Below are 57,489 nucleotides of genomic sequence, written 5' to 3' on the forward strand. Positions count from 1 at the left end.
GGAATGACGGGAAGGGGAGGCGCCACAAAATCGCTCCCGCACCCGCCACAACCCGCCCCCCCTCCCGTCATCCCGGCGAAAGCCGGGACCCAGAGCCCCAAGTGCACGCGCCCGCGGCCCTGAGTCCCGGTTCGGGCCGAAATGACGACAGGCAGGGGGTTGCCTCGCCCCCTGCCGACCTTCACCAACCGCTCATCCGCACCTCACCGCATCCATCCCTCACCTCGGGTCGAAACTGAGCCAGATCAGTGCAGTTGTTAGCAATCCGTTTACCAGCCCGGCATAGCCATCCGTCTCCACGCCGCGGCGACGCCACCGTCGCGACCGGCCGTGCAAGGAGTCTGCCCGTGCGTGCGTTGATGATCTTGGCGATAGGAACGGCCTGTCTCGCCGGTTGCGCGACGCAGCCCCAGGGCGGCAGCGCGGGCAAGGCCCCGGCCGTGGCGGCGGACCCCGCACCGGCCGCCCCAAACTGGACGACGATCGCAACGCCCGACGACCGCGCCCGGCTCGCAGCGCTCGGCGACAGCTGGACGCGCGCGCGCGCCGCGGTGCCCAGACGGCTGGCGGGCCGGATCGCGGCCGAGGGTGCGCTGCTCGACCCCGCCGCTGCGCTCGACCTGCCCGCGCTCTCGCCCGGTTCCTATCGCTGCCGGCTGGTCCGGCTCGGCGGGCGGGCGGGCTATGCGAGCTTCGCGCCCGATTTCTGCTATGTCGACGGCGACGGCGCGGGGCTCTCCTTCACCAAGCAGACCGGCACGACGCTGCCCGGCGGCTGGCTGCACCCCGACACCGACCGGCGGCAGGTGTTCCTCGGCACCGTCCGCACCGCGCCCGCGCAGGTCGCGCCGCCCTATGGCACCAACCCGGCGCGCGACGTCGCGGGCGTCGTCGAACGCGTCGGCCCGCTGCGCTGGCGCCTCGTGATGACGCGCGCGGGGCAGGGCGCGATCCTGGATCTCTACGAGCTGGTCCCGGTGCCGCCCGCGACGCCCGCGACGCCGCGCTGAGCGTAGAACCCTCCCCCTTGCGGGGGAGGATCGGAAGCATCAGCCCTTTGGCGGCTTGGCGAAGTTCGCCGCAAACCGCTCCAGGCCCGATGCGAACGAGTCGATCACCTTGGCGAATTCGGGCGGCAGCGCAGCAGCGTCGCTCCTGGGCGGTTCCGGCGTCTCGCCCGCGAACGGCCCGCTGCCCGCCGTCGACGCGCCCGGAGCCTCCGGCGAAGCCTCGGCCGAGGATTCTGGCGGCCTGGGCGGCTTGGGTGGCTCGGGCGGTGCAGGTGGCGGCGTCGCGCCTCGCATATCCTTCGCCGTGATCGCGGTCGCCGCCATCATCAGCCCGGCCGCGATGACCTGGCGTCCCGCGGGCGTGCCCATCTGCCGCGTCAGCGCTGCCGCGATCCCCGCGAACGGCGCCGCGCCGCCATGCTTGCCCGCCTTGGCGGACCAGCGCGCCTCGAACCCCTCGCCTTTCGTCGCGCCCGTCTCGGCCTCGCGCTCGCGCGCCTCGCGTTCGCGACGCTCCTTCTTCTTGCCCATCTCGGTCTCCAGCACTGTATTGTACTAACAATACACTATGTAACTATCGTCGGCACCTTGGACAATGGTTCGGCGTTACCCATCTTTGCGAGCACCCGCCCGGCGCCCTCCCGGGCTTGTCGCGTCCGAACAAATGTGGAACAGACTCTCCTATGCTGACCAAGATTTCCGTACGCGGCGCGCGTGAACACAACCTCAAGGACGTCGATATCGACATCCCCCGCGACACGCTGACGGTGATCACCGGGCTGTCCGGCTCGGGCAAGTCGAGCCTCGCGTTCGACACCATCTATGCCGAGGGGCAGCGCCGCTACGTCGAGAGCCTCAGCGCCTATGCGCGCCAGTTCCTCGAACTGATGCAGAAGCCCGATGTCGACCATATCGAGGGCCTCAGCCCCGCCATCTCGATCGAGCAGAAGACGACGTCGCGCAACCCGCGCTCGACCGTCGCGACCGTCACCGAGATCTACGATTACATGCGCCTGCTCTGGGCGCGCGTCGGCATCCCCTATTCCCCCGCGACCGGCGAGCCGATCGCCGCGCAGACCGTCAGCCAGATGGTCGACCGCGTCATGGCGCTCCCCGAGGGCACGCGCCTCTACCTGCTCGCCCCCGTCGTCCGCGGCCGCAAGGGCGAGTATCGCAAGGAACTCGCCGAGTGGCAGAAGGCGGGCTTCACCCGCGTCCGCATCGACGGCACGATCCACGACATCGACGAGGCGCCTGCGCTCGACAAGAAGTACAAGCACGACATCGAGGTCGTCGTCGACCGCCTCGTCGTCGGCGGCGAGATCGCCACGCGCCTCGCGGAATCGTTCGAAACCGCGCTGAAGCTCGCGGAAGGCCTCGCCTATGTCGACCCTGCCGACCCGGTCGAGCCGCACACCCCAAAGTCCGAAATCCTCGGCAGCAACGCCCCCGACGGCCGCATCGTCTTCAGCGAGAAGTTCGCCTGCCCGGTCAGCGGCTTCACCATCTCCGAGATCGAGCCGCGCCTCTTCTCGTTCAACGCCCCGCAAGGCGCGTGCCCGGCCTGTGACGGCCTCGGCGAGAAACTGCTGTTCGACGAGGATCTCGTCGTCCCCAACCACATGCTCAGCATCAAGAAGGGCGCGGTCGTCCCCTGGGCGAAATCCAACCCGCCCTCGCCCTATTACATGCAGGTCCTCGGCAGCCTCGCGCGCGAGTACAAGTTCGACATCGAGACCCCCTGGGGCGAGCTCCCCGAGGAGGTCCAGCGCGTCATCCTGCACGGCTCGAAGGGCAAGCCCGTCACGCTCACCTTCATCGACGGCAAGAAGAAATACGACGTCTCCAAGCCGTTCGAAGGCGTCATTGGCAACCTCAACCGCCGCCTGCTCCAGACCGAGAGCGCGTGGATGCGCGAGGAGCTGAACAAATACCAGTCCGCCGCCCCGTGCGAGGTCTGCGCCGGCGCGCGCCTGAAACCCGAGGCGCTCGCGGTCAAGATCGCGATGAAGGACATCAGCTACGCGACCCACCTCTCGGTCGTCGACGCGCTCCAGTTCTTCACCGACATGCCGCAGCATCTGGGTGACCAGCAGAACGCGATCGCCGAACGCATCCTGAAGGAAATCGTCGAGCGCCTCGGCTTCCTCAACAATGTCGGGCTCGACTATCTCAACCTCGATCGCACGAGCGGAACGCTAAGCGGCGGCGAGAGCCAGCGCATCCGCCTCGCGTCGCAGATCGGCAGCGGCCTGTCGGGCGTGCTCTACGTCCTCGACGAGCCCAGCATCGGCCTGCACCAACGCGACAACGACATGCTGCTCAAGACGCTGCGCCGCCTGCGCGATCTCGGCAACACCGTGCTCGTCGTCGAGCATGACGAGGACGCGATCCGCACCGCCGATTACATCATCGACATGGGCCCCGGCGCAGGCGTCCGCGGCGGCCAGGTCGTCGCGCAGGGCACGCTGAAACAGATCCTGAAGTCGAAGACCAGCATCACCGCCGACTATCTCAACGGCACGCGCGAAGTGCCGGTCCCCGCCACGCGGCGCAAGGGCAACGGCAAGAAGCTCACCGTCCACAACGCCACCGCGAACAACCTGACGGGCGTCACCGCCAGCATCCCGCTCGGCACCTTCACCTGCGTCACCGGCGTCTCGGGGTCGGGCAAGTCGAGCTTCACGATCGACACGCTCTACGCCGCCGCCGCACGCGAGCTCAACGGCGCGCGCATCGTCCAGGGCAAGCACGACAAGATCACCGGCCTGCAATATCTCGACAAGGTCATCGACATCGACCAGTCGCCGATCGGCCGCACCCCGCGCAGCAACCCCGCCACCTATACCGGCAGCTTCACGCAGATCCGCGACTGGTTCGCGGGCCTCCCCGAAGCCCAGGCGCGCGGCTACAAGCCCGGCCGGTTCAGCTTCAACGTCAAGGGCGGCCGCTGCGAGGCGTGCCAGGGCGACGGCGTGCTCAAGATCGAGATGCACTTCCTCCCCGACGTCTATGTGCAGTGCGACGTCTGCCACGGCGCGCGCTACAATCGCGAGACGCTCGAGGTGAAGTTCAAGGGCCACAGCATCGCCGACGTGCTCGACATGACCGTCGAGGACGCCGCCGAGTTCTTCAAGGCGGTCCCCCCGATCCGCGACAAGATGGCGATGCTGGTCGAGGTCGGTCTCGGCTACGTCAAGGTCGGCCAGCAGGCGACGACGCTCTCGGGCGGCGAGGCGCAGCGCGTCAAGCTCGCCAAGGAACTCTCGCGCCGCGCGACCGGCAACACGCTCTACATCCTCGACGAGCCCACCACCGGCCTGCATTTCGAGGACGTCCGCAAACTCCTCGAAGTCCTCCACGCGCTGGTCGAGCAGGGCAACACCGTCGTCGTGATCGAGCATAATCTCGACGTCATCAAGACCGCCGACTGGGTCCTCGACCTGGGCCCGGAGGGCGGCGTCAAGGGCGGCGAGATCGTCGCCGAAGGCACGCCGGAAAAGGTCGCCAAGGCCAAGGGCAGCTTCACGGGCAAGTATCTGGCGCCGTTGCTGGAGAAGAAGGTGGTGGCGGCCTGACCCAGACGCCCTCTCCCCGCCGGGGAGAGGGCTGGGGAGAGGGGCGCAAGGGAAGGCTCGCCACGCCTGCCAACCGACCGATCAGGATCGCGGAACGCCAACCGCGCCAATTGCCGCGTTAGCGACGTTTCCAACCGAAGAAGGTGGCGAAGGGCGAGGGCAGCTTCACAGGGAAGTATCTGACGCCGTTGCAGGAGAAGCGGTCAGAAGAAGAAAGTGGCTAAGCCATTTTTAGTCGTGCGCCGTCGCCTTGCTCCAAGCGACGTCGCCGATCTGCTGCAGTTTCTCTTGGGATGGCAAGTTTGCTCAATGAGTAAATCAAGCTTATCTGGTCTGCAGAGCTTGCCCAGTTATAAAGCTGAGCCCCTTGGTGTTCGGCAGCTTCGAGGCATGTCTTGGCGGCTGTCTCGACTGTCGGCATCGCGCTATAAACTAGGCGAGTTTTGGTACCATTTGCCCCAAAATTAATTCTCGCCTGCTCGAGGACAAGCGCTGACACAGCAATATCCGAGACAGCCTTTCTTGCAGTAGCGTCGTCAGATGATACATCGACGGTCTCCACGATATGCATTACGCCGTTCTTTAGCGCAAGATCAGCCGTCAGCCCCTCTGCCAGCGAATAGTTAGAAACTATTCGATGAGAGCGGATATCCTCGTCACCTTTTGCCAGAACTCGTTGCGAGCGTAATAATTTCTTCAAATCGGTCAGAAGGCGAGATTTTTTGGAGCGAAATGTCCTTGATGCCGGTTCGGGATCAACAATACTTCGAAAAATCGCTGCTACGCGATCTTCATACTCACTTAGCGAGTTGCTCTGAAACGTTCCGAGCTCGGATAGCTGAATGGGACCAAGGTTGCCGATGGCGCGGACACGCGCTTCAGGATCGTCAATCCCAGCGGTACGAATTTCGGTGTCGCGATCGTCGATCGCCTTAGCGAGTTCTCGTATCGCAGATTGATCAAGCGCGCCGGAGATAGCACGTATCTTGCCCAGCGTTGCAGGCAGGCGAACGTCGACGCCGTCTTCCCGGAAGATAGCTAGGCCGACATTGATGCGTTCGTCTCGAACCCCTCCAGGTGCGAGGCGAACGATCGAAAAGTTAAACGATCGACCCACTCTCTAGCCCCCGACGTAACGCGGCGACCCTAGCCTTCCAGCGCCCCTCACGGCAATACGCAAGTAGCGCTTCTTGTAGTTCGATGGGCAGCCAGTGTGACGGCATCTGCGACACGATCGGTGCTAGCTGTATCTCGCCGATCATGCTGAGCCGGTCGAGTACCAGTCGGGCGGCACCTAAATCAAAGCCGTGTCTCTCGCGCAATTCTATCCACGTCTTTCCGGTTTCCTCACCGGGAGAAGGAAAGCCATCAAGTGGCCACTTCCAAAAAAGGGATCGTGCAAAGTCCATTGCAATCAATTGCCGCTCATCGCCGGCACCGAGTACGAGGAAATTCCGCATATGTCGGTCAACATTATTAATGAAAAGATCAAATGTATGTATGGCGGATAAGCGTTCCTGTAGGCCTGCGATCGGCTGTCCAATCTCATTCATGCTGTGAGTCTGCAGATATAGAAATGTATCAATCTCGGACGCGGCGCCAACAACTCCCTCAGAGCCAAACGCAATATCACCATTGAACGTCTGTATAAAATCGCACCGCGGCGTGCTGACGCCAACGAGATTCGCTAGCCGATAGCATAGCCATTCATTGGCACGAGCGTAACGTCCATCTTTATCCAACTTTAAATAATAATACCGCTTGTTGTCGGCTTGAACGTATTTGTAAATGTCTGCTGTTGCTCGTGTTGGCAATTCGATGAGGGTGGACCGAGGAAAGAGGGCTAACTGCTCGGCCGATATGCTCGGCGGTGGTCGTGTGAACACAACCGGTTGAGTCCAGCCTTTTGCGAGCACAACAGCCATAAGACCCAATCCCTTGGGGTTAACCATCTCCCTCATACCACATATTGTGATTTATGCGAGTCGAGATAACTGTTGAGTACGGAACAATCTAAGAACGTGATTTAGCACTTCCATCGCGCCAACGCGAGTTGCCAAAGTGTTCATGCGATCAACCGCGTCACCAAGCCGATCGAGATCCTCGCCATCCTCCACGCCCGCCAGCGTTACCCCTGAAGCCCCGCCGCCGCGCGCAACGCCGCATTGATCCGCCCCTGCCAGCCCGGCCCGCCCTCGCGAAACTTCGCCAGCACATCGGGATCGAGCCGCACCGTTCCCTACGGCCCGACCCTGCAACCCTGCGGCCGAGTCGCGCCGTCTCTGCCGACCGATCCGGCCCCCCACCGTCGCCCGGCCGCCGAATTGCACGAAACACCTCGCCCAATGGTACGGAATGACCGCCCCGGGGGGCTGTCCTACTACCCCCGTTTCAGCATATCTGATCGATCCTCTCCCCTCGGGATAGGATCAAACCGTGAACAAACGTTCCGACACGCCGCCCCGCGCACCGGCCTTCGCGACGGTCCCCGGCACCGACTATGCCGCGCTCTACGCGCCCGAGCCCATAAAGCCGCGAATCACCTCGACCGCCGACACCCCCAGATGGGGCGGCACGCCTGCGCGGCTGCGCGTGCAGCCCGGCCCCGCCGTTTCGGGCCCTGGTCTGGCGGTCCCGCGCGCGATCGCCCCCGGAGGCGGCGCCCCCGCGAGCTATCCCCGCACGGACGATCGCTACACGGCCGTCATGGCCTCGCCGCCCACCACCTTCGTCACCGGCGGCGCGGAGGAGGAGGACGACGACCCCCTCGACACGCCCGCCGCCGCGGCACCGCCCCGCGTGCCCGGCCACCCGGACACGCCCGGCAACCACCCCGACCCGCACCAGCCCGCGCGCGACGCGCCCGATCTCATGCCACCGGGCGCCGCCTGCGGCTCGCGCCGCCAGGACGGCTGGTCCGCCGCCAACCAGCGCCGCTTTCTCGAGGCGCTCGCCGAGGGGCACGGGGTCGATGTCGCCGCGCGCCGCGTCGGCCTGTCCGCCACCTCGGCCTATGCGTTCCGCCGCACCGCCAAGGGCGCGGTGTTCGCGCTCGGCTGGCGCGCCGCCGCGCTCGTCGCGCGCGATTCGATCGCCGAGACGCTGCTCGTCCGCGCGCTCGAGGGGACGGTCGACACGATCGTCCGCGGCGAGACGGTCATCACCCGCCACAAATATGACAACCGGCTCGGCCTCGCGCTGCTCGCCCGGCTCGATCGCCAGGCGGAGAGCGCGCCCGATGCCGATGCCAAGGCCGCGCGGCTCGTCGCGCAGGAATTCGACGCCTATCTCGATCTCGTCGGGCGCGATCAGGGCGCGGCGCGCGCGGGGCTGTTCCTCGCGCGGCGGACCGGCGGGGCAGGGGCAGGGGCAGGGTGTGCTGACGAACCCGCGGGCGGCGACGCGCATGATCTCGGGCCGATCTACGCGCTCGCCGCCGCCGACCGGCTCGTCCGCACCGGCGTCGCGACCGCGGCCGAGGTCGATATCGCCGATCTCGATCCCGCCGCGCGCGCCGGCTGGAGCGGCGAGCAATGGGCGCGCGCCGAGGCCGCCGGGATGGTCGCGTTCGCCCCGCCGCCACCCGCGGCCCCTCCCGCCGGGGACGACGAAACCGCTTTATCGTCTCAACATTCGCAACATTCGGCCGAGGGGGAGGACGACGACGACGATTATGACGACGACGATGACTATGCGGAGGCGGGGGACGTCGGGGGCGCGGTGCCCGGTTTCGACCCGCCGGTCTGGCGCTGCGCGGCGACCGGCGCATGGCGCACCCGCTTCCCGCCGCCTGCGGGGTTCGCGGGCGCGGTGGTCGGCGACTATGGCGACGACGACTATGCCCGCGCGCTCACGCCGGCCGAGGCGGAGTTGATGGACGCGGCGCAGGATCTGTCGCGCGCGTCGCTCGCGGCGTCGGAGCGGCAGGATCGCGACCGCTGGTTCGCGCGCGTCACGACGCGGATCGCCGCCCTGACGGTTCAGCTCGCCGCGTCGGCGGATCCCGGCGACGGTTCCGGTGCCGAACCCGGCCTCGATCCGGGAACAGGGTTGCACGCAAGCCGTTGAGGCTGCGCAACAACCAGGACATTCGTCATGCTAACCCCCGTGCGTCACCCGCACCGCAAGCCCAAGACCTTCGGTCGCACCGCGATCGCCGCGGGGGTCGCCGCGCTCGGCCTGGGCGGCGCGCTGCTCGCGGCCTGGCTGCGCCGCGCGCCCGCCAATCCGGCCGAGCATGCCGCCCCCGATCTCGCCCCCGCCCGCCCGCATCCCGGCCCCGCCGACCGCGCGCCGGAGGCCTTCCGCCCCGATCCCACCGCGGTCCCGACCAGGGCGGAATATGACTCGCTGCGTCCCGCGACGCTGCCAGTCACCTGATCCAAGTTTTTTTACGGAGAATTTCATGAGCATTTTCAGCAAGATCAAATCCGCCATCTTCGGCGAAAAGGGCCCGCTCGGCAGCGGCCATTTCGGCACCCCCAAGCCCGCCGCCCCGGCACCCGCTCCGGCCCCCGCCGCCATCGCCCCGAAACCCGCCCCCGCTGCTCCGGCGGCCCCCGCCCCACAGACCGCCCCCGCCGCCACCCAGCCGGTCGATGTCGAGGCGGTGCTCTCGGGCATGGCGTCGCGCAAGAATTCGGACCTCAACTGGCGCAGCTCGATCGTCGACCTGATGAAGCTGCTCGACCTCGACTCCAGCCTCGACAACCGCAAGGAACTCGCCACCGAGCTCGGCTATACCGGTGCCAAGGACGGCAGCGCGGAGATGAACATCTGGCTGCACAAGGCCGTGATGCGCGAACTGGCCAAGAATGGCGGCACCGTCCCCGCAGGTCTGCAGGACTGAGTGCATCGGCGCCGGCAACAAAGGCCGGCGCCGAGCATTGAGGTGATACCTACAACCCTCTGAAAGGACACGAAATGCGCGCTATGACGCTGGGCCTTATGGCCGCCTCCACCCTGATCGCCGGCTGCGTCGGCGGTGGCGGCGACCGCTACGGCGTCGACCCGCGCTATCGGTCCTACGACTATAACCGGCCCGACCCTGCCTATGGCAGCTACGACGCCGGCCGCTACTACCGCGACGACCGCCGCTACCGCGAACGCCGCCTGTCGAACAACGACCGCATCTACCGCGGCAATGACGGCCGCTATTATTGCCGCCGCAACGATGGGACGACCGGTCTGATCGTCGGCGGCGTGGCCGGCGGCGTGCTCGGTAACGTGATCGCACCGGGCGGTTCGGGCCTGCTCGGCACCGTGCTCGGCGCCGCCGGCGGCGCGCTCGCCGGACGTGCGGTCGATCGGAGCAACACCCCGGCACGCTGCCGCTAATAACCGGGGCTGGCGGCGTTCTGTTACGCCGCCGGCCTTGGTGCTGCGGGGGGACTTTCTGATGGTAATGGTCGTCTAAAAACACCGCCAGATTTGCAATTTCGGGTCGTCTGTCCCATATGGAGATTTGCTACAGTCGCATATCGACGGTTCTTGGCGCTTTGCGGCACCTTTCTCCTTCTTTCCCTGCTCCGCGGCATCGGGCGGTCCGAACCTCGGATTGCCCCATAACAAAGAAGGAGCCATCGCATGGCTATCACTGGCACCGTAAAGTTCTTCAACGCCGACAAGGGCTATGGCTTCATCGCTCCCGATGGCGGTGGCAACGACGCATTCGTGCACATCACCGCGGTTGAGCGCGCCGGCATGCCGACGCTGAACCAGAACCAGCGCGTCACCTACGAGCTCGAGCCCGACAAGCGCGGCAAGCAGTCGGCTGTGAACCTCCAGCCGGCCGACTGAGGCTGTCGGCGGATTTATCCGCCGATAACTGATTTCGGTTGCGGCGCGGCGGCCCTTATGGCCGCCGCGCCTACTTNGCTCGACAATGTCCGCGACCGCTGCCGCCGCGCCGAAAAGGCTTGGGACGACATGGCCAGCCGCGCCGAGCGCACGCAGACGTTGCGCGCCGCCCGCGAAGCCGCCCCCCCCGGTGGCGAGCGCATGGCGAACTCTACCATGATTCCCGCCGAATAAGATCGGCTCTGGACGGCCGCCGCTATCGGCGGCCGTTTCCATATCCAGCGTTTGGGCATGGCGACATGCCGCAACGTCAGCGCAACCCGCCGGTATCCTTCCACCGGTCGAGTATTTCCGGCGCGGGTGGTAATCGATCCGCCTCGGCAGGCGTCGATCCGATCCCCGCATTGGTTTGCACCGTAGCCGACATCACGACACCCGAATCCGAGGCGCCTCTGGCGCCATCCGCGATGTCTGGCCGCGCTGTGGTCGGAAGTGCTGCAAATGCCGCGCCGGTGGCCCTACCTGGCAGCGGCTCACGGCCGAGATAGTGCTGCTTAAAGGCCGCAGCGGTGCCCCAATAGCCTTTCCACCGGTGGAAGAAATGTGCGCCGACCACCGCCGTCATCACCAGACTGCGGCTCCAAGGCGGCGTGACGGCATAGGTATGATAATGCGTTGCCAGCCCGACCGGCGAATACACATAGCCTGCCAAAACCATCGCCGCATTCCGCTCGGCCCGGACCCACGCAAGGCTGGCCGGCGCGTGCGCGGTCGCGCCGTCACAGGCAAAGCTGAATTGACATGCAGTCGGTGCCCCGCCCGAATGGGGCCCCTGATAGACCACGCCGCAGACGCTTGCCGGGAAGGCGGGATGGCGGACACGATTGAGAATGACCTGAGCAACCGCGCGTTGCCCGGCATCGGGTTCGGATGCGGCCTCGTAATAGATCGCAGTCGTCAGGCAGAACAACGCCCGGGCCCGGTCCGCCGCGCTGGTCCCCGTCATTGAAAAGGGACGCGCTGCCACGACGCCGGGATCCCCTGTACGAATATCAACGGAACTGGGCACCTTGGGGAGGGCGGTCGTTCCCGTCACCCCGGGGACGGGAGCCCCAAAGTCCCCGGGAATGCTCTTGAGGGCATTGCTATGGGGCCCCTCGCCATCACCGCCGCGCAGAGGTGTCCCGGCATCCCTTGGCGCGTAGCGGAACGCCGCGTGCGCAAACAGCGCGGTCGACGCGATCACGCCGGATATGGCCACCGGCAACCATCGTCGTCTCGATGACCGGGAGGCCCAGCGCGTCGTGTTCAAAATCCCGCTATCCTTGCGCCACCGTCATCAAAGACGGCCAGCCATATCGCAGGAAACCCTACCGTTCCGCTACCGAATGCCCGCGGTCGTCCCGACGAGAGTCATTTAAGTGCGGCGGTATCGAGCTTTAACGCAGCCTCGGGGATCAGCTCGGCCTGTGGATAGGCCTGTCGAAGCGAGGGGGCGAACTGCTTGGCATCGCCGACGACCACGATACTGGCCTTTTTGGGATCGAGCAGCGCCGCGGCTGCGGTTTGGACCGACGCGGAATCAACTGCGCCAACCTTTGCCGTAAACTGCTGCAGTTCATCGACGCTGACGCCGTTCTGGACATAGGATCCCAGAATTCCCGCCACGCCGGACGTCGTCTCGATCCCGCGCCCGAAATTCCCGACAAGTACCGCCTTGCGTGTCTCCAGTTCGCCCGGGGACACGGGTGCCTTGCCCATGCCCGCCAGCTCCGCTGCGATCAGCGAGACGACTTCCGTTGCGGTAGGGTTCTTGGTCTGTGTCCGCGCGGCAACCGTTCCCTGTGTCTTCCCCGCGTCCAGCGTGCTGCCTGCGCCATAGGCCAGACCGCGCTTGATCCGGATTTCCTGGTTCAGCCGTGAAGAAAAGCCTCCGCCAAGTACGGTGTTCGCTACCGCCAGCGAATAATAGCGGGGGTCGGTGCGCGCGATCGCCGGCCGGGCGACGACGACGCCAGCCTGGCCCGCATCGGGCATGTCGACGACGATCACGCGAGGCGCCGGGTAATCGATCGGCATGCCGGGTGTCGTCGCCGCGCCGGTCTTCTTCCAAGGGCCGAATTGGGCGTCGGCCAGCGTCTTCGCCTGCGCCGCGGTGACGTCGCCGACCATGATGAGCGTAGCCTGATCGGGGCTGAAGCTGCGCGCATAGGCCGCGGTGATGTCGGCCCGGGTGATCGCCTTCAACGAGATCGGCGTTCCGCCGACCGGCGCGCCATAGGCAGACGTGCCTAGAACCGCCCGATCGGCGACCAGTGCGGCCAGCTGCGCCGGATTCTTGAGCGCGAGTGATACTGCGTCGACCTGCTGCGTCCGTGCCCGTTCGATTTCGTCGGGCGCGAATGCAGGGTGCATCGCCACGTCGGCGAGGATCGACAGCGCGGGGGCAAGCTGATCCGCCTTCACCGTGACGTCGACGGAGGCACCGTCGCTGCCTGCATCGCTGCCGATCGATCCGCCAAGGCCTTCGATCTCCCGTGCTATCTGCGTGGCCGTTCGCGTGCGCGTGCCTTTGGTCAGCAACTCGGCCGCCAAGCTGCTGACGCCTGCTTGATTGGCAGGATCGGTTGCCGCGCCGCCACCGGTAACGAGATAGGCGGTGACGATCGGCAGATCGTGCCGCTCTACGGTGATAAGCCGCATGCCATTGGCGAGCTGCGTCGAGATCGGCTGGGGCAGGGTCGGCGAAATCGGTGTACCGGGGGCGGGGGCAAGGACGCGCTGTCCTTCGGCGGCGGGGGTAACGATCTCGACGTTGGCGGGCGCCTTAAGATCGGCGACGTGGACGCTGGGAGCCACATCGATCGTCGCGACCCGCGTCGCGGCCGGCTTGGCATCGAGCGGAAGATACCGGATCGTCGCGGATTGCGCGTCAGCCAGATAGGTCCGTGCGACGCGCTGGATATCTGCGGCCGTGACCTGCGCAATGGCCGCGAGCTGGCGGTCTGCGGCGCGCGGATCACCATCCACGATCACCGATGACGCAAGGGTGCTCGCCTTTCCTTCGGCGGTTTCCCGGGCGATGATCGACGCTGTCAGAATTTCGTTCTTCGCCTCGGCCAGTTCGGCAGGCGTGACGGGGGCATCGCGCAGCCGTGCGATTTCTCGCTTGAGCGCGGCTTCACCCGCGTCGACGCTCTTGCCCCCGGCCATGATGGCGTAGACGACCAGATTGCCGGTCGACTGCTTGCTGTCGATCATGGCGTCGGCGGACTGCGCAAGTTGGTCGCGGTAGACGACGCTTTCGTAGAGCCGCGAGCTTTCGCCCTCCGACAATATCGCTTTCAGGAGACTGAGCGCAGGGATGTCGGCAGCGCGGTCCGCCGGGATATGATAGCTGATCAGCACCGCGGGGAGCGGCGTGTTGGGCTCGTAGACGGTACGCGTCACGGCTTGGGTACGGGCCGGCTCGGCGACCGTTACCCGAGGAATTTCCCCGCTCGGCTTCTTGATGGGGGCGAAGTAGGTGTCGATCCAGCGATCGAGCTGTGCCGGCTCGAAGTTGCCCGAGACGACCAGAACCGCATTGTCGGGTCGATAATAGGTTGCATGAAAGGCGCGGACGTCGTCGATGCCGGCGGCTTCGAGATTTTCCAGGCTGCCGATCGTACCACGTGCATAGGGATGTCGTGCATAGGCAAGCGCGGGATAATAGAGCGAGAACAGCTTGCCATAGGGCCGGGCAAGGGTGCTCTGGCGAAGCTCCTCCTTCACGACGTCGCGTTCAGACGCGAAGCTTTTAGGTTCGACCACAAGGCTCGCCATCCGGTCGGCCTCTGCAAACAGCAGACGCTGCAGGCGATTGGCCGGAACCACCTCGTAATAATTCGTATAGTCGTCGTTGGTCGAGGCATTGTTATACCCGCCAACATCTTCGGTCAGCCGGTCCATCTGTTCAGACACCAGATTGCGGGTCGATTTGAACATCAGATGTTCAAACATATGGGCAAAGCCGGACCGGCCCTTGGGATCGTCCTTGGACCCGACGTCATACCAGACCTGGACCGAAACGTTGGGTGCCGCCGTGTCCCGGATGGCGTAGACACGCAAACCGTTGGCCAGCACGCGTTCGGTGAAGGCGAGCGGTTTTACCGACACGTTCGATGTAGATTTGGGGGGGGCGGACTGCGCCACCACCGCTGCAGGACAACAGGCTGCACCAAGCAGCAAGGCGTAGCGGAGGAGGCGCATCTGTGTCCTTACTTCTGGGTACGCGAGCGGTTAAAAAGCACCGCGCCGGCGATGGCGGCAGATCCTATGCCGACGCCAAGCCCGATCTTTGCAAGCGGCCAGGTCTTCGCCTTCTCGACGGTCGCCTTTGCTGCGGCTTCGGCGTGAAGCTTTGCTTCCTTGGCTGCGGCGAGGATTTCGTTGGGGGTATCGTCGTCGGCAGCCGTTGTGATGGGGTCGGTCACGTCACTCTCCTAACTCGATTTCCGACCATACTCCGCTCGGAAATCATTTGCGAACTTCGTCAATGTACCGGCGGCGATCGCAGCGCGCAGATCTGTCATCAGCGTTTCGTAGAACCAGATATTGTGTTCGGTCATCAACATCGCGCCCAGCATCTCGCCCGCGCGGACGAGATGATGCAGATAGGCCCGGCTCCAGGTGGCGCAGACCGGGCAGGCACAGTCGGCCGCTAGCGGCGACTGGTCCTCGGCAAACCGGGCGTTGCGGATGTTGATCGGCCCCTTGCGCGTGAACGCCTGGCCGGTTCGCCCTGACCGGGTCGGCATGACGCAATCGAACATGTCGATTCCGCGCTCGACAGCGCCCACGATATCGTCAGGCTTGCCGACGCCCATCAGATAGCGGGGTTTGTCGGCGGGCAATTGTCCGGGGGCGAAATCCAGGCATCCGAACATCGCCTCCTGTCCTTCGCCGACCGCCAATCCGCCGACCGCATAGCCATCGAAGCCGATATCGATCAGCGCGTCCGCCGACGATTTGCGGAACGACTCATTCAGCGCGCCTTGCTGGATTCCGAAGATCGCGTTGTTCTCAGCATGGGCACCGCCTGCATCGAAGGCGTCGCGCGATCGCTTCGCCCAGCGCATCGATCGTTCCATGGCCGCGGCCTGAACTTCACGCGTCGAGGTCGTCGGGACAAGCTCGTCGAACGCCATGACGATGTTCGACCCCAATAATCGTTGGATCTCGATCGACCGTTCGGGGCTGAGCAGGTGGCGGGTGCCATCGAGATGCGATTTGAACGACACCCCTTCCTCGGACCGCTTGGTAAGATCCGCGAGGCTCATCACCTGATACCCACCCGAGTCGGTCAGGATCGGCTTCGACCAGCCCATGAAGCCGTGAAGCCCGCCCAGTCGCGCGACACGTTCCGCTCCGGGACGCAGCATGAGATGATAGGTGTTGCCGAGGATGATGTCGGCCCCCGCGGCCGCCACGTCGTCGGGCTTCATCGCCTTGACCGTCGCGGCAGTGCCGACCGGCATGAAGGCGGGGGTACGGATCACGCCGCGCTGCATCGCGATCTGGCCCGTGCGTGCTGCGCCATCGGTGGCAGAAATGGTGAAGTCGAAACGAGGGGACACGGGATGATCCATTAACGGCGCTTGCCGCGCGGTGGAGCGTTGGGGGCGAAGCTCCTGATCGTCAGCAGCTCCTCGCGCACGAGCACACCGTCCCGGTTGCGGTCGAAGCGGAGAAAGAACTGCGCAAATCGGGCCTGAAGCTCGGCAAGGGTGATCGCGTTATCGCCGTCGCGATCGACTTCGAAGGGACTGGGCAGGGCGTTGCGATCGCCAAGCCATTTCAGCGACCAGTCGGCATAGGCGATATAGCCGATCTTGCCCGTCGTGCTGCCCTCGGCGCCCGCAAAGCTCCGCGCGAGGCAGGTGTCGAGTTCGGGCCTGGTCACGCGCGCGTCGCGATCCGCATCGCAGGCGGCGACCAACATTGCGGCCGGTTCGGCAAAGATCGTTGCGGGCGGTTGCGCAACCCCAGCGGAAGGCACGACCTGCAAAGCCAGGATCAACGGGATCAACATGGGCCGGTCATGGCAGCAGCAGGCTGGCATCGCCATAGCTGTAGAAGCGATACTTGGCCGCAATTGCATGCGCATAGCCGGCCTGCATCCGCTCGCGTCCCATCAGCGCCGATACCAGCATGAACAACGTTGACCGCGGCAGGTGGAAATTGGTCATCAGGCCATCGATCCCCTTGAAGCGGTAGCCCGGCGTGATGAAGATCGCCGTGTCGCCCTCAAACGGTCGGATGACGCCGTCGTCACCGGTCGCGCTCTCGATCAGTCGCAGCGATGTCGTGCCGACCGCGATCACCCGGCCGCCGGCGGCGCGGACTGCATTCAGCTGGTCCGCCGTGGTCGCATCGATCCGGCCCCATTCGGCATGCATCTGGTGATCGTCGGTATCGTCCACCTTCATCGGCAGGAACGTGCCCGCACCGACGTGCAGCGTCAGCGTTGCCTTTGCGATGCCCGCAGCCTCGAGCGCAGCCATCACCGATGGGGTGAAGTGCAGCGCCGCGGTCGGGGCGGCAACCGCGCCGGGCTCGGCGGCGAACATCGTCTGGTAATCCTCGGCGTCGCGCGCGTCCGTCGGGCGCTTCGCGGCGATATAGGGAGGCAAGGGCATTCGCCCCGCACGATCGAGCAGCAGTTCGATCGGTTCGTCCCCTGCGAATTCGAGCGCGTAGCTGCCGTCGTCTGCCCGGTCGACCGCCCGGGCAACGACGCCGTTGCCGAAATCAATCGGATCGCCATCGCGCAGACGGCGCGCATTGCGAATGAAGGCGCGCCAACGCCGCGGCCCTTCGCGCTTGTGCAGCGTCGCCCCAATCTTCGCCCCGGACGAGAGCTGCCCGTCCTGCTCGATCCCAGCACGACGCCCTTCGAGCTGCGCCGGAATGACCCGCGTGTCGTTGAACACCAGCAGGTCGCCGCGACGCAGCTGTCCAGCCAGATCCGTGACGCGCAGGTCGCGTGTTGCATCCCCGTCTAAGACCAACAGCCGTGCGGCATCGCGCGGCGTTTCGGGCCGGAGTGCGATACGGTCGGTCGGCAGGTCGAAGTCGAAAAGGTCGACGTTCAACGGACTCTCACTTCTTCGCGGGGGCCTTCTTGGCAAGCTTGGGCTTTGCAACGACCGCCGGTGCTGGCCTCGACTTGCTGCTGCCGGTCCCCGGCAGGGTTACAGGCGCGCCCAGTGCCGGTGGCGGGGTAACGGGCGCGGCGACATAGGCCGGTGGGCTGTCCGCAGCGATATAGGCGTGCAGGATCCGCGAGGGGTTTGCCGGCGGCTCGCCGCGCTCAATGGCGTCGACATATTGCATGCCGTCGATCACCCGGCCGAACACGGTATATTTCTTGTCGAGGCTGAGGCGCGGCTGAAAGACGATGAAGAACTGGCTGTTCGCGCTGTCTTCCTTTTCCGAACGCGCCGCGGACACCGCGCCGCGAACGTGCGGCAGATAATTGAACTCGGCCTTCACGTCGGGCAGGGGTGAGCCACCGGTACCGTCACCCTTTGGATCGCCGCCCTGTGCCATGAACCCGTCGATCACCCGGTGAAACGCCAGGCCGTCGTAGAAATGCTGCCGGGTCAGGGTTTTGATACGCTCGACCATCAAAGGGGCGACATCGGGACGAAGCCAGATCGTGACCCGGCCCCCAGTCGACAGGTCAAGGAGCAGCAGGTTCTGCGTGTCCGTCGTCAACGGCGGGGTGGCGCGTCCGGCAACGGCGGGATCGATGATCTGGGCGTACGCAGGCGCCGCGACGAGGCACCCGAGGATCGCAAACATACCGGCGAAAAAGCGCATCAAATCCCTACTCGCATTGGCCATGAGGCCGGGGCCGACCTTGAAGCCCGCCGCTTAGAACAAATCCGTGCTTGCGCCAAACTGAACATCGTCCGCCGACTGGCGTCCCGCGCGCGTCAACTTCCCTTGCGGCCAATCTGATTGACGCGGGCAATGACCTCTTCGCTGACGGCAGGCGGCACGAATTTGGCTATGTCCCCGCCAAAGAGCGCGATTTCCTTGACCAGCTTGCTCGCAATCGGCTGCAGCGCGACATCCGCCATCAGGAACACCGTCTCGACCCGCGGATTGATCTGCTGGTTCATCCCTGCCATCTGATATTCATATTCAAAGTCGGCGACGGCACGCAGACCGCGGACGATGACCTTTGCCCCTTCGCGCTCGGCAAAATCCATCAACAGTGAATCGAACGCGACCACGTGGATCTCGCCGGCCACGCCTTCCACCTCACGCCTTACCATCGCCATGCGTTCCTCGATCGTGAACATCGGCGATTTGGAGGCGTTCGTCGTGACGCCGACGACCAGTCGGTCGACCAGCTTCGCGCCACGCCGGATGATGTCCATATGGCCCAGCGTGATCGGGTCGAACGTACCCGGGTAAACACCGACCCTTACGGTCTCGTGGCTTGCCGTCATGGTCGGTGTCTCCGGAAGAGGTCAGCGGTCGCGGTCAAGCACGAAGCGTGCGATCTCGCGGAGCAGATCGGCCTCACGGCCATAGCTGTGCAGATGTGCGATCGCCTGGTCGACAAGCATGCGGGCCTGTTCGCGCGCGCGATCCGCGCCGAGCAGCGACAGGAACGTCTCCTTGCCCGCACCGGCATCCTTGCGGAGGCGTTTGCCCGCCGCCGCCTCATCGCCTTCGGCGTCGAGCAGATCGTCGGCGATCTGAAAGGCGAGCCCCAGATCGTGCGCATAGCCGCGCAGGCCAACCCGGCCCTCGGGCGCAATCCTGCCAAGAATGGCGCCTGCTTCGACGGACGCCAAAATCAGCGCACCGGTCTTCATCTGTTGAAGCCGGGTGACAGTGTTCAGATCGAACCGGGCATTCTCCGCCTCGAGATCCATCATCTGGCCGCCGGCCATCCCGGTCGGGCCGGACGCCTTGGCAAGGTCGAGCACCAGATCGGCGCGCACGAACGGATCGGGGTGCGTTGACGGGTCGGCGAGGATCTCGAACGCCAGCGCGTGAAGGCAGTCACCTGCGAGGATCGCGCATGCTTCGCTGAACATCTTGTGGACGGTCGGCTTGCCACGACGCATGTCGTCGTCGTCCATGGCCGGGAGATCGTCATGGATCAGCGAATAGACATGGATCGCCTCGATGGCCGTGGCCACCCGCGCCGCACAAGCACGGTCGACCCCAAACAGGCTGGCGGTCGCGAAAACGAGCAATGGGCGTAGCCGCTTGCCGCCGCCGATCGCCGCGTGACGCATCGCGCGATACAGGTCCGCACGCGGATCTTCGGGGATCGCCAGAAGGACGTCGAACTGCGCGTCGATCTCTGCGGAAACCTCAGCGAGCGCTTCTGCCAGCGATTGTGGCAAGGTCGTCATGCGCGGCTCAACCTGCCGCAAAGGGGCGAACCCCAGCCGGCTTACCCTCGGCATCGAGCCGGATCGCTTCGATCCGCGCCTGCGCAGCATCGAGCCGATCGGCACAACGCTGGCGCAGCTTGTTGCCGCGTTCGTAAAGCTCGATCGCCTGCTGCAGCGGCGTATCACCACGCTCGAGCTGCCCCACGATCGTCTCCAGCTCTTTCAATGCCTCTTCGAATGAGAGGTCTTCGGTCGGCGTTTCCATGGGTGCTGCTATGGAGCAGGCGCGCGACGGGGGTCAAGGACGCGTCGACGGCGGAGACTATGCCGCGACCGGCACGCGCCGAGTTTGCCGCGAATTCTAGCGCAGCCGGTCGACAGTCCAGGTGTAAAGCACCGATATGCCGATCAGCCCCAGGTCGACTGCGGCCTGCATCCTGTGCGGCGCGGGGTCGGACGGGTCATGCGTGATGAGGCGGATATCCGCCGTCGGTCGCGGCATTACTGCGAGCGTCAGCACCAGCGCAGCGACAGCGAGGGCAGCCTTACGATTACGCATCGTCATTCTCCCGGGGGAAGCTGCATCCTGACGTCGTCAATCCGCTTTGACAAGTCGCGGCACCAGGCACCGCACTCAGGCGGCCGAGACGAGGCTGACCGCGCTTCGCGATCGATCGCGGCCCGCCGCCTTGGCCTCGAACAAGGCGCGGTCGGCGTCGCGGTAAAGCGTCTTCCAGTCGGCGTCGTGCAACAGGGGGCCGGTGCACGTACCGATGCTGGCGGTGACGGTGATATCATACGGCATCGACTGGCCGCGGACACGGTCGCGGATTGCGCAGGGCGAAACCGATGTCGAGGCATCGACGAGGATAGCAAACTCCTCGCCACCAATTCGGGCGATGAGCGTATCGGTTGGCAGTGCGCTGCGGAGCGCACGGGCGAAGGCACGCAACACCTCGTCGCCGCCATCATGACCGATCGTCTCGTTGACCCGCTTAAAATGGTCGATGTCGGCGATCAGCAGCGTCTGCTCGCCGGGGCGGCCAATCGCGCGTGCCAGGAAGGCGCGACGATTGAGCAGGCCGGTCAGCGGGTCAGTATCGGCAAGCAGGCGCGCCGCGATCTCCTGTTCCCGCGCAGCGTCGCGTTCGCGGCTCAGCAACAGGATGCGATAAGCAATCGCCGTGCTCGACAGAAGCGCCTCGATCGCCATCGCGATGACCGTCGAATTGTCGACCAGCAGGCTCGGCTCGACCATCCCGAAGCTGCTGGCGATGCGAAGCCCCGACATGACGATCGGTGCACCCCACGCAAGCGCAAACAACCACAGATAATTGCTGCGGACGCGCCACGCGCGCCACAGGATGATCGCCACAACCCCGATGAACCCCAGATATGCGATCGACATGCCGGTATCGAGGACATGGATCGCGCGGGGGGCGAGCATAACCCAGAGCCCCGCCATGCCGACCAGCCCGACCATCACCGCACTGCTGAGCGGCCTTACCCAGCCCGAGAATACGGCGCGTTCGAAAAAGCTGCGGGCGAAAAGGAGTGCTGTGCTGGCAGATGCGGCCAGGAACAATATGTTGAGCCGCTGGCGGTCGTTATTGTCAAGGCCCGTAAAGACTTGGCCCGCAGCACCTGATGACGTCGATACATAGGCCAGCAGGCACAGGACGAGGAGGCAGTAGACTGGCTGGAAAGCCTGGCGAAGCGCTCCCCATAGCGCCAGATTGTAGACGATCAGCGCGATCGCCATGCCGGCAAACGCGCCGTAAAGTGCGCCGCGCACGATCTCGGTCGTCGCCGCCTCGCCATGATCCGCCAGTACCGGCTGCAGGATGACGCCGCGAAGGTTCGTGGCGCCTTCGACATGCCACAGAAGACGCACCGGTGGCGCGTCATGGCGCGGCAGCGGTTGCGAGAGGACGGCGCCGAGGTTCAGGATCTCATGGGCGGTTTTTGGCGTGACGCCGACATGGCGAATCGCACCATCGGCATAGCGGACATAAAGCGTGATGCGCGTCATCCAGATGCTGCCGATACGTGCGCTGGTGCCGCGTAGCGGAGCCGCGGGAAGCGGCTGTGACAGGACCCAGAAATCACCCGGGCCGAACCGTCGCTGTGGGGTGGTGCAGTCGAATCGTTCCGGCGTCTTGAACAGGGCCGGCGCCGTCATGCCGGGTGCTGCGCGGACGAGACAAGTCGCCAGGGGGAAGGCGGTCGCGGCAGCGGGCTGTGCAGTCACCAAGCCGAGCGTCCACAGCAGCAAGACCATGACCCACCGCATATATGCCCGTATCCCCATGACATGCCTCGTAAAGCGCGTTCGGCAAAGAACGGTAAACGCGGCTGGCTATGGCATAAAAAAACCCGGCGGCAAGCGCTGCCGCCGGGTCTCGTAAACGCGGCTTGACGCCGTCTCGCTGCTACTTGGCAGAGACGGGTTCAGCCTTCCCCTTCTTCTTGGGCTTTTTCGGCGCCGCACTTTCAATCGCGAACGAAAGCGCACCATCCTTCATCTTCACCGTCACCTCGCCGCCGTGGACCAGTTTCCCGAACAGCAGCTCCTCGGCAAGTGGCTGCTTGATCTTTTCCTGGATCAAACGCCCCATCGGACGCGCTCCGTAGAGCTTGTCATAGCCCTTCTCGGTGAGCCACGCCTTCGACTCGTCATCGAGCTGGATATGGACGCCGCGGTCCGCCAGCTGAAGCTCGAGCTGGAGAATGAACTTGTCCACGACCCGGGCGACCACGGTCGTCGGCAGATAGCCGAACGGCACGATCGCATCGAGGCGATTGCGGAACTCCGGCGTGAACATCTTCTGCACCGCCTGTTCGTCCTCGCCTTCACGCGTAAGGTTGCCGAAGCCCACCGTCTCGCGCGCCATGTCGCTGGCCCCCGCATTGGTCGTCATGATCAGGATGACGTTGCGGAAATCGACCGACTTGCCGTGCTGGTCGGTAAGGCGCCCGTTGTCCATCACCTGCAACAGGATATTGAACAGATCTGGATGCGCCTTCTCGATCTCGTCAAGCAGCAGCACGCAATGCGGATTCTGGTCGACCGCATCGGTCAGCAACCCACCTTGGTCGAACCCGACATAGCCCGGGGGCGCACCGATCAGACGGCTGACCGAGTGCCGCTCCATATATTCGGACATGTCGAATCGCTGGAGCGGGATACCCAGGATCGAAGACAGCTGCTTAGCCACCTCCGTCTTGCCGACGCCGGTGGGGCCGGTGAACAGATAGTTGCCGATCGGCTTCTCTGGCTCGCGTAGACCCGCTCGCGCCAGCTTGATCGCCGAACTGAGCTTCTCGATCGCCGCATTCTGCCCGAACACCACGCGCTTCAGATCTGTCTCGAGTGTGGCGAGCGCGAGCTTGTCGTCGGTAGAAACCGATTTCGGCGGGATACGCGCCATGGTCGCGATGACCTGTTCGATCTCCTTGGGGGTGATCGTCTTCTTGCGCTTGTTCGGCGGCACCAGCATCTGCATCGCACCGACCTCGTCGATCACGTCGATCGCCTTGTCGGGCAGTTTGCGGTCGTTGATGTAGCGCGCGCTGAGCTCCACCGCCGACTTGATCGCGTCGGGGGTGTATTTGACGTTGTGGTGATCCTCGAACGCCGAGCGCAGGCCCGCCAGAATCTTGATCGTGTCCTCAATCGTCGGCTCGTTCACATCGATCTTCTGGAATCGCCGCAGCAGGGCGCGATCCTTCTCGAAATGATTGCGGAATTCCTTGTAGGTCGTCGAGCCGATGCAGCGGATCGTGCCGCCCGAGAGCGCCGGCTTGAGCAGGTTTGACGCATCCATCGCACCGCCGCTCGTCGCGCCTGCACCGATGACTGTGTGGATCTCGTCGATGAACAACACCGCGTCCGGCATCTTCTCCAACTCGTTGACGACTGCCTTCAGGCGTTCCTCGAAATCACCACGATACCGGGTGCCTGCCAGCAATGCGCCCATGTCGAGCGAATAGATCACCGCCGGCTTGAGCACATCGGGGACCTCGCCCTCGACGATCTTCCGGGCGAGACCTTCCGCGATCGCGGTTTTTCCGACGCCGGGATCGCCGACATAAAGCGGGTTGTTCTTCGACCGGCGGCACAGGATCTGGATCGTGCGATCCACCTCCGGCCCGCGCCCAATCAGGGGATCGACCTTCCCGTTCTTGGCTTTCTCGTTCAGGTCGACCGTGAATTGCTTGAGCGCGCTTTCCGTCTTGCCCTTCTCCTGTCCCTTGGTCGGCTTCTCGTCGTCGGCACCCTTGGGTGTCGACGCTTCAGTCGGCTGCTGTCCGCCCTTGCCGACGCCGTGGCTGATGAAGCTAACCGCATCGAGGCGGCTCATGTCCTGCTGCTGCAGAAAATAGACGGCATAGCTTTCCCGCTCGCTAAACAAGGCAACGAGCACGTTGGCACCCGTCACTTCGTCGCGGCCCGAAGACTGGACGTGGAGGATGGCGCGCTGGACGACGCGCTGGAAGCCGCTCGTCGGCGATGGATCGGTCGCGGCATCGACCTTGAGCGCATCGAGCTCGGTGTCGAGATAATGCGCGACCGTGGTTTTCAGCTCGCCCAGATCGACGTTGCAGGCGCCCATGACCTTCGATCCGTGCTCGTCGTCGATCAACGCCAGCAAGAGATGCTCGAGCGTCGCATATTCGTGGCGTCGGGACGATGCAGCCTCAAGTGCCTTGTGCAGGGTGGTCTCGAGGGCGGGTGCAAATGACGGCATTTACATTACTCCTGTCGGGCCACGCAGACGCAGGCCCTTTGCCACTATGTCGGAACGGTAATCGATCGCATCAAGCACTTGACCCCGCCGGCCTGCGTTCCTGCACCGTCCAAATACGGACCGCCGAGACGAGGTCGAGGACATCACCGTCTAAATAGGTCGTCGGCGCTTGCGCGGTGGCTGATCGCTCGATCTTTTTTCAACTGGCAGCGCGCAATCTCGCCTTGCAGCACGGTGATCCGCGCATCAAGCTCGGCGACCGAGAGCGAGTCGATGTCCTGACGCACGAGCGCATCAAGGAAATCGTCGGGACGAGAGGGGGCGTCATCCGGATCCATTGCGCCTGTAACGTTGACCCGCACCGGAGTGATGTCAATAAGGCACGGAAATCCAATGGGGCGTCTCGATCACATGACTGCAAAAACCGCGACTCCGCGTTACATCGTCCCTGACGTCATGAAGGCAATCGATCCCGAAGCCCCGGGAGGCCCCGAAGTGCTCGTCCTTGTGGAGCGCGCCGTGCCGCATCCCGGAGCCGGCGAGGTCCTCGTCAAGGTCGCGGCGGCGGGCGTCAATCGTCCCGAGGTGATGCAACGGCAGGGTAAATATCCGCCGCCGCCCGGTGCCCCGTCGATCTTGGGCATGGAAATTGCCGGGACGATCGTCGCGGTCGGTGACGGGGTCGGCGAGGAGCAGATCGGGCAGCGGATTTGTGCGCTGATCACCGGCGGTGCCTATGCCGAATATGCGGTTGCCCCGTTCGGCCAGTGCCTCTCCGTGCCCGAAGCGCTGACGATGGTCGAAGCCGCGGCGATGCCCGAGACGCTGTTCACGGTGTGGACCAACCTGTTCGAGCGTGCCTATGCGACTGAAGGTGATACGGTGCTCGTCCATGGCGGCACGAGCGGGATCGGCACGATGGCGATCGGCTTGTGTGCCATCTTCGGGATAGACATCATCGTCACCGCGGGCTCGAAGGCGAAATGCGAAGCCGCGCTCAGCCTCGGCGCGACGCACGCGATCGACTACAAGACCGAGGACTTCGTCGAACGGGTCAAGCAGATCACCGGCGGCAAGGGTGTTGCGGCAGTACTCGATATGGTGGGCGGCGACTATGTCGCGCGTAATCTGCAATGTCTGGCCGAAGACGGGCGGCACGTGTCGATCGCGGTTCAGGGTGGGGCGAATGCGACGGTGCCGCTGTTCGAGATCATGCGCCGTCGTCTGACCTTGACGGGATCGACGCTGCGCCCGCGTGATACCGCATTCAAGTCGCTCGTGGCCGACGAGCTGGCGCGAACGGTCTGGCCGCATGTCGAGGCTGGCAAGCTCAAGCCAGTGATCGATCGCGTTTTTGCCTTTGCCGACGCCCCGGCGGCGCATGCGCGGATGGAAGCGGGTGATCACGTCGGGAAAATCGTGCTGTCCATGACGTGACGCGGGCACGCCGAACCGGGCTGCCATCGAGCCGTCTCTGCTGCTCGTGACGAAGGCTGCACGTCGTCCGATGACTTAGAACAGTCACCGGACTGCGACTGCCATGTCATATTGCGCCGCTAGACAGGACCGCAAGGAACAGATTTGCGGGGCAGGCCGATGGACACCGTCAAGTTTCCAACCGACGCGTTGCCGATCGCCGATGTGGCGGACATCGCGGACTTCATTCATTCGCGACCCGTCGTGCCCGAACGCGTGGTCGACCGGCGGCAATATCGCACGATCTGGATTTCCGACGTCCATCTCGGCACGCGTGGCTGCAACGCGGCAATGCTCAACGACTTTCTCGACCATGTCGACAGCGACACGATGTTCCTGGTCGGCGACATGATCGACGGCTGGCGATTGAAGAAAAAGTTCTACTGGCCGGCGGCGCATAACGACGTGCTGTGGCGGCTGCTCAAGCGCGCGAAGCGCGGTACGCGGGTCGTGTATATTCCGGGCAACCATGACGAGGTGTTCCGGCAATATTCGGGGCTCGACTTCGGTGGGATCTCGATCCGGCGCAAGGCGATCCACGAGACCGCCGACGGCCGCCGCCTGCTGGTTCTGCATGGCGACGAGTTCGACGCCATCACGCTGGCGCATCGCTGGGTCGCGCATATCGGGGATGCTGCGTACACATTGCTCATGGGGCTCAACCGGTGGGTGAACGGCGCGCGGCGACGCCTCGGCATGCCCTATTGGTCGCTCTCGAAGCATGCCAAGGCCAAGGTCAAGAACGCGGTCGCCTTCATATCGCATTTTGAAGAAGTCGTTGCGCACGCGGCCGGCGTGCGAGGGGTCGACGGCGTTGTGTGCGGACACATTCATACCGCGGAAATGCGCGATATCGCCGGCGTTGCCTATTATAACGACGGCGACTGGGTCGAAGGCTGCACGGCGCTTGTCGAGCATTTCGACGGGCGAATGGAACTGCTTCACTGGGCAGACGAAATCGCCGCTCGTGAGGTCGACAACATCGTCACGCTGGCCGCCTGACCCACGTCAATTCGGCTCATGCCGCGGTTACCCAAGGAGACCCCGATGCGTATCGCGATCGTCACCGATGCCTGGAGCCCGCAAGTCAACGGCGTGGTTCGTACCTTGCAGTCCGTCCGGCGGGAACTCGAAGCGACGGGACATCAAGTGCTGATCATATCCCCCGCGCAGTTCGCCTCGATGCCGTGTCCGACCTATCCCGAGATTCGGCTGGCCTTTGCACGGTCGGGCGCAGTCGGACGATTGCTCGAAAGCTTTGGTGCCGATGCGATACACCTCGCGACGGAAGGTCCAGTCTGCCTCGCTGCACGAACCTGGTGCCTGGCCCGAGATCTGCCGTTCACGACCGCCTATCATACCCAGTTTCCCGATTACATCGCGGCACGGACGGGCGCGAACCCCGCCTGGATATGGCGCTATATTCGCTGGTTCCATCGTCCCGCCGAGTCGATCCTGGTCTCCACGCCCTCCGTAGCGGCAACACTTACTGCACAGGGGCTGCATCAGGTTCGCGAATGGGGGCGAGGCGTCGATTTTGCACAATTCGGGCTGGACGGCGCCCGTGATCCGGAGATGGCGGCGCTGCCCGGGCCGATCCTGCTCTATGTCGGGCGCGTCGCTGTCGAGAAGAATGTCGAGGCCTTCCTGTCGTCCGCGCATCGGGGAACGAAGGTGGTGGTCGGCGACGGACCCGCGCGCGCCGCGCTTGCACGTCGCTTCCCCGATGCCGTGTTTCTCGGTCAGCGCGACGGGCAAGGGCTGGCGGCCGCCTATCGGACTGCGGACGTCCTCGTCTTTCCGAGCCGCACCGATACGTTCGGGCTGGTCATGATCGAAGCGCTGGCGTGCGGGACTCCCGTTGCAGCCTATCCCGTCGCGGGCCCGATCGACGTACTCGACCCGCGCGTTGGCGTGATGCATGAAGATCTCGACGAAGCGATCGCGGCGGCACTGACCCGCGATCCCGTTGCCTGCGCCGCCTATGCTGCCCGGTACAGCTGGCCCGCAAGTGCGCGCCAGTTTCTGCGTGCCCTTGTTCCGCTTGCCCGTCCACTCGATCGACCGCGCATGGCGGCATGATGCGACGCGACGATCGCGCGCTTGCCTGTTAGTCATGGGCGCACTAAGTCATGTGTCATGTCAGGCCGCTCCGAAAGGGGCGGCCCTTTCTATTTTTACGGAGTTTCCGCCGTGGCCCAGCCGCTCATGCCCCATGCGACCGCCGCCTGGATGGTCGACAACACTGCGCTCAGTTTCGAACAGATCGCAGATTTTTGCGGTCTGCACATTCTCGAGATCCAGGCGATCGCCGACGACACCACGTCGACCAAGCTGACGGGGCGCGATCCCGTCCGCGCGCATGAGGTCACGCAGGACGAGATCGACAAGGGCGCGGCCGATCCCGATTATCAGCTCAAGATGATCAAGGGTCCCGAGCAGGTCCGCCGGACCAAGGGCCCGCGTTACACGCCGGTGTCCAAGCGCCAGGACAAGCCCGATGGCATTGCCTGGATTATCCGTAATCATCCCGAGATCACCGATGGCGCAATCTCGCTGCTGATCGGCACGACGCGCACGACGATCGCTGCGATCCGTGACCGTAGCCACTGGAACATCGCCAACATCACGCCAAAGGACCCGGTCACGCTCGGCCTGACGTCGCAGCGCGAGCTTGACGCCGCGGTTGCCAAGGCCGCCAAGGCGGCGGGTATGGAAGCACCGACCGACACGCGTCTCGAGGGCGATCGTGAGGCGCTGCTCGAGCAGCTTCGTAACGAGCGTACGCAGGCAGCGGCGGACGCGCAGTTCGTCGCAGAGGGCGGTGTCCTGCCGGTCAAGCCGCTGTTCGACGACCCCTTCAAGCGCTGAACGTTCCCGTTCCCCGCGTGGCGCGGTGCGGGGGCGGTACGGGCTATCGAATAGGTTTGCGGTCCTGACGGCGCGGGGATGGCCGGCGGCACAGGGCGTTGAGGGCACGCGGCATGGCTGATGCGCGTGTCGGCCCGGGGACTATCTCTGGCGCCTTGCGGTTGCTACCTGCGACACATGACGTCGCTGCCGGCTCCACAGGATGAACCGCTAACACACAAGGGGCTGGTCTACCCCTTGGGCCACCGCGAGCCCGAACCCGGTAACGTATTTCGCATCGCTCCCGGCGTTGACTGGGTACGCCTCAAAATTCCCGGTCCGCTGCGTCACGTGAACTGCTGGATGCTCGCCGATGGCGACGGCGACGCGCTCGTCGATACGGGCATGAATACGCCGGAAGCGCGCGACGCGTGGACCGCAATCTTGGCAGGGCCGAAGTCGGGCGTCCGCATCACCCGCGTGATCGGCACGCATTTTCATCCTGATCATATCGGCCTTGCTGGTTGGCTGTGCGAGGCGCACGACGCGGCCCTCGTCATGACCCGGGGCGAATGGCTGACCGCACGAATGCTGGCCGCTGATGCCCGGGATGCCGTTCCTGCCGAAATGCTGGCATTCTGGCGCGGTGCGGGCTGGGACAGTACGCAGATCGCGCATGCCAGCGCGAAGGGGTGGGCGGGATTCCGCAAGATCATCACGCCGCTTCCCTTGGGTTACACGCGGATCACCGACGGTGACGTGTTGACGGTAGGCCGCGATGACTGGCAGGTCGTGATCGGGTCGGGCCACAGCCCAGAGCATGCATGCCTTCTCAACGAAGCATCGGGCATCCTGATTGCCGGGGATCAGGTTCTGCCCCGTATCAGCCCGAATATCTCTTTGGGAATCACCGAGCCGCATGCGGATCCGCTTGGCGAATGGTTTGCCGCGATCGCCCGGCTCAAGACATTGCCCGCAGATTTGCTGGTCCTGCCGGGGCATGGCGATCCGTTTACTGGTCTTCATACCAGGCTTGGCGCGATGGATCGTGAGCACCGCGAACGGCTCGACGAACTCGCTGCCTTTCTCGCCGAGCCGCGTCGTGCGGTTGAGTGTTTCGGACGGCTGTTCCGGCGCGCAATCGGCCCCGATCTGCTCGGCATGGCGACGGGTGAAGCGCTCGCGCATCTGCGTCGGCTCGAGGTCGAGGGCCGCGCCGTTCGGGACAGTGTCGATGGCGTGTGGTGGTGGCGCGCAACGTGAGCTAGCATCGGATCAAAGCCGGCAGGAGAGGCCCCATGTGCGACGAGCATACCGCAGACGATAACGAACACTATCTCGCCGCCATGTCGCGGCGCCAGTTCGGCGTGATGACCGGGGCCGCAGGCCTTGCGATGCTGTTGCCCGTGCCGGCCGATGCGAAGCCGATCAGCGGACGCGACGTGTCGATCAAGACGCCCGATGGTCAGGCTGACGCCTATTTCGTCGCGCCGGCCACCGGGGCTTATCCGGGCGTGCTTGTCTGGCCAGACATCATGGGCCTGCGTCCGGCGTTCCGTCAGATGGCCGATGGGCTCGCGCAGTCGGGTTATGCCGTCCTGGTCGTCAATCAATTCTATCGGTCGACCAAGGCACCGTTCCTTAGCCCCGGTGAATCCTACGACCAGCCGGCCGTCCGCGCGCGAATTGCACCCTTTCGTGACGCGCTTACGCCCGAGGCTACGGTCCGTGACGCCAAGTCCTTCACCGACTTCCTGGATGCGCAACCGCAGGTGGATCACAAGCGTGGTCTGGCGACCACCGGCTATTGCATGGGTGGGCCGATGGTGATCCGCACTGCGGCTGCGGTCTCGGGGCGCATTCGTGCGGGGGCGACGTTTCACGGCGGTGGGTTCGTGACCGACACACCCGATAGCCCGCACCGCCTGATCCCCGCATTAAAAGGCGGCTATCTGATCGCAATAGCGGCGAACGACGATGCGCGCGCGCCGACCGAGAAGGATGTCCTGCGGGCAGCCTTCGCGGCAGCAAAGCGTCCGGCGGAAATCGAGGTCTATCCGGAAACGATGCACGGATGGTGCCCGCCCGACAGCAAGGTCTATAATCCGGTGCAGGCGGACCGTGCGTGGGGCCGTATGCTCGCGCTGTTCGCCACGGCGCTGGCGTAGGACACATCGCCGCTTCGTTCGACGGCACAACCCGCTGGGTGCGATCCGCGATCGCATCTTGACGGCATGGCATCGCCATGAGACCATCGTTCACTCTATGTTCTTGAGGGGCGGGCTATGACGTTGACGCTGTATTCGAATCCGATGTCGCGGGGGCGTATTGCTCGCTGGATGCTCGAGGAGACCGGGGCCGCTTACGATACGGTAATGCTCGATTATGCGACAACGATGAAGGCGGCGCCGTATCTTTCGGTCAATCCGATGGGCAAAGTGCCGGCTATCGTCCATGACGGCCACGTCGTTACCGAATGCGGCGCGATCTGCGCCTATCTGGCCGACGCCGTGCCCGAGGCACAATTGGCGCCGACGGCCGACGAGCGGGCCGACTATTATCGATGGCTATTTTACGCGGCCGGGCCTCTGGAGGCCGCGATTACCAACCGATCGCTCGGCGTGGTCCCGACCGAGACGCAGCAGCGGATGGTCGGTTATGGAAGTTTCGAGGCCGCGATCGCCGGACTTGAGCATGCCGTTGCGGCGCATAGCTATATCGCGGGCGAACGCTTCACGGCAGCCGATGTCTATGTGGGTGCACAGGTCATATGGGGATTACAGTTCGGCACGATGCCGAAGCTTGCAGCATTCGAGGCCTATGCCGCCCGCCTGACCGAACGCGCGGCCCATCGGCGGGCAGCAGCGCTGGATGATGACGCTATGGCCAAGATGGCGTCATGAAGTTGCGCTAGGAGGTCGAATGCCCGATCAGGCGGCCTAGGACGCGAGCTAACCCGCCAGCGCCTGTGGCCCCATCGCGCGGGCATTCGTCAACTCGGCCACGTGCCCCCGCACTCCCAAGGCGATCGCCGCGTGGATCGACGATCAAAACGGCGAGCGCGCGCTTGTGTCGCTATCGCTCCTATGGTGGGCAAGCCTGAAGTTAGTCTCTCGGCATCACTCGTATCCGCCAATCACGGCATTCAGGAAGCTGGGGAAGGGGCCGTTCCACCCGTCAACCGGCGCGTCGGGCACGGTACTGCGGCGGGTCGCCCGCACGGGATCGACCTTTGGCTCGCGTGCCTGCTCGGGCATGGCGGTCGACGGTGCTGGCGGCACTGTCGGCACCCGGGCCGCGGCAGGACGTTCCGCGACCGGCGCGATGGGCATTGCCGGAGCAACACGGGGAAGCGCAGGCTGTGCGGCAGGGACCGGTTCGTCAATCGGCGTCCGAGCCCAGCGCGATGGTTTCGGCGTGGCAGCGTCCATGGGCGCTGCGATTTCGGCAGCTGCCATCACTTCGTCCTCGACGGCATGGGCAACGACATCGGCACGCGGCACCCGCCGCGTCCGCGACCGCTCGCGCCGCGGTGGCAGCTCTTCATTGCTATCGGACGACGCGGTAGCCGCCGGAGCCAGCGCTCTCGGCTCGGACAGCTTTAGCCGCTCGATCGTCTGGCCCGTCAGCTTTTCGATATTCTGGATATTTTCGGAATCATCGGGTGCGACGAAGGTATAGGCTGTGCCCGTTGCACCCGCACGGCCCGTACGGCCGATCCGGTGGACATAATCGTCTGGATGCCAGGGCGCGTCATAGTTGAAGACGGTCGACACGCCCTTGATGTCCAGACCACGCGCAGCGACGTCCGAGGCGACGAGGATCGTCACCACACCGTTCTTGAACAGGTCCAATTCGGCGAGGCGCTGGGGCTGCTCCATGTCGCCATGGATTTCGCCTGATTTGTAACCCGCCTGCTTCAACACCTTGTTGAGGTCGCGCACGGTCGTCTTGCGATTGCAGAAGATGATCGCGTTGGTGACCTCGTCCTGCGCCAGGATCCGGCGCAGTGTCTCGCGCTTCGCGGTCTGGCTGGCGACGGGGACCAGATACTGCTTGATGTTGAGATTGGTCGATGCAGGGCGCGAGACCTCGATCGTCTTGGGGTTCGACAGAAACTTGTCCGCCAGCTTCTTGATCGGCGGCGGCATAGTCGCCGAGAATAGCAGCGTCTGGCGCGACTTAGGCAGCTTGGTGCAGATTTCTTCGATGTCGGGGATGAACCCCATGTCGAGCATCCGGTCCGCCTCGTCGATGACCAGCAGCGAACAGCCGTTGAGCATGATCTTGCCGCGGCCGAACAGGTCCATCAGCCGGCCCGGCGTGGCGATCAGGACGTCGACGCCCTTTTCGAGCGCGGCGAGCTGGTCGCCCATCGACACGCCACCAATGAGCAGTGCCATCGAGAGATGCGAATTGACGCCGTATTTCTCGAAGTTTTCGGCAACCTGCGCGGCAAGTTCACGGGTCGGCTCTAGGATCAGCGAGCGCGGCATCCTGGCGCGGCTGCGGCCATGGGCAAGAATGTCGATCATCGGCAGCACGAACGACGCGGTCTTGCCGGTGCCGGTTTGGGCGATGCCGATGATGTCACGCATCATCAGAACCGAAGGGATCGCGCCGGCCTGGATCGGCGTCGGCTCGGTATAGCCGGCGTCAGTGACCGCCTTCAGGAGTTCTTCGGAAAGGCCGAGATCGGCAAAGCTCATTTATATGTCCGGGAAAAGGAGGGCGCGCATTATTCCCTCAAGCGCCCCGCCGCTCGCGGATTTCCAGCAAAATGTCAAGGAAAGCGGGTGGCGGCACGACGAAAGTCGCACATCACCCCTGCCGTCTTGTCTATTGCTTGAGCTTCAGAGTCTTGAAGTCATCGATTTCGCAGCGCGCCCCGGACCGCATGCGAATCGCGTCGCGATCGCGACATATCAGACCGTCACCGCTCGGCCGCAGGTAAAAGCCCGGATAATAGTCGAGTGGTTTGCAGTCGCCATCAAGCTTCGCGCGCAATCGCGTGCCGTCCTGCATGACGAGATCGACCGAGCCCGGCTGGCCGAGAAAGGCGCCTGCTATCTCCGCGACGGCGACGCATTTGGGCCCCTTGCGCTCCTTCCACTCGCGCGGCTTTGACAAGGGCGCGCTACCGACGGGTTGGGCCGATCGCCTGAACATGCGGGGGACGCGGATGATGATGCGCTCGTGGATCGAGACCTGCGTGATCTCGACGCGCGCGCGCGTCGGCGCGGCGGGGTTCGCCACGGCCGCGAGGGGGGCGGTGAGGGCGAGGAGGGAGGCGGGAAGCGCAGGGTGAATCATGATGTCGCTAAGCAGCGTTAACCGCGATCGTTGAACGGGAGGTGAATTGCGCTTAGCGGCGCAGTCATGACGCCCGAACAGATCCAGATGCTCGACGCGCTTGCCCCGCAACTCGAGCGCAAGTCCATCGTTACCGATGCCGCCGATATCGCCCCCTGGCTCGAGGACTGGCGCGGCCGGTTCCACGGTGCAGCCCCGCTGATGCTCGCTCCGTCGTCGGTTGCCGAGGTATCGGCGATCGCCCAGGCCGCGCTGGCGTTCCGCGTCCCGTTGGTACCGCAGGGCGGCAACACGTCGATGGTCGGCGGGGCGACGCCGCCCGCCGATGGCCGTGCCGCCCTGCTGTCGCTGCGCCGTCTCAACCGCATCCGGTCGATCGATGCCGAGGCCGGCCTCGCGGTGGTGGAGGCAGGCGCTATCCTGGCCGATCTCGACGACGCTGCGCAGGCGGTCGGCCAGCGCTTCCCGCTGACGCTCGGTGCCCGCGGCAGCGCGACGATCGGCGGCCTGGTCTCGACCAATGCCGGCGGCACGCAGGTGCTGCGGTTCGGGACGATGCGCGGGCTGGTCGCAGGGGTCGAGGCGGTGCTGCTCGACGGCAGCGTCCATGACGGCCTGTCCGCGCTGAAGAAGGATAATCGCGGCTACGACATCGATCAGCTGCTGGTCGGATCCGAGGGAACGCTGGCGATCGTCACCGCAGCCACATTGCGGCTGGTGCCAGCCGTGGCCGCACGCGCGGTCGCCTGGGTCGGGGTCTCCGGACCTGACAGCGCGCTCCGGCTGCTCCGCCGCTTGCAGGCGGCGACTGACCGTGTCGAAAGCTTCGAGATCCTGCCGCGTGAAACGCTAGCGGCAGCGGTCGCGCATCTCCCGGGGACGCGTCCCCCGCTCGACGGCGACCATGCCTGGCATGTCCTGATCGAGGCAACCGCACCGTCCATGGACGGCGAGACCCCCGCGGCGCTGCTCGAGCGCCTGCTGGGCGCCGCGCTGGAGGCAGGGCAGGCCCAGGATGCCGTGATCGCCGCCAGCGAGGCGCAGGCCGCGGCATTCTGGCGGATCCGTGATTCCCTGTCCGCGGCCGAGCGTGCGCTCGGCCCCGCCACCCAGCATGACATCTCGGTCCCGGTCGAGACGATGCCGCGCTTCATGATCGATGCCGCGCGGGCCTGCAACGCGCGGTTTCCCGGTACGCATGCCAGCGGGTTCGGCCATCTGGGCGACGGCAATGTCCATTTTCACGTCCGCGCCCCGCAGGGCACCGATCCCTCGCGCTGGTATGCCGAGGATGCGCCGGTCGTGACGCGCTTCGTCGACGATCTGGTCGTCGCGGCCGGAGGATCGATCTCCGCAGAGCACGGGATCGGCCAGATGAAGATTGGCGAGCTGGAGCGGTTGTCGTCGCCCGCACGGCTGACGATCCTGCGCGCGGTGAAGACCGCATTCGATCCGCACGGGCTGCTGAACCCCGGCAAGCTCGTCACGCTTGCACGGGCAGGCGTCACGCCATAGAGCCTCGCGCCAATCGCCGGCGTCCTGCCGCCCAGATCCTCTGACGAAACACTGGAGATACATGATGGCCAGCGCACCGCAGCTTCCGCTCTTCTACAACGGCCTGGAGCCGCTTTCGAGCGACACGCACGCCGATTACAAGGTCCGCCCGCAGGAGAGCGCGCCGTTCCTCGTCGGCCAGCATGCGATCCCGATCACCGTCGACGAATTCCCGCTGGTGCAGCGTCACATGCCGATCGTCTTCTCGGTCGGCGACGATGCGATCCCGCTGGCGCTGATGGGCCTCAACGAGGGCGTCAACGTCTTCATCGGCGACGACGGCAAGCTGACCGAGAACACCTTCTACGTTCCCGCCTATATCCGCCGCTATCCGTACATGCTCGCGCGGCTGCATCCCGATGCGCAGGAGCTGTCGCTCTGCTTCGATCCGACCTCCGATGCGCTCGGTGCGTTCGACGAGGGCGACGCGCTGTTCGCGGATGGCGCGCCGACCGAGGTCACCAAGTCGATCCTGGCGTTCAATGAATCGTTCGAACAGGCCGGCGCGCGCACGCAGAACTTCATGAAGGAGCTGCGCGAACTCGGCCTGCTGATGGACGGCGAAGTCTCGATCCAGCCCGACGGTGCCGAGCAGCCCTTCGTCTATCGCGGGTTCCAGATGGTCAACGAGGAGAAGCTGATCGACCTGCGCGGCGATGCGCTGCGCAAGATCAGCAAGTCGGGCATGCTGCCGCTGCTGTACGCCCACCTGTTCTCGCTCGCGCTGATGCGCGACATCTTTGCGCGCCAGGTTCAGCTCGGCAAGACGCCGCTGCCGCAGCTCGGCGGCTGATCCGTCCGCACCGACCGATCGCAGCGCGGTCGGTCGGCGCACCGGATGCCGGTCGCTCGCGCCGGGATCCCGGGCTACGATCGTTGCGGCGCAGAATTTTTCGCGTCGGGGTTGAACCAAAATCCCGCTCGCCCATTTTAGACCTGTACGGCACCGTGTCCCCCCCTTTCGCGGCGTCGTACGGCACGCTTCTAGCGTGCCTCCTCCCTGAACCTTGGCCACCTCGTGCTTCGCGCACGGGGTGGTTTTTTTATGTGCCGAGCTGGGATCCCGCTGCGGGGAATTGGTGTCGCTGGCGTTGGCCCTTATTCGGCGGCTGCGGCTCGGGTAGTGGCCGATGCGCCCATGGCCAGCGCCTCGTTCGTCATGGTCGTGAGAAGGGCCTTGAGCAGCCGCACCGTCGCATCCACGCCGGTGCCCAAGCCGTCGAACTGGCGATCCAGATAGAGCGATCGATCGAATTCGAGCTGAATCGCGTGGATCCCTGCGGTGGGACGCGCATGCCGTTCGAGGATATGCCCCCCGGCATAGGGCGCGTTGCGGGCAAAGGGGAGGCCTGTGTCCGCGATCTCGGCCTCGAGGCAGGCTAGGAAGCGCGGATCGGCGCTGCGGCCGAAACGGTCCCCCAGGACGATCCGGGGCGGGCTGCCGCCCGGTACGCCCGCCGCCGAGAGCGGCGGCATCGAATGGACGTCGAGGAGGATCGCGATCCCGAACCGCGCCTGCGCTGCAGCCAGCGCGTCGTGCACCGCGTCATGATAGGGGCGGTGGTCGTTGGCGATCCGGCTGGAGATGTCCGCGTCGGTAAACCGGCGCCGCCAGAGGTCGGGCGCGGCGGCTGCCCGACGCGGCACCAGGCCGAGGCCGCTTCGCAGCTTGGCGGAGGGTTGAGGCTGCGCCATCGGGTTCGCCCCCTCGTCCACGCGCGGATCACGTTCGGCCTCGCTGCGGTTCAGGTCGATCCAGGCGCGTGCCCGGGTCTGCACGATCATCGTCTCGACCGTTCGCGCCCGGGTGGCGACGATGTCGATATGACGGTCCTCGAGCGCCACCACGGTGTCGAACGGGACGCGCAACGCCTCGCGCAATGCGGGCGGATAGTCGCGACCGGCATGCGGTACCGACATCACCACCGGGCTGGCAGGCGGCAGGTCGCCGAAGCGCGTGAACGAAGGAGACTGCATGCGGAAAAGCGTAGGGCGCAATGCATGAACGGGCAAACGATCTGGAAATCTTAACTGCTTATGGAGTAACGGACCGCTAAATCACGGGAATATATCGATGTTGCGAATCCTGCTGGCCGAGGATGATCAGGTCATGCGCGAATATCTTACCCGCGCCCTGCAGCGATCGGGGTATGCGGTGACCGCGGTCGACCGTGGCACCGCGGCGATTCCGCTGCTCGAGACCGAGACGTTCGACCTGCTGCTGACCGATATCGTGATGCCGGAGATGGACGGCATCGAGCTGGCACAGCGTGCTGGCGAGCTCTGCAAGAACCTCCGCGTCATGTTCATCACCGGCTTTGCGGCGGTCACGCTGAAGGCGGGCAAGACGATGCCGCAGGCGCGCGTGCTGTCCAAACCCTTCCATCTCCGCGACCTGGTGGCCGAGGTCGATCGGCTGTTCGAGATGGATAATGCAACAAGCTTCAATTGAGCGCTTGCGCCCCGCGATAAGCGCGGCTAGTGGAGCGCTCCGGCGGGCGTGTAGCTCAGTGGTAGAGCACTGTGTTGACATCGCAGGGGTCGCAAGTTCAATCCTTGCCACGCCCACCATGGAATTGACCCTACCCGGTCTTTCTCGTCTTTGCAGACAGAAAGCCGGGTAGGGATAATTCGAAGCAGAGGATGTCCTCAGGGACGTCCGGGCTTCCCAAACCCCATCATGTCATTTCTGGATCTTCGTGAGCACGGCCCTTCAAGGGGGCCGGACTCGGGAGCGCGGATCAGTGCGCTCCCGCGGGATCAGAAGCCCAGCCGCGCGCGGGCGACGATACGGTCGCCGCTGTGTCGCGCATCCGCAAACGGGCCGGTCGCATCGGCGCGTGCGATGTCGGTGCCGATATAATCGACCCCGAGCGTCAGCGGCCCCTGCTGGCGTTCGACGCCCAATCGCCAATCGGTATAGCTGCCACCGGGACGCAGCCGCTGTATGCGCAGCGGATCCGTCGTGGTGCCCGAGGAGTGCCCGATACCCGCGAGCAGTGTGTAGGGCGTCCCGGGGATCCCGGCATCGGCATTCGCATAAAGATAGACGTTGCTGCCCCCCAGCGCATCCTGCGACGGGGCGAAATCGATCCCACCGACCAGACGGGCCGGACCATAGCTGTACCGCGCGGACGCGCCGATCTCGGCATAGTCCATCCCGGTGCGCGCGCCGGCGAACAGATGCCCGGTCGCGGACGTCCGGAGCGTGACCGCGCCCAGCTCCCACCCCGTCGCCAGCATGACGTCGACGACCGCGTCGGCGCCCGCGTGGCGGTCGGCGTTGCGGAGCGTCGTGACACGCGCGGTCGCGTCGATCCGGCCGAGCGACGCCGCCGCATCCGCGGACAGCACCGCGCGGCCCTCGCTCCAACTGAGCCCGCGGCGTGCCTCGTCGGTGGCGACCTCGATCCCGCCGGAGGGCGCGACCTGTGCCCGCACGGACGTTGGGAGAAAGGCTGCCGTGCTGCACAGGGTCAGCGCGAGTGTATGCGTGAAGGGGCGCGTCATCCTGCGGCCAACGCTCCGTGGATCTGATCGAGTTCGGCGCGGAGTACGTCATGGTCTTCCTGTGCCATCGCGGTCACGTCCTGATGCAGGTCGCGCGTCTTCTCGGCGACCTCGCGCGCGATCGCGGCGCGGCTGCTGCTGCACCATCCCGGCTGGTGGCCCGCCGCGACGCCATCGCGCGCGAAGTTGCGCGTCATCAGCGTCCCCGACGACGCCTTGGCGTGCCGGTCGACGATCATGTTGGCGGTCCAGGCACAACGCAGCGTCGAGGATTGTCCGGCGGGTGCGACCGCACCGATCTGGCGGTGTTCGACGACGACCGCGCCGCGATAACGGACCTCCACGGGGCCGCTGTGATGATCGACCCGCGTCGTGTGTTCGATGGTCGGTGCGGCCATGGTGGCGGCGGTCGCGAGCGCGAGGCCGGCGAGCAACATATGGGTCATGTTCGTCTCCTTTCGGGTCCCGGCTTATGCTGGCCGGTGACGCTTCCAAGTCTGGGCACGGTCGATTGACCATGGCCTGTGAACGCGCGCGTCTGGCGGTTCGTTGCGCGGGTACCGCGTCGGGCCGGGGGTGCGACGTCCTGCGTCCGGCAATTCGGGGCAGCGCGCCACGGCGGCGCGGTGGTGTTGACACGCCATTTACCGCGGGTATGGCAGGGCGATCAGAGCGTCGGTTGCAGCGACTTTGGATGATCCGGTATGGTCCGCGCCCGTGCGCGGCGACGCCGGCCCCGGTCCACTGGCGCACGCCGCATGCCGTTTACAGGAACGATCACCATGACCGACGATCCGATCATCATCGCCAGCTATGCCCGTACGCCGATGGGTGGATTCCAGGGGGCCCTGTCAGGGGTCACCGCGACCGAACTCGGCGCGACCGCGGTCAAGGCGGCGGTCGAGCGCGCACGGGTCGACCCGGCGGTGATCGACCGCATCTATATGGGCTGCGTCCTGCCCGCCGGGCTGGGCCAGGCGCCCGCGCGGCAGGCGGCACTCGGTGCGGGGCTTCCCGATTCGGTCGAGGCCACCACGATCAACAAGATGTGCGGATCCGGAATGCAGGCCGCGATCATGGGGTTCGAGGCGCTTGCCGCCGGGACCGTCGACGTGGTCGTTGCGGGCGGAATGGAAAGCATGACGAATGCGCCCTTCCTGCTCGCCAAGCATCGCGGCGGCGCGCGGATCGGCCATGACGTCGTATCCGATTCGATGATGCTGGACGGTCTCGAGGATGCCTATGAAAAGGGCAAGCCGATGGGCGCGTTCGCCGAGGACACGGCGGGGGCCTATCAGTTCACGCGGGCGGACCAGGATGCGTTCGCGCTCGAAAGCCTGGCGCGGGCGAGTGCGGCGGTCACTGGGGGGCATTTTCGCGACGAGGTCGTGCCGGTGACGGTCAAGACGCGCGGCGGTGACGTCGCGGTCGTCGAGGACGAGCAGCCGGGCAAGGCAAAGCCCGAGAAGATCCCGGGCCTGCGCCCCGCCTTTGCCAAGGACGGGACGATCACCGCGGCGACCTCTGCCTCGATCTCGGACGGGGCCGCGGCACTGGTCCTGACGCGGGCGAGCGTCGCCGCGCGGCTGGGGCTGGCGCAGGAGGCGCGGATCGTCGCGACCGCCGCGCATGCGCACGCCCCCGCGCAGTTCACGACCGCGCCCGTCTCGGCGATCCGCAAGGTGCTCGACCGTGCGGGCTGGACCGTCGGGGACGTCGACCTGTTCGAGGTGAACGAGGCGTTCGCGACGGTGGCGATGATCGCGATGCGCGACCTCGCAATCCCGCGCGACCGGTTGAACGTCAATGGCGGCGCCACTGCGCTCGGCCATCCGATCGGCGCGAGCGGCGCGCGGATCATCGCCACGCTGGTCGCCGCACTCAAGGCGCGCGGTCTGCGCAAGGGCGTGGCGGCGTTGTGCATCGGTGGCGGCGAGGCGACGGCCGTCGCGGTCGAACTGGTCTGACGCAGCCCGGCTGGGGCGGGGGAGCGCGTGCGCGCGCCCGCCTTTGCCCTGGTGTCAGGTCTTTGGCGAAAGAGGCTTTTCGCCGGCGGTGCAATACTGGCATGAGCCCGCAATGACCATTATCGCGCGATCGCGTCGCCTGTCCGCCGTCCTTCTCCTTCCGCTCGCGCTCCCGACGCCGGGCATCGCGCAAAACGTTGCCCCATCGCCCGTCACCGAGACGCCGCCGGTGATCGTCGTCACCGGGCGCGGCCTGGCGGATGCACGCGGTGACCGGGCCTATGATATCGTCACGATCGAGCGCGACCGTATCCAGTCGAGCGCGAGCAACCGGCTGGAAACCGTGCTCGCCGATGTCGCGGGGCTGCAGCAGTTCCGCCGCTCGGATTCACGCAGCGCAAATCCTACCAGCCAGGGCATTTCGCTGCGCGGCATCGGCGGCAATGCGTCCAGTCGCGCGCTGCTGCTGTTCGACGGCGTCCCGCAGGCCGACCCGTTCGGCGGGTGGGTCGCGTTTCCCGCCTATGCGACGGGCCGGCTGGGCCGGATCCGCGTCACGCGCGGCGGCGGCAGCGGTTATCAGGGGCCGGGTGCGCTGGCGGGAACGGTCGAGCTCGAAAGCGCTAGTCCCGATCAGCTGACCCCGTTCCAGGCGGGTATCGCCTATGGCAGCCGCGATTCGGTCGACGCGCAGGCCTCGGCGGCGCTGGTCCGCGACGGCGGTTTCGCGGTCGTGTCAGGGGCCTATGCGCGCGGCGACGGCTTCACGCCGACGGTCGCGGGGTCGCGCGGCGCGGTCGATCGCCCGGCACCGTATGAACAGGCGTCGGGCGCGGTGCGCACGGTGATCGCCGTCGACGCGACCACCGAGCTGCAGCTGAACGCGAGCGCCTTCACCGACACGCGCGACCGCGGCAGCGATTTCACCGACAATCGCAGCGAGGGCGCGGATGCCAGCCTGCGGCTAGTCGGCCGGGGGCGCTGGGGCTATTCGCTGCTCGGTTATCTTCAGACTCGCGCCTTTGCCTCGAGCTTTGGCAGCATTAATGCGGCACGCAGCGCGACGACCCAGTCGCTCGACCAGTATAATACGCCCGCGACCGGGCTCGGTGCGCGGTTCGAGCTTCTCCCGCCGCTCGGTGAGGCGATCACGCTGCGGCTCGGCGCGGACATTCGCGACGTCAGCGGCAAGACGCAGGAGCTGTTCTTTTTTGCCGGCGGCAATCCGACGCGGCGACGCGAAGCGGGGGGCAGTTCGACCACGTCGGGGCTGTTCGCGGACGGCAGTCTCGTCGCGGGCGATGTGACGTTCAGCCTTGGCGGGCGGATCGACCGCTGGACGATCGATCAGGGCTATCTGTCGGAACGCCCGCTTGCCGGCGGGCTGCCGGTCACCGACCTGCGCTATGCCGATCGCGAGGGCACCGAAACGACGGGCCGCGCAGGGATCGCCTATCGTCCCGTCGACGCGGTTACGCTGCGTGTCGCGGGCTATCGCGGCTGGCGGCTGCCGACGCTCAACGAGCTCTATCGCCCGTTCCGCGTCGGCAACGATACGACCGCGGCCAATGCGCTGCTGTCGCCAGAGCGGCTGACCGGGGTCGAGGGTGGGGTCACGCTGGCGCCCGCGCCGGGTGTCAGCATCGCCGCGACCTATTTCTACAACAGGTTGAAGGACGCGATCGCCAACGTCACGCTGTCGTCGACCGCGACCAGCGCGTCGCGCGTCCGCCGCAACCTCGACGCGATCCGCGCACACGGGTTCGAGATCGATGCCGCGTATCGCCCAGGCCCGATCGGCGTCCAGGCTTCGTGGTCGCACGTCAATTCGACCGTGGACGCCTCGGCCGCCGCGATCGCGCTCGACGGGCTGCGTCCGGCCCAGACGCCGCGCGACCAAGTATCGGCGACGGTCGACTGGCGCCGCGATGCCGCCGCCGCATCGCTGACGGTGCGCCATGTCGCGCGCCAGTTCGACGACGATCAGAACAGCCGCAGCCTCGATCCCGCGACCACGCTCGATGCCTATGCGGCCTATCCGATCACCCGCGCGCTGGTCGTCGAGGCGCGCGCGGAAAACCTGTTCGATGAAACGGTCGAGGCGGGGATCAGCAGCGGCACGATCGTCGAACGTGCAACGCCGCGCACGCTCTGGATCGGGCTGCGCTACGCCATGCGGTAACGGACGGATCGGGCCTGAGCGGGGGCGGACACGCGGGAAGGTCATCGACGATGCCGCGCGAGCGCTCTATCCCGCGCGGGTGATCGATATTCCTGCCCCGCTCCGCCTGCGCCTCGACGGCGACGCTCTCGTCCGCAACTGGCAGACGCTCGACCGCATGAGTGGCCGCGCCGCGTGCGGCGCGGCGGTCAAGGCGAACGGCTATGGCCTGGGCGCGGTCGAGGTTGCGCGGCGTCTGGCGGGGGCGGGGTGTCGCGACTTCTTCGTCTCCAACTGGCGCGAGGCGGTCGAACTGGCGCCGCTCGGCCTGGCGGTGTCCGTCCTCCACGGCGTCCGCGACGAGGACATGGCGGCCGCCCGCGCCGGCATCGCGCGCCCGGTGCTCAACACGCCGGCACAGGTCGCGCGCTGGAAGGCCGGGGGCGGGGGCGCGTGCGACGTCATGGTCGACACAGGGATGAACCGCCTCGGCGTGTCCGCGCAGGATATTGCCGACGGGCTGCTCGACGGCCTGACGATCGAGACGTTGATGAGCCATCTCGCCTGCGCCGATGAGGACGCGGCGATGAACGCGGTACAGCGCGATCGGTTCGCGGCGTTGCAGGGCATGACGGGCGCGCGTCGGATGAGTCTTGCGAACTCCGCGGGGATCGCGCTGGGGCACGACTATGCGTTCGATCTGACCCGACCGGGGCTGGCGGTGTATGGCGGGGTGCCGCGAGGGGAACTGGGCGAAGTGATTACGCCGGTGGTTTATCCCGAGGCGGAGATCCTGCAGGTCCGGCGGGTGCGCGCAGGCGACGCGGTCGGGTATAATGCGACATGGACCGCGAAGGCCGACACCGATGTCGCGGTCGTCAATCTTGGATATGCCGACGGGTATTTCCGGGGATTTTCCAATTGCGGCACCGCATGGCATGGCCAGGACCGGCTGGCAGTGATCGGCCGGGTCTCGATGGATCTCGTCGCGATCGACGTGACCTCGGCGACTGTGTGCGAGGGGGACTGGATCGCCTTTGACGCAGCCTTGCCGGACGCGGCCGTTGTGTCGGGGATGTCGCAATATGAACTGCTGACCGCGATGGGCACCAGGTTCCAGCGCCTTTGGGACGCGCCGCGTATATCTGCGTGACGCTTCGCGCGGGCAAGCCGCGGCACTAGGTCACGGCAAGCACCGCATAGGTGTCCGCGGACCGGCGGGTTACAAAAAAAGGGGCGGTGGAAATCACCGCGCCCCCCAAGGGATACCGTTTGTCGCGAAAATCGCGATCAGGTCAGAACTTCGCCTGGAACCCGGCGTAGAATTTGCGGCCCAGCGGCTCGAAGATCGCGGTGCCGGCGCCGATGCCCGTCGAGCCCAGTGGCGGAAGGCGGTTGGTCAGGTTGTCGATGCCGAAGTAGAAGTTCGTTTCGCGCGTGACGTTCACGCCGAACTTCACGTCCATGTAGAACACGTCGGGGTAGTAGGGGATGTCGAAATCGTCGAGGTTCTGCGGCACGCGGCCCTGGAACGACTGACGGTTCTCGGCGGCCCCGACGGACTGCTTCGTGATGTAGCGCATCTGCAGGTTGCCGAAGACCGAGCCGAAATCAGCGCCAAGGTTCCAGTTGACCTGATCCTTGGGCGTTCCGACTTCGCCGACCGTCGTGTCGGCAAAGCCCGGCTGCGTCGGGTCGGTGAACGAGCTGTTGGTCAGCACGTGCGTGTAGATGATGTGGCTGTTCAGGCGAACATCGCCAAAGGTGTGCGTGTAGTTCAGGTCGACGTCGATGCCGCGAACCTGCAGCTTTGCATAGTTGAGCAGGGTCTGCTGAAGGCTGCCCTCGACGATGCGATACTGCTCTTCACCGACAGCACCGGTCTGACCCGCGGGAACGCGAGTAAAGAGCGAGCAGAACTGGTTGCCGGTCGTTGGCGAATCGTAGCAGCTGTTGATGATGCCCTGCGCCGATGGCGCGGTGATCACGTTGTTGACCTTGATGTTGTAGTAATCGACTGACAGCGTCAGGCCCGGGATAAACCTGGGCTGGAGCAGCACGCCATAGGTGTAGGAATCCGACTTTTCGACGTCGAGTTGCGGATTGCCGCCGCTGACAATCTCCAGCGTCTGTGCGTAGACATAGTCGTAGGTGGTCGGAATGCCCGCCGCGGCGCAATTGCCGGCCCGGAACTGCGTGCCCCCCGCGACGTTTCGCGCCGAGCACGGATCAGTGACGTTAGCGAAGTTCTGCGATTGCGGCGAGTAGAGATCGGACAGGTTGGGCGCACGGACCGAGCGAGAATAGTTTCCGCGGAAACGGATCCCATCGATCGGCGTATAGGTCGCGTTGCCGCTATATGCGTAAACCGTGCCTGCCGAGCCCTTGTAGTCCGACACGCGGCCCGAACCGCTCAGTGTCAGCTCGCGGATGAGCGTAATGTCCTTCAACAGCGGTATGCGGATTTCGCCATACGCTTCCTTGACCTCGAACGAGGTCGGGTCGAACTTTCCGATCGCGTTGTAGAAGGTGTAGCCTGACGAGACCAAGGGATCCTGCTCGTAGAAGGCCGTCTCGCGCCGGTATTCGCCGCCGACCGAGAAGCCGATGTCGCCGCCGGGCAGACTGAACAGCTGGCTCAGATCGCCGGAGACGAAGCCGTTGATGTCGAGCTGCGTGATCTTGCCACTCGAAACCGTGTCCTGAAGGACGTAGTTCTTGGCCGCCTGCGAGATATTCCCGGCGCCGAACGGATTGAGCGGCTGGCAGGCGGCGATATCCGCCGCCTGGACGGCTGCGTTTCCGGCGATGTCGCCGCCGAAGGACGCATCGGCGCGCGCCTGACCCGTACCCGGCAGCTGCGATCCGCAGATGATCTGGCCGTTTGCCGGATTGGTGACAGCGTCGAGGGCAAGCACCATGCGCTGCTGGTTCAGATTGCCCATGACCTTCGTCTTTTCGCGGAACTCGCCATAGTTCCCCGCAAGCTCATAGTGCCAGTCGTCGTTGAACGTTCCCCGGACACCGCCGACAAGACGGTAGGTTTCGCGCCGCGCGGCTTCGGTCCGGACGCCCAGATCGGTGAGGTTCTTGCGCAGGATGAAGCGGAAGGACCCGTTGTTGATCGCGGTGATGTTCGCGGCCGTGAGCGGTGCGTTGGTGGTCGGATTGATACCGCTTGCGAGGATCTGCGCAGCGATGGTGTTGCGCGCATCGGCCGACAGATAGGGGTTATCAAGTCGCGGACGCTCGTAGAGAAGGTCCAGCGTTTGGCCGGTGAAGAAGGCCGGTCCCGAGCTCCCCTGTCCGACCGAATCGGTACGCGAATATTTGGCCTCGATGAACGGGACGAAGGCGTCCGATACCTCGAAATGGCCGATGAGATTGGCGGAATACCGGTTGAGTTCTGGCAGGATCTGGATCAGCTGCCCTTCACGGCGCGTGTCGCCATTGCCGCTCAGATAGGATCCGGCCGGAACCGCGCTGGCGCGGAACGGGTTGGTAGCACTGCCCGTGCCGGCCGTTGCGGCAAGGCCGACACGCGAGCCGGTTTGCTGCGCCAGGGCGCCGGACGACTGGAACAGGAAGTTGCACGAGAAGGGGCGTCCGGCATTGTTGAACGTCGCCGTCGGCGTGTTGTCGCGCCCGCACGCGCCGGTCGGGCTTGCAAAGGCGACAAGACCCCCGGCCGAGATCGTTGCCGACCGGATATCGCGGAAGAACACCGAATCCGGAATGCCGTCATAGTTGAGGTTCGTCTGACCGGTAGCGACGCCCGCGGAGTCGGAATCGGTTGCGATGAAGCCGTTGGCCTGGCGCAGATAGTCGCGCTGCGACGCGTAGAGCGCATTCTGCCGCGAATATTCCAGATTGACCGCGAGGTTGCCGCGACCGTCGGCGAAATTCTTGCCCGCCAGGACGCTGCCGAAATAGGATCCTGCATCGCCGCGCTCGCTGATCGCACCCTGGCCGCGGACCTGCAGACCCTCGTAATTGTCCTTCAGGATGAAGTTGACGACGCCGGCCAGCGCGTCCGATCCGTAGACGCCCGAATTACCGCCCGTCACAAGATCGACGGACTGGATCAGGTCAGTCGGGATCGTGTTGGTGTCGACCGATACGGCGTTGTTGAGGATGTCGGACCCGACATGCCGGCGACCGTTGACGAGCACGAGCGTGCGCTGCGTTCCAAGGCCGCGCAGATCGAGCAGGTTGAGGCCGGCCGTGCCGAGGAAGCGGGTCGAGTTCGCCTGGCTATAGGTGCTCTGGAGCTGCGGCAGATCGTTCAGGACGTCGCCGAGCGACGTCTTGGCGGTCGTCGTCAGTTCGACCGCACTGATCGTGCTGACGGGAACCGCGGATTCGCCGTTCGGGCTGGCGATGCGCGACCCGGTGACGAGGATCTCGTCGTTCGCGGGCTGTGACGCTTCGCGCTGGGGTGCTTCCGCAACAGGTGCGACCTGATCCTGTGCGGTTTGTGCCAGCGCAGTGCCGGGCAGTGCCGCAAGCGCGCCGACGATCGCCGTCGCGCCCAGAAAGCGAGAAAATTTCATAATACCCCTTTGCGTTGGCATTTATGCCCTATTCGATGGCGAGAGGGTGACGCCATGCGATTGGCCGCGCAATTGGTTTATTGCTGCAGCATGAACGGAAGTCCGCGTTTTCACAAAACTGTAGCGTTCACGCAACAATTCGACACATCCTCTTCCATATTCCATGTTGTGAACTCGAAGAGGCGAGGTGGCGTTATCACCGCAGCGGGGCGATAGCGGCCGCGTCGTTGTCAACGAGGCTCACAGCTTCCGCCGTGCGATCGCAAACCATAGGGTTTAAACCAAAATACACCTAAGCGGCCTTGCAGGGGTTTTTAACAACAAACATAGATTATAAATCGACATATTGTGTCAAATATGTTGAATTCTTACAACGCGTGCGGCGCCAAATGACACTTCCGTCATGTAAGGGTCGATCTTCGTCCGATGCCTCCCTAGAAAATCACGTGTTCACAGGGGGATATAACTAATGCGATGCAATCTGCTCGTTCGCGTATCCGCGCTTGCCATCTTGGCCGCGGGATTTTCCGGCACCGCCTATTCACAAATCTCGACCACCCCTGAATGCACGCCCGGCCAGGAGCGTCTCGCCGATGGGTCGCTGTGCGCGCCGGTCGCGGGCGAGCCGGCGGTGGGCGCCGATGGCGCAACGCGGCGCGAGTCCGCCCCCGAAGAGATCACCGTCACCGGATCGCGTATCCGGCTGCCGAATGTCGAAGGCACCGTGCCGATCACGGTGATCAACAATCAGTATCTGTCCAATCGCGGCCTGACCAATGCCGCCGATGCGCTGAACGAGACGCCGGGCATTCGCGGCAGCATCACGCCCGCGGGCGCGCAGGGTTCGTTTGGCCAAGGCGTCAATTTCATCAACGGACTTGGCCTGGGTTCGAACCGGACGCTGACGCTGATCAACGGCCGCCGCTCGGTATCGTCCAACGTGACGACGATCTTCAACCAGGGCGGCGCGGGGACGCAGGTCGACGTCAACGTCATTCCGACGCTGTTGCTCGACCGTATCGAACAGATCTCAACGGTCGGGGCGACCACCTATGGTTCAGACGCGATTGCCTCGACGGTCAATTTCATTCTCGACACCCGCCTGAAGGGCGTCCGCTACACCGCATTGAGCGGTATCACGGAAGAAGGGGACGCATTCCGTTACAACCTAGCGCTGGCGGGCGGCTTCGACTTTGACGATGGCCGCGGTAACATCACGCTGGCCTATACGCGCGACTATCAAAAGGGCTTGCTGTACAATTCGCGTGGTTTTCTTCGCGACAATATCGGATCGGCCGACAATCCCTCGACAGCGCAGTCCGCGCAGCTCGGCCGCCCTGCTGGTACGACCGCCGCAAATGACGGCCGGGTGAATACGGGAATAGGTTTCAATGATTCCGGAACTGACGGATTTCCCGGATCGATCCTGGTACGCGACCGGACGTTGCCGTTGCTGACCGGTGGAGGTCTGATCACGTCGGCCTTCGCCAACGCGAACGGGACCGGCTCAGTCGCGGCGGCAGTGCAGAATTATCAGTTCGACCGCAGCGGCAATCTCGTGCCCTTCAACCGGGGTATCCGGTTCGTGAGCGTCCAGCAGGGCAGCGGCGGCGACGGGTTCCGCTTCAACGATTATTCGCAGATCACCAGCGATCTGCGGCGCAACGTGTTCAACGGCTTTGCCGGTTACGACTTTTCCGATGCGTTCAAGGTCTTCATCGAGGCAACCTAATTCCAGTCGCGCGGTGACGAACTGGTTCAGCAGCCGACCTTCAACAGCAGCCTGTTCGGCGGTCTCAGCGGCGCGTTGACGTTCACGACCGCAAGCCCGTTCCTGACGGATCTGGCGCGCGCGCAGCTAACAGCGCTCGGCGTCCAGCGGTTCCAGGTCTCGCGTGCGTCGCTCGATCTGGCCGGCCTGACGGGCTTCTCGACCAACAAGCAATATCGTGCCGTCGCCGGCGTCCGCGGCGATTTCAATGTTGGTGGCCGTCGTTTCAACTATGAAGCCAGCAGCAACATCGGTCGGGTCGATATTCGCGATACCCGACAGGACATCAACGCCCAGCGGTTCATCAATGCGGTGAACGTCACGCGGAACGCCTCGGGACAGATCGGGTGCACGGCAACCCCGTTGGTGCAGGCTGCACCGGGCGGTACGCCAGTCGCAGACGCCGCCTGCGTGCCGCTCAACCTGTTGGGTGAAGGTCTTTCGAGCCCGGAGGCACGGTCGTACATCGTATCCGAGAACATCACGAGGAGCCGGCTCGAACAGATCGTTTACAACGTCAATGTCGGCGGCAGCCCGTTCGACCTGTTCGGCAACGAGACCGGCTTGAACCTGGGCTATGAGCATCGCGAGGAGCGCGGCAGCTTCACCCCCAGCACCTTCGAGCAATTGGGGCAGGGGCGTGCTGTCGCCATTCTTCCGGTCGCGGGACGATACAATGTTGACGAGGTGTTCGGCGAAGTCATCCTTCCGATCGTCACGGCGCAGAACGGGTTGTCGTTCCTGCATTCGCTTCAGCTGAATGCCAGCGGCCGTCACGTCAACAACACCGTCAATGGCGGTTTCACGGCCTATGCAGGCGGCGTGTCGTTCGCGCCGATCCGGGATATCGCGCTGCGCGGCAATTATACGAAGTCGTTCCGCGCACCTGCCATCACCGAGCTGTTCTCCCCCGTTGCGAACGTGTTCACCACTGTTCCCGACCTGTGTTCGCCTGCCAACATCAATGCCGGTGCCGCGCCCGAAAACCGTGCCCGCAACTGCGCGGCCTTCCTGTCGGCATTCCCGAATGCCACGCCACTGGATGCCGCAGCCGCCACCGTCCCGGGACGCAACGGGGGCAATGTCGGGCTTGCGAATGAAGTGGCGAAGAGCTTCACCTACGGTGTCGTTCTACAGCCGCGTTTCATTCCCAATCTGACGCTGACGGTCGATTATGTGAACATCAAGATCTCGGATCCGATTGCCAGCCTGACGGTCGCGCAGATCGCATCGGCGTGTTTCGACAATTCGACGTTCAACGCCGCCGATCCGGCGAACGGCAATGCGTTCTGCTCACAGATCCGACGCTATGCACAGGGACAAGGCGGCGCATCGGCGAACGGTGGCAACAATGGCGGCCAGGTGGTCAACGACCCCCTAAACCCGGGTGTCGGAAGTGGTTTCGTCAATGGAAACAAGATCAAGTTCGAAGGGATCCAGTCCGAACTCACTTATAATCGTTCGTTGTCGGGGCTGGGCATTCCTGGCTCGGTCGGGATGCGGGGAAATCTGTTCGTCTCGCTAAAGCGCATCAACGACATCACCGGCGTTGCCCCCGTGCGGACCGACGGAACGCTGGGCGATCCGACGTTTCAGGGCCAGTACAACCTTTCCTATTTTCATGACGACTTCGGCATCTCGACTTCGTTCAACTATACCGGCGAAGCGCTTTTCTCTCGTGTCAGCCGTGGTGCCGATCTTCGCGAAATCGACAAGCTCAAGGATTTCGTGACGGTCAATCCGAGCGTCTACATAAACGCAAGTGATCGTTTCCGGGTTACCTTTGCCGTGACCAACCTGTTCAACAGGGTCGGCGAAAAGTACAACGGGATCATCATCCCGGCGAGCTATAGTGACCTGATCGGTCGCCGGTTCGCGGTGAGCGTTGCCGGTAAGTTCTGACCGGGCGATAATATGAAAAAGGGGGCCGCTCGTCTTACCGAGCGGCCCCCTTTATTCGTTTGAGGCTTATAAGTGCGGCAACGGCAGTCTCACCGTTCGAGGCACATGGCGATTCCCATGCCGCCGCCGATGCACAGCGTGGCAAGCCCCTTGCGGGCGTCGCGCTTCTCCATCTCGTAGATCAGCGTCGTCAGCACGCGCGCGCCGCTGGCGCCGATGGGGTGGCCGATCGCGATCGCGCCGCCATTGACGTTGACCTTGTCGGCATCCCAGCCGAGCTCCTTGCCGACCGACAACGCCTGGGCGGCAAACGCCTCGTTCGCCTCGATCAGGTCGAGATCGGCGATCGTCCAGCCGGCCTTCTCTAGCGCGCGGCGCGTGGCGGGGACGGGGCCGATGCCCATGATCGACGGGTCGACGCCGGCGGAGGCCCAGCTGCGGATGGTTGCGAGCACCGGACTGCCGCGGCGCTCGGCCTCGTCGCGGCGCATCAGCACCAGCGCGGCGGCGCCGTCGTTGAGGCCGCTCGCATTCGCCGCGGTGACGGTGCCGTCCTTCTTGAACGCCGGCCGGACGCCCGACACGCTCTCGATCGTTGCGCCCGCGCGGATATATTCGTCGTCGCTGACGATCGTGTCGCCCTTGCGGCCCGCAATCGTCACCGGCGCGATCTCGTCCTTGAACCGGCCAGACCCGCGGGCGGCCTCCGCCTTGTTCTGCGAACCAACCGAGAAGGCGTCCTGTTCGCTGCGCGTCACCTGATATTGCTCGGCGAGATTTTCGGCGGTGATGCCCATGTGATAGCCGTTGAACACGTCGGTCAGGCCATCGCTGACCATCGTGTCGACGAGGCTGAGAGTGCCCATCTTCTGCCCGCCGCGGATCGACTGGGCGTGCGCGGACAGCGACATGGATTCCTGCCCGCCGGCGACGACGATCGTCGCGTCACCGGTCTGGATCGCCTGACAGGCAAGCGCGACCGCGCGCAGCCCCGAGCCGCAGACCTGGTTGACGCCCCAGGCGGGGACTTCCTTGGGAACACCCGCCGCCATCGACGCCTGACGCGCGGGGTTCTGCCCCTGCGCTGCGGTCAGGACCTGGCCGAGGATCACTTCGGAAACATCGGCACCGTCGACACCCGCCTGCGCGAGTGCCGCCTCGATCGCGGTCCGGCCGAGCTCATGCGCGGGGACGGTGGCGAAGGCGCCGAGGAAGCTGCCGACCGGCGTGCGCTTGGCGGCGGTGATGACGATGTCGCTGGGATGGGTGGCGGTCATGACGGGTCCTCTCGTTTTGCGGATCCAATACGCTAGCCGAGCGAATCTATCCAGTTCGCGAGCGGCTCCCACAGCTGCGCGCGGGCGCGGCTGCCGACGATCATGCCGACATGGCCGGCATCGACGTCGCGCCGGTCCGCGAGCCCGATCGCAGTGGCGGCGGGCACGATCCGGTCGTTGCGCGCGACGAACTCGACCGCGGGGCAGGACAACGCGCGCGGGGCGATCGGGCGACCGGCAATCTGCCACAGACCGCGTCCGGGGAGGTCCCGGGCGATCATGTCCCCGAACAGTCCGGCGGCGGCGGCGGCGGGGAGCGGCGCACCCGCATTCGCCCAGTCCTCCAGCCTGACGAACGCGCGCGCGGCGGGGCTGGTCGGATCGCGGTCGGCGAACCCCTCGTATTTCGCGATCGTCTGCGCGGGCGCGAGCTGCCAGAACCCGCTTTGCAGCACTTCCATCGGTAACAGCCCCGTCTGGCGCGCGAACGGAGCAGCGGCGCGCCAAAGTCGCGCCATCTCGACACGCGCGGTCTCGCCATAGCCGGCGAAATTCCAGGGTGCCGCGATCGTCGCCAGCCCCGCCACCCGCGTCAAGGCGGCAGCGGCGACGGCGAGGGTGCCGCCCAGGCAATAGCCCACCAGGATCGGCGGGGTAGCAAATCCGTGCAGCAGGGGCAGGAGGATGCGCGCGACATGCGCGTCGAGGTCGAGGTTCCAATCCTCGGGTCCGGGCGTTCCCCAGTCGAGCAGGTGCGCATGATAGCCCCGCGTGGCCAGCCACCGCATCAGCGACGTGTCCGCGGAAAGATCGAGGATCGCCGCGGGGTTGATCAGCGAGGGTATGACGATGACCGCCGGCTTGCCCGTAGTGCCACCGCCATAGTCGCGCAGGACCGCCCGGCCGGCCGACGCACGGATGGGACGGGGTGGCAGGGGCAGATCCCGGGGCGCGGCCTGATAGCGGTCGAGCCCGGCCAGTGCCCGCGCGCGGCGGTCGGGCGATGCTGCAGTTTCGTTGCGCAACATGGCGAGGAACAGCGGCAACGGCCGTGGACCATGTTGCGGCGCAATGTCAAAGCGCGTAGCGTTTCCCCCGGTCACGTGGAGGGGCTGCATATGAAGAAGCAAAGCACGGTCGACGGGCTTGTCATCATCAAGAAGTACGCCAACAGGCGGCTTTATAATACCGAAACATCATCCTACATCACGCTCGATCATCTCGCGACGATGACTCGCGAGGGCCGTGACTTCAAGGTCGTCGATGCGAAGACCGAAGAGGATATCACGCACAACGTCCTCACCCAGATCATCATGGAGGAGGAAAGCCGCGGCGAGACGATGCTGCCGGTCAATTTCCTGCGCCAGCTGATCTCGATGTATGGCGATTCGATGCAGAAGATGGTGCCCGGCTATCTCGAGGCATCGATGGACAGCTTCCGCCGCAATCAGGAACAGTTCAAGACCGCGGTCGAAGGAGCGTTTGCCCATTCACCCTTCGCCGACATTGCCAAGCGTAATCTGGCGATGTTCGACGTTGCAGCGCAGGCCTTTGCCCCCGGCAATGCTGCGGGTGCAGCATCCCCCGCACCAGCCGCCAGGCCGGTGGCGACGAAGGACGAGGAGATCGCTGCCCTGCGCACCGAACTTGCCAGTCTTCAGGACAAGGTGGAAAAGCTCGGGAGCTGACATGGCACCGCTGCTGTGGACGGCGAGCGGCGGCTTCGCGGCGCTCGCGATCGCATCGGGTCTGGGCGCCCGCCGTCGCCATCGGCGGCGCGATCCCGACGCGGTCGGCTGGGTCGACTGGCCGACCGTCCAGATGCTTTCGCTGATCGGGCTGGCGGTAACGATCGGGCTGGCGTTCAAGACCTAGCTGGCGGGGCGGCGGCCGAGCCGCGGCCTCGACGTTCGACTCTGCGCCGGTTACTATCCGCGCCAACCGTCAGGAGGGCAGGGCATGGACACGCTGGTGAGCACCGAATGGTTGGCGAACGCGCTCGAGACCAGCGTCCCGGGCGCTGGCGATCTCAGGGTCGTCGACGCAACCTATGCCGAAGGTCGCGACGCCGCGGCGGACTATGCGGCGGCGCATATTCCCGGCGCTGTATTCATGAACCTCGCCGAGCTTCGCGACACCGACAGCGACCTGCCCAACATGCTGGCGTCGCCTGCCAAGTTCGCCAGCCGGATGCAGTCGCTCGGGCTCGGCGATGGCAGCCGCATCGTGCTGTACGACAGCTCGCCTTGGCGCACGGCGGCGCGCGCCTGGTGGATGCTGCGGACCTTCGGTGCGCACAATGTCGCGATCCTCGACGGCGGTCTGGCCAAATGGCAGGCCGAAGGGCGTGAGACGGAGTCGGGCAAGCGGGCGGTGCGGCATCGCCACTTCACCATCTGGGCCGACAACAAGGCTGTTCGCACGAAGGACCAGATGACCGCGAACCTGTCGAGCGGCGCCGAGCAGGTCGTGGATGCGCGCTCCGCCGCCCGGTTCACCGGTGCCGAGGCGGACCCGCGACCTGGCACCGCATCGGGGCATATCCCCGGATCCAAATCACTGCCCTATGCCACGCTGTTCAACGCGGACGGCACGTGGAAGACCGGCGACGCGCTGCGATCGGCATTCGAGGGCGCGGGCATCGATCTGGCAAGGCCGATCGTGACGACCTGTGGATCGGGAATCACCGCGGCGGTGCTGGCGTTCGGCGCGCACCTCCTTGGCAACGAAGCCGCGCTGTACGACGGCAGCTGGTCGGAATGGGGCGGCGATCCGTCGACGCCGAAGGCAATGGGCGCGAAGGCGACAGGAACGCAATGACCGAAACGACAAGGCCGGTCGGCGACGCCACCAAGGTGGTGCTCGCCGGACGTCGCGCGGAATGGACTCGTGGTGTCGGGGAAGGGGCGATCGTCAGTCCGCCGGTCTGGCGGGCGTCGACGATCCTGTATGATTCCGTCGGCCATCTTCGCGACAGCGCGACCCGCGATACGCATCATCGGTTGTTCTACGGTCGCAAGGGCACGCCGACGCAGTGGAGCCTTGCGGATGCGCTGACCACGCTCGAACCCGGGGCGGAGGGCACGTTCCTCTATGGATCGGGCGTCGCGGCGATCGCGGCGGCTTTGCTCTCGGTGCTGTCGCCGGGCGACGAACTGCTGTTGGTGGACAGCGCCTATGACCCGACGCGTGGGATGGCGAACGGCCTGCTCAAGCGGTTCGGCATCACGACCCGCTTCTACGACCCGCTGATCGGTGCGGGGATCGCCGACCTGATCGGCGAAAAGACCCGTGCGATCTTCATGGAGAGTCCCGGCTCGCTCAGTTTCGAGGTGCAGGACATCCCCGCCATTGTCACGGCCGCGCGCGCGCGCGGCGTGACGACCCTGCTCGACAATACCTGGGCCACGCCGCTGTTCTTTCCGGCGATCGGCCACGGCGTCGATGTGACGATCCTGGCGTGCACCAAATATGTCGTCGGCCATTCGGACGCGATGCTCGGATCGGTGACGGCGGGGCCCGGCCATTTCAAGGCGCTGCGCGAGACGAGCTTTCAGCTGGGGCAGATCGCCAGTCCCGACGATTGCTGGCTCGGCAGCCGGGGGCTGCGGACGATGGCGGTCCGCCTCGCCCAGCACCAGTCGAGCGCGCTGGCGATCGCGCGGTGGCTGGAGGCGCGTCCGGAGGTGGCGCAGGTGCTGCATCCGGCCCTACCTGGCTGCCCGGGGCACGACCTGTTTATGCGCGATTTCAAGGGATCGAGCGGGCTGTTCTCTTTCGTGCTGGAGGGCGGTGACGAGGCGTCGCGGGCCGCGCTGATCGACACGCTCGAGCTGTTCGGGATCGGCTATAGCTGGGGCGGGTTCGAAAGCCTGGCGCTGCCGGTCGATCCGCACCGCTATCGCAGCGTCACCCGCCGCGAGGTCGCCGGGCCGATGATCCGCCTGCAGATCGGGCTCGAGGATCCGGCGGACCTGATCGCCGATCTCGACGCGGGGCTTGCTGCCTTTCGGGCGGTGCGCGGCTAGCGACCTTGCTCGCCGGACGTGAGCGGGTACAGCGTGCCGGTCATGCAGACAGAACCGCCCGACGCTGAAGGCCCGGTCTTCGATACGGCGTTTCAGGCCAGGCTCGATCTGCTGTTCCGCTGGCGCCGTGACGTCCGCCGGTTCCGGCGCGATGCGCTGCCCGCGGGCGCAGTCGACGCGCTGCTCGCGATCGCCGACGCCGCGCCGTCGGTCGGGCTCAGCCAGCCCTGGCGGTTCGTGACGATCGACGACCCCGCGCGGCGCGACGCGATCCGCGCGGACTTTGCCGCCTGCAACGCCGCCGCGCTGGCCGGGCAAGACGAGACGCGTGCCGCGCTCTACGCCCGGTTGAAGCTCGCCGGGCTCGAGCAGGCGCCCGTTCACATCGCGGTGTTCGTCGAACCCGATCCTAGTCAGGGCCATGGTCTGGGGCGTCAGACCATGCCGGAAAGCGTCGCCTATTCCGCCGTGATCGCGATCCACACATTGTGGCTGGCGGCGCGCGCCCAGGGGATCGGGCTCGGCTGGGTCTCGATCCTAGACCCCGCGCGGATCGCGCATATTGCGGGCGTGCCGGAGGGA

53 protein-coding genes and 1 tRNA gene (1 of these 54 only partly in view) are annotated in these 57,489 nt (G+C 65.3%); 28 read left to right on the top strand and 26 right to left on the bottom strand.

Annotated elements, in window-relative coordinates; translation table 11 throughout:
• Positions 1–347 precede the first annotated feature (347 nt).
• Positions 348–1,010: a DUF4893 domain-containing protein gene (locus IFS44_RS16540; protein WP_342366457.1), complete on the top strand. Its 663-nt coding sequence runs from the start codon at positions 348–350 to the stop codon at positions 1,008–1,010.
• Between the two features lie 39 nt (positions 1,011–1,049).
• Here the strand turns inward: IFS44_RS16540 and IFS44_RS16545 are convergent, their stop codons facing one another.
• The gene (locus IFS44_RS16545) at positions 1,050–1,541 is read right to left on the bottom strand and encodes a hypothetical protein (RefSeq protein WP_206757859.1); all 492 of its coding nucleotides are present in this window, start codon (positions 1,539–1,541) and stop codon (positions 1,050–1,052) included.
• Between the two features lie 152 nt (positions 1,542–1,693).
• On the opposite strand from IFS44_RS16545, the gene uvrA reads away from it, so the two are divergent.
• Positions 1,694–4,588, top strand: a complete 2,895-nt coding sequence (gene uvrA / locus IFS44_RS16550) for an excinuclease ABC subunit UvrA (protein WP_192099290.1) — start codon at positions 1,694–1,696, stop codon at positions 4,586–4,588.
• A 220-nt stretch (positions 4,589–4,808) separates the two neighbouring features.
• Here uvrA and IFS44_RS16555 read toward each other — a convergent pair whose 3' ends face one another.
• From IFS44_RS16555 to IFS44_RS16565, 3 genes are all read right to left on the bottom strand, one after another.
• Positions 4,809–5,705 carry a DUF3037 domain-containing protein gene (locus tag IFS44_RS16555; RefSeq protein WP_192099291.1) on the bottom strand — a complete coding sequence of 299 codons (897 nt, stop codon included), beginning with the start codon at positions 5,703–5,705 and terminating at the stop codon, positions 4,809–4,811.
• Positions 5,689–6,513 (bottom strand): HipA family kinase, encoded by an 825-nt coding sequence (locus IFS44_RS16560; protein ID WP_192099292.1) that lies wholly within the window; start codon positions 6,511–6,513, stop codon positions 5,689–5,691. Before IFS44_RS16560 ends, IFS44_RS16555 begins: the two co-directional genes overlap by 17 nt.
• A gap of 203 nt (positions 6,514–6,716) precedes the next feature.
• The gene (locus IFS44_RS16565; RefSeq protein WP_192099293.1) at positions 6,717–6,821 is read right to left on the bottom strand and encodes a BrnA antitoxin family protein; all 105 of its coding nucleotides are present in this window, start codon (positions 6,819–6,821) and stop codon (positions 6,717–6,719) included.
• A gap of 203 nt (positions 6,822–7,024) precedes the next feature.
• Here IFS44_RS16565 and IFS44_RS16570 point away from each other — a divergent pair, with 203 nt between their 5' ends.
• From IFS44_RS16570 to IFS44_RS16590, 5 genes are all read left to right on the top strand, one after another.
• The gene (locus IFS44_RS16570; RefSeq protein WP_192099294.1) at positions 7,025–8,656 is read left to right on the top strand and encodes a hypothetical protein; all 1,632 of its coding nucleotides are present in this window, start codon (positions 7,025–7,027) and stop codon (positions 8,654–8,656) included.
• Positions 8,657–8,683: 27 nt separating this feature from the next.
• Positions 8,684–8,968, top strand: coding sequence for a hypothetical protein (locus IFS44_RS22635; RefSeq protein ID WP_192099295.1), 285 nt, complete (start codon positions 8,684–8,686; stop codon positions 8,966–8,968).
• Positions 8,969–8,993: 25 nt separating this feature from the next.
• A complete protein-coding gene (locus tag IFS44_RS16580; RefSeq protein ID WP_107045542.1) occupies positions 8,994–9,437 on the top strand; it encodes a DUF3597 domain-containing protein in 444 nt (147 codons plus the stop codon).
• A gap of 74 nt (positions 9,438–9,511) precedes the next feature.
• Positions 9,512–9,925: a glycine zipper 2TM domain-containing protein gene (locus IFS44_RS16585; RefSeq protein ID WP_192003563.1), complete on the top strand. Its 414-nt coding sequence runs from the start codon at positions 9,512–9,514 to the stop codon at positions 9,923–9,925.
• Positions 9,926–10,174: 249 nt separating this feature from the next.
• Positions 10,175–10,387 carry a cold-shock protein gene (locus IFS44_RS16590; RefSeq protein WP_031394996.1) on the top strand — a complete coding sequence of 71 codons (213 nt, stop codon included), beginning with the start codon at positions 10,175–10,177 and terminating at the stop codon, positions 10,385–10,387.
• Between the two features lie 310 nt (positions 10,388–10,697).
• On the opposite strand, the gene IFS44_RS16600 is transcribed toward IFS44_RS16590, so the two are convergent.
• The 14 genes from IFS44_RS16600 to IFS44_RS16665 all read right to left on the bottom strand — a co-directional run bounded on the left by IFS44_RS16600 (position 10,698) and on the right by IFS44_RS16665 (position 24,883).
• Positions 10,698–11,633: a cell wall hydrolase gene (locus IFS44_RS16600; RefSeq protein WP_342366458.1), complete on the bottom strand. Its 936-nt coding sequence runs from the start codon at positions 11,631–11,633 to the stop codon at positions 10,698–10,700.
• A gap of 167 nt (positions 11,634–11,800) precedes the next feature.
• Positions 11,801–14,638 carry a M16 family metallopeptidase gene (locus tag IFS44_RS16605; RefSeq protein WP_192099297.1) on the bottom strand — a complete coding sequence of 946 codons (2,838 nt, stop codon included), beginning with the start codon at positions 14,636–14,638 and terminating at the stop codon, positions 11,801–11,803.
• Between the two features lie 8 nt (positions 14,639–14,646).
• Positions 14,647–14,862 carry a hypothetical protein gene (locus IFS44_RS16610; RefSeq protein WP_197975095.1) on the bottom strand — a complete coding sequence of 72 codons (216 nt, stop codon included), beginning with the start codon at positions 14,860–14,862 and terminating at the stop codon, positions 14,647–14,649.
• Positions 14,863–14,871: 9 nt separating this feature from the next.
• Positions 14,872–16,005: a tRNA guanosine(34) transglycosylase Tgt gene (tgt, locus tag IFS44_RS16615; RefSeq protein WP_342366459.1), complete on the bottom strand. Its 1,134-nt coding sequence runs from the start codon at positions 16,003–16,005 to the stop codon at positions 14,872–14,874.
• A gap of 11 nt (positions 16,006–16,016) precedes the next feature.
• On the bottom strand, positions 16,017–16,370 hold the full coding sequence (locus IFS44_RS16620) for an EF-hand domain-containing protein (RefSeq protein WP_244650384.1): 354 nt from the start codon (positions 16,368–16,370) through the stop codon (positions 16,017–16,019).
• 97 nt (positions 16,371–16,467) lie between these two features.
• Positions 16,468–17,523, bottom strand: coding sequence for a tRNA preQ1(34) S-adenosylmethionine ribosyltransferase-isomerase QueA (gene queA, locus IFS44_RS16625; protein ID WP_056405220.1), 1,056 nt, complete (start codon positions 17,521–17,523; stop codon positions 16,468–16,470).
• 7 nt (positions 17,524–17,530) lie between these two features.
• Complete coding sequence (locus tag IFS44_RS16630) at positions 17,531–18,253, bottom strand: peptidylprolyl isomerase (protein ID WP_192099299.1); 723 nt, start codon at positions 18,251–18,253, stop codon at positions 17,531–17,533.
• Positions 18,254–18,369: 116 nt separating this feature from the next.
• Positions 18,370–18,891, bottom strand: a complete 522-nt coding sequence (gene coaD, locus IFS44_RS16635) for a pantetheine-phosphate adenylyltransferase (RefSeq protein WP_056405224.1) — start codon at positions 18,889–18,891, stop codon at positions 18,370–18,372.
• Positions 18,892–18,912: 21 nt separating this feature from the next.
• Entirely contained in the window at positions 18,913–19,812 is a 900-nt protein-coding gene (locus IFS44_RS16640; protein WP_031394987.1) for a polyprenyl synthetase family protein, read from the bottom strand.
• A 7-nt stretch (positions 19,813–19,819) separates the two neighbouring features.
• On the bottom strand, positions 19,820–20,059 hold the full coding sequence (locus tag IFS44_RS16645; RefSeq protein ID WP_031394986.1) for an exodeoxyribonuclease VII small subunit: 240 nt from the start codon (positions 20,057–20,059) through the stop codon (positions 19,820–19,822).
• 96 nt (positions 20,060–20,155) lie between these two features.
• Positions 20,156–20,353, bottom strand: a complete 198-nt coding sequence (locus tag IFS44_RS16650) for a hypothetical protein (protein ID WP_166746869.1) — start codon at positions 20,351–20,353, stop codon at positions 20,156–20,158.
• A gap of 75 nt (positions 20,354–20,428) precedes the next feature.
• Positions 20,429–22,087, bottom strand: coding sequence for a GGDEF domain-containing protein (locus IFS44_RS16655; protein ID WP_192099344.1), 1,659 nt, complete (start codon positions 22,085–22,087; stop codon positions 20,429–20,431).
• A 139-nt stretch (positions 22,088–22,226) separates the two neighbouring features.
• The gene (gene clpA / locus IFS44_RS16660) at positions 22,227–24,545 is read right to left on the bottom strand and encodes an ATP-dependent Clp protease ATP-binding subunit ClpA (protein WP_031394983.1); all 2,319 of its coding nucleotides are present in this window, start codon (positions 24,543–24,545) and stop codon (positions 22,227–22,229) included.
• A gap of 143 nt (positions 24,546–24,688) precedes the next feature.
• Positions 24,689–24,883 (bottom strand): DUF1192 domain-containing protein, encoded by a 195-nt coding sequence (locus IFS44_RS16665; RefSeq protein ID WP_031394982.1) that lies wholly within the window; start codon positions 24,881–24,883, stop codon positions 24,689–24,691.
• 118 nt (positions 24,884–25,001) lie between these two features.
• On the opposite strand from IFS44_RS16665, the gene IFS44_RS16670 reads away from it, so the two are divergent.
• From IFS44_RS16670 to IFS44_RS16700, 7 genes are all read left to right on the top strand, one after another.
• Entirely contained in the window at positions 25,002–25,982 is a 981-nt protein-coding gene (locus IFS44_RS16670) for an NAD(P)H-quinone oxidoreductase (RefSeq protein WP_056680804.1), read from the top strand.
• Between the two features lie 159 nt (positions 25,983–26,141).
• A complete protein-coding gene (locus tag IFS44_RS16675) occupies positions 26,142–27,023 on the top strand; it encodes a UDP-2,3-diacylglucosamine diphosphatase (RefSeq protein ID WP_192099300.1) in 882 nt (293 codons plus the stop codon).
• A 45-nt stretch (positions 27,024–27,068) separates the two neighbouring features.
• The gene (locus IFS44_RS16680; RefSeq protein WP_159511756.1) at positions 27,069–28,103 is read left to right on the top strand and encodes a glycosyltransferase family 4 protein; all 1,035 of its coding nucleotides are present in this window, start codon (positions 27,069–27,071) and stop codon (positions 28,101–28,103) included.
• Between the two features lie 111 nt (positions 28,104–28,214).
• Complete coding sequence (locus IFS44_RS16685) at positions 28,215–28,892, top strand: DUF1013 domain-containing protein (protein ID WP_081874195.1); 678 nt, start codon at positions 28,215–28,217, stop codon at positions 28,890–28,892.
• A gap of 177 nt (positions 28,893–29,069) precedes the next feature.
• On the top strand, positions 29,070–30,134 hold the full coding sequence (locus tag IFS44_RS16690; RefSeq protein ID WP_192099345.1) for an MBL fold metallo-hydrolase: 1,065 nt from the start codon (positions 29,070–29,072) through the stop codon (positions 30,132–30,134).
• Between the two features lie 35 nt (positions 30,135–30,169).
• A complete protein-coding gene (locus tag IFS44_RS16695) occupies positions 30,170–31,039 on the top strand; it encodes a dienelactone hydrolase family protein (RefSeq protein ID WP_192099301.1) in 870 nt (289 codons plus the stop codon).
• A gap of 117 nt (positions 31,040–31,156) precedes the next feature.
• Positions 31,157–31,774, top strand: coding sequence for a glutathione S-transferase family protein (locus IFS44_RS16700; RefSeq protein WP_192069811.1), 618 nt, complete (start codon positions 31,157–31,159; stop codon positions 31,772–31,774).
• Positions 31,775–31,990: 216 nt separating this feature from the next.
• On the opposite strand, the gene IFS44_RS16705 is transcribed toward IFS44_RS16700, so the two are convergent.
• Complete coding sequence (locus IFS44_RS16705; RefSeq protein WP_192099302.1) at positions 31,991–33,580, bottom strand: DEAD/DEAH box helicase; 1,590 nt, start codon at positions 33,578–33,580, stop codon at positions 31,991–31,993.
• 130 nt (positions 33,581–33,710) lie between these two features.
• Positions 33,711–34,184 (bottom strand): hypothetical protein, encoded by a 474-nt coding sequence (locus IFS44_RS16710; RefSeq protein WP_031439984.1) that lies wholly within the window; start codon positions 34,182–34,184, stop codon positions 33,711–33,713.
• A 66-nt stretch (positions 34,185–34,250) separates the two neighbouring features.
• Between IFS44_RS16710 and IFS44_RS16715 the strand changes: the two genes are divergently transcribed.
• A complete protein-coding gene (locus IFS44_RS16715; protein WP_192099303.1) occupies positions 34,251–35,699 on the top strand; it encodes an FAD-binding oxidoreductase in 1,449 nt (482 codons plus the stop codon).
• 64 nt (positions 35,700–35,763) lie between these two features.
• The gene (locus IFS44_RS16720; protein ID WP_031394972.1) at positions 35,764–36,531 is read left to right on the top strand and encodes a SapC family protein; all 768 of its coding nucleotides are present in this window, start codon (positions 35,764–35,766) and stop codon (positions 36,529–36,531) included.
• A 305-nt stretch (positions 36,532–36,836) separates the two neighbouring features.
• Here IFS44_RS16720 and IFS44_RS16725 read toward each other — a convergent pair whose 3' ends face one another.
• Positions 36,837–37,715, bottom strand: a complete 879-nt coding sequence (locus IFS44_RS16725) for an N-formylglutamate amidohydrolase (protein WP_192099304.1) — start codon at positions 37,713–37,715, stop codon at positions 36,837–36,839.
• Between the two features lie 97 nt (positions 37,716–37,812).
• Here IFS44_RS16725 and cpdR point away from each other — a divergent pair, with 97 nt between their 5' ends.
• Positions 37,813–38,190, top strand: coding sequence for a cell cycle two-component system response regulator CpdR (gene cpdR / locus IFS44_RS16730; RefSeq protein ID WP_031394969.1), 378 nt, complete (start codon positions 37,813–37,815; stop codon positions 38,188–38,190).
• A gap of 44 nt (positions 38,191–38,234) precedes the next feature.
• Positions 38,235–38,309 (top strand) — tRNA-Val (locus IFS44_RS16735).
• 189 nt (positions 38,310–38,498) lie between these two features.
• On the opposite strand, the gene IFS44_RS16740 is transcribed toward IFS44_RS16735, so the two are convergent.
• Both IFS44_RS16740 and IFS44_RS16745 read right to left on the bottom strand, forming a co-directional pair.
• Positions 38,499–39,248, bottom strand: coding sequence for a TorF family putative porin (locus IFS44_RS16740; RefSeq protein WP_192099305.1), 750 nt, complete (start codon positions 39,246–39,248; stop codon positions 38,499–38,501).
• Positions 39,245–39,694: a hypothetical protein gene (locus IFS44_RS16745; protein WP_244648613.1), complete on the bottom strand. Its 450-nt coding sequence runs from the start codon at positions 39,692–39,694 to the stop codon at positions 39,245–39,247. Before IFS44_RS16745 ends, IFS44_RS16740 begins: the two co-directional genes overlap by 4 nt.
• A 336-nt stretch (positions 39,695–40,030) precedes the next feature.
• On the opposite strand from IFS44_RS16745, the gene IFS44_RS16750 reads away from it, so the two are divergent.
• The 3 genes from IFS44_RS16750 to alr all read left to right on the top strand — a co-directional run bounded on the left by IFS44_RS16750 (position 40,031) and on the right by alr (position 44,529).
• The gene (locus IFS44_RS16750) at positions 40,031–41,215 is read left to right on the top strand and encodes an acetyl-CoA C-acyltransferase (protein WP_166746858.1); all 1,185 of its coding nucleotides are present in this window, start codon (positions 40,031–40,033) and stop codon (positions 41,213–41,215) included.
• Positions 41,216–41,327: 112 nt separating this feature from the next.
• On the top strand, positions 41,328–43,397 hold the full coding sequence (locus IFS44_RS16755; protein WP_192099306.1) for a TonB-dependent receptor: 2,070 nt from the start codon (positions 41,328–41,330) through the stop codon (positions 43,395–43,397).
• A gap of 88 nt (positions 43,398–43,485) precedes the next feature.
• Positions 43,486–44,529 (top strand): alanine racemase, encoded by a 1,044-nt coding sequence (gene alr, locus IFS44_RS16760; RefSeq protein ID WP_342366463.1) that lies wholly within the window; start codon positions 43,486–43,488, stop codon positions 44,527–44,529.
• Between the two features lie 142 nt (positions 44,530–44,671).
• On the opposite strand, the gene IFS44_RS16765 is transcribed toward alr, so the two are convergent.
• Positions 44,672–47,929 (bottom strand): TonB-dependent receptor domain-containing protein, encoded by a 3,258-nt coding sequence (locus IFS44_RS16765; protein WP_192099308.1) that lies wholly within the window; start codon positions 47,927–47,929, stop codon positions 44,672–44,674.
• A 469-nt stretch (positions 47,930–48,398) separates the two neighbouring features.
• Here IFS44_RS16765 and IFS44_RS16770 point away from each other — a divergent pair, with 469 nt between their 5' ends.
• Positions 48,399–49,661: a TonB-dependent receptor plug domain-containing protein gene (locus tag IFS44_RS16770; protein WP_192099309.1), complete on the top strand. Its 1,263-nt coding sequence runs from the start codon at positions 48,399–48,401 to the stop codon at positions 49,659–49,661.
• A gap of 75 nt (positions 49,662–49,736) precedes the next feature.
• Entirely contained in the window at positions 49,737–51,602 is a 1,866-nt protein-coding gene (locus IFS44_RS16775; protein ID WP_192099310.1) for a TonB-dependent receptor, read from the top strand.
• Between the two features lie 89 nt (positions 51,603–51,691).
• On the opposite strand, the gene IFS44_RS16780 is transcribed toward IFS44_RS16775, so the two are convergent.
• Positions 51,692–52,879 carry an acetyl-CoA C-acetyltransferase gene (locus IFS44_RS16780; RefSeq protein ID WP_192099311.1) on the bottom strand — a complete coding sequence of 396 codons (1,188 nt, stop codon included), beginning with the start codon at positions 52,877–52,879 and terminating at the stop codon, positions 51,692–51,694.
• Between the two features lie 32 nt (positions 52,880–52,911).
• Positions 52,912–53,907: an alpha/beta fold hydrolase gene (locus tag IFS44_RS16785; protein ID WP_192099346.1), complete on the bottom strand. Its 996-nt coding sequence runs from the start codon at positions 53,905–53,907 to the stop codon at positions 52,912–52,914.
• 90 nt (positions 53,908–53,997) lie between these two features.
• Here IFS44_RS16785 and phaR point away from each other — a divergent pair, with 90 nt between their 5' ends.
• The 5 genes from phaR to bluB all read left to right on the top strand — a co-directional run.
• On the top strand, positions 53,998–54,567 hold the full coding sequence (gene phaR / locus IFS44_RS16790) for a polyhydroxyalkanoate synthesis repressor PhaR (RefSeq protein ID WP_166746851.1): 570 nt from the start codon (positions 53,998–54,000) through the stop codon (positions 54,565–54,567).
• Position 54,568: 1 nt separating this feature from the next.
• Positions 54,569–54,754, top strand: a complete 186-nt coding sequence (locus tag IFS44_RS16795) for a hypothetical protein (RefSeq protein ID WP_107932107.1) — start codon at positions 54,569–54,571, stop codon at positions 54,752–54,754.
• A gap of 84 nt (positions 54,755–54,838) precedes the next feature.
• Positions 54,839–55,699: a sulfurtransferase gene (locus tag IFS44_RS16800; RefSeq protein WP_192099312.1), complete on the top strand. Its 861-nt coding sequence runs from the start codon at positions 54,839–54,841 to the stop codon at positions 55,697–55,699.
• A complete protein-coding gene (gene metC, locus IFS44_RS16805; RefSeq protein WP_166746849.1) occupies positions 55,696–56,907 on the top strand; it encodes a cystathionine beta-lyase in 1,212 nt (403 codons plus the stop codon). Before IFS44_RS16800 ends, metC begins: the two co-directional genes overlap by 4 nt.
• 42 nt (positions 56,908–56,949) lie before the next feature.
• Positions 56,950–57,489 carry the 5' portion of a 5,6-dimethylbenzimidazole synthase gene (bluB, locus tag IFS44_RS16810; protein WP_192099313.1) on the top strand. The gene runs 114 nt beyond the window's last position, so the window shows 540 of its 654 coding nt (coding positions 1–540); it begins with the start codon at positions 56,950–56,952; the stop codon falls past the right edge of the window.

This window comes from Sphingomonas sp. CFBP 13706 (assembly GCF_014842355.1).
Classification (GTDB): Bacteria; Pseudomonadota; Alphaproteobacteria; order Sphingomonadales; family Sphingomonadaceae; genus Sphingomonas; species Sphingomonas aerolata.

Coding starts and splice junctions, on each gene's coding strand:
- IFS44_RS16770 (WP_192099309.1), top strand. CDS start 48,399: ATGCGATGCAATCTGCTCGTTCGCGTATCCGCGCTTGCCATCTTGGCC.
- clpA (WP_031394983.1), bottom strand. CDS start 24,545: ATGCCGTCATTTGCACCCGCCCTCGAGACCACCCTGCACAAGGCACTT.
- IFS44_RS16620 (WP_244650384.1), bottom strand. CDS start 16,370: ATGTTGGTCGCCGCCTGCGATGCGGATCGCGACGCGCGCGTGACCAGG.
- uvrA (WP_192099290.1), top strand. CDS start 1,694: ATGCTGACCAAGATTTCCGTACGCGGCGCGCGTGAACACAACCTCAAG.
- IFS44_RS16605 (WP_192099297.1), bottom strand. CDS start 14,638: ATGCGCCTCCTCCGCTACGCCTTGCTGCTTGGTGCAGCCTGTTGTCCT.
- IFS44_RS16545 (WP_206757859.1), bottom strand. CDS start 1,541: ATGGGCAAGAAGAAGGAGCGTCGCGAACGCGAGGCGCGCGAGCGCGAG.
- IFS44_RS16750 (WP_166746858.1), top strand. CDS start 40,031: ATGACCGACGATCCGATCATCATCGCCAGCTATGCCCGTACGCCGATG.
- IFS44_RS16780 (WP_192099311.1), bottom strand. CDS start 52,879: ATGACCGCCACCCATCCCAGCGACATCGTCATCACCGCCGCCAAGCGC.
- IFS44_RS16630 (WP_192099299.1), bottom strand. CDS start 18,253: ATGCGCTTTTTCGCCGGTATGTTTGCGATCCTCGGGTGCCTCGTCGCG.
- cpdR (WP_031394969.1), top strand. CDS start 37,813: ATGTTGCGAATCCTGCTGGCCGAGGATGATCAGGTCATGCGCGAATAT.
- IFS44_RS16695 (WP_192099301.1), top strand. CDS start 30,170: ATGTGCGACGAGCATACCGCAGACGATAACGAACACTATCTCGCCGCC.
- IFS44_RS16740 (WP_192099305.1), bottom strand. CDS start 39,248: ATGACGCGCCCCTTCACGCATACACTCGCGCTGACCCTGTGCAGCACG.
- IFS44_RS16680 (WP_159511756.1), top strand. CDS start 27,069: ATGCGTATCGCGATCGTCACCGATGCCTGGAGCCCGCAAGTCAACGGC.
- IFS44_RS16640 (WP_031394987.1), bottom strand. CDS start 19,812: ATGACGACCTTGCCACAATCGCTGGCAGAAGCGCTCGCTGAGGTTTCC.
- IFS44_RS16745 (WP_244648613.1), bottom strand. CDS start 39,694: ATGACCCATATGTTGCTCGCCGGCCTCGCGCTCGCGACCGCCGCCACC.
- IFS44_RS16560 (WP_192099292.1), bottom strand. CDS start 6,513: ATGGCTGTTGTGCTCGCAAAAGGCTGGACTCAACCGGTTGTGTTCACA.
- IFS44_RS16700 (WP_192069811.1), top strand. CDS start 31,157: ATGACGTTGACGCTGTATTCGAATCCGATGTCGCGGGGGCGTATTGCT.
- IFS44_RS16795 (WP_107932107.1), top strand. CDS start 54,569: ATGGCACCGCTGCTGTGGACGGCGAGCGGCGGCTTCGCGGCGCTCGCG.
- IFS44_RS16585 (WP_192003563.1), top strand. CDS start 9,512: ATGCGCGCTATGACGCTGGGCCTTATGGCCGCCTCCACCCTGATCGCC.
- IFS44_RS16800 (WP_192099312.1), top strand. CDS start 54,839: ATGGACACGCTGGTGAGCACCGAATGGTTGGCGAACGCGCTCGAGACC.
- IFS44_RS16665 (WP_031394982.1), bottom strand. CDS start 24,883: ATGGATCCGGATGACGCCCCCTCTCGTCCCGACGATTTCCTTGATGCG.
- coaD (WP_056405224.1), bottom strand. CDS start 18,891: ATGACGGCAAGCCACGAGACCGTAAGGGTCGGTGTTTACCCGGGTACG.
- IFS44_RS16785 (WP_192099346.1), bottom strand. CDS start 53,907: ATGTTGCGCAACGAAACTGCAGCATCGCCCGACCGCCGCGCGCGGGCA.
- IFS44_RS16765 (WP_192099308.1), bottom strand. CDS start 47,929: ATGAAATTTTCTCGCTTTCTGGGCGCGACGGCGATCGTCGGCGCGCTT.
- IFS44_RS16650 (WP_166746869.1), bottom strand. CDS start 20,353: ATGCGTAATCGTAAGGCTGCCCTCGCTGTCGCTGCGCTGGTGCTGACG.
- IFS44_RS16710 (WP_031439984.1), bottom strand. CDS start 34,184: ATGATTCACCCTGCGCTTCCCGCCTCCCTCCTCGCCCTCACCGCCCCC.
- metC (WP_166746849.1), top strand. CDS start 55,696: ATGACCGAAACGACAAGGCCGGTCGGCGACGCCACCAAGGTGGTGCTC.
- IFS44_RS16655 (WP_192099344.1), bottom strand. CDS start 22,087: ATGCGGTGGGTCATGGTCTTGCTGCTGTGGACGCTCGGCTTGGTGACT.
- IFS44_RS16670 (WP_056680804.1), top strand. CDS start 25,002: ATGAAGGCAATCGATCCCGAAGCCCCGGGAGGCCCCGAAGTGCTCGTC.
- IFS44_RS16645 (WP_031394986.1), bottom strand. CDS start 20,059: ATGGAAACGCCGACCGAAGACCTCTCATTCGAAGAGGCATTGAAAGAG.
- IFS44_RS22635 (WP_192099295.1), top strand. CDS start 8,684: ATGCTAACCCCCGTGCGTCACCCGCACCGCAAGCCCAAGACCTTCGGT.
- IFS44_RS16690 (WP_192099345.1), top strand. CDS start 29,070: ATGACGTCGCTGCCGGCTCCACAGGATGAACCGCTAACACACAAGGGG.
- IFS44_RS16705 (WP_192099302.1), bottom strand. CDS start 33,580: ATGAGCTTTGCCGATCTCGGCCTTTCCGAAGAACTCCTGAAGGCGGTC.
- IFS44_RS16590 (WP_031394996.1), top strand. CDS start 10,175: ATGGCTATCACTGGCACCGTAAAGTTCTTCAACGCCGACAAGGGCTAT.
- phaR (WP_166746851.1), top strand. CDS start 53,998: ATGAAGAAGCAAAGCACGGTCGACGGGCTTGTCATCATCAAGAAGTAC.
- IFS44_RS16725 (WP_192099304.1), bottom strand. CDS start 37,715: ATGCAGTCTCCTTCGTTCACGCGCTTCGGCGACCTGCCGCCTGCCAGC.
- IFS44_RS16715 (WP_192099303.1), top strand. CDS start 34,251: ATGACGCCCGAACAGATCCAGATGCTCGACGCGCTTGCCCCGCAACTC.
- IFS44_RS16755 (WP_192099306.1), top strand. CDS start 41,328: ATGACCATTATCGCGCGATCGCGTCGCCTGTCCGCCGTCCTTCTCCTT.
- IFS44_RS16720 (WP_031394972.1), top strand. CDS start 35,764: ATGGCCAGCGCACCGCAGCTTCCGCTCTTCTACAACGGCCTGGAGCCG.
- IFS44_RS16580 (WP_107045542.1), top strand. CDS start 8,994: ATGAGCATTTTCAGCAAGATCAAATCCGCCATCTTCGGCGAAAAGGGC.
- IFS44_RS16675 (WP_192099300.1), top strand. CDS start 26,142: ATGGACACCGTCAAGTTTCCAACCGACGCGTTGCCGATCGCCGATGTG.